The sequence below is a fragment of the Microbacterium sp. 69-7 genome (assembly GCF_001897985.1).
In the GTDB taxonomy this organism is placed as follows: Bacteria; Actinomycetota; Actinomycetes; order Actinomycetales; family Microbacteriaceae; genus Microbacterium; species Microbacterium laevaniformans.
This window is the reverse complement of the sequence record NZ_MKRU01000095.1, coordinates 1-49,133: the sequence shown is the minus strand read 5'-3', so window position 1 is coordinate 49,133 and position 49,133 is coordinate 1. Positions and strand designations below refer to the sequence as shown.

The window sequence follows — 49,133 nt, the reverse complement described above, 5'->3', positions numbered from 1 at the left end:
CCGCCGGCGTCCCCGCCGGCGGCGCGTCGCGGTCGTCCTCCTGATCTCCGTGGGCGTCGTCGTGGTCGGGGCCGCATGGCTCGGCATCCGCGGTTGGATGGCGAAAGGCGACCTCGATGACGTCGCGGCGCTGCAGCCGCGGCTGAGCTCAGCGATCGCCGCGGGTGACGCCGGTGCGCTCAGTGCCGTCGTGACCGACGCCGAACAGCACGCGCGTCGCGCCGCCGAGTTGACGACCGACCCGATCTGGCGAGCCACCGAGGCCGTCCCGGTCGTCGGCGCCAACACCGCCGCGGTGCGGATCGTCGCGGAGAGCATCCGCGACATGGCCGCCGCTGCCCAACCGGTGCTGCGCCAGGCGGCGCAGCCGCACGACGGGCAGGGCGGGCTCGACCTGTCGGCGGTATCGGCGGCCGCGCAGCCGCTGGACGAGTTCGCTGCGGTCTTCTCGCGTGTCGACGAATCACTGACGGGAATGTCGACCGACGATCTGGTCGAGCCCGTGGCGACGGCGACCGCGCGGATCCGCGCGGCGGTCGCCGCGGCCGCGCCGACGGTGGCGGAGGCAGCCTCTGTGGCGCAGATCATGCCGGCGATGCTGGGAGCGCACGGGGCTCGAACGATTCTGGTGATGGTGCAGAACTCTGCCGAAGTGCGCACCGGTGGAGGCATCACGGGCTCGTTCATCCTGCTGAGCGCCGACGGCGATCGGCTCGAAGTGCTCGACCAGGTCGACTCGAGTGTCTTTCCGCATCGGGAGACGCCGATCACCGAGCTGCCCGCCCATCTCGTCGCTCTCTACGGCCAGGCTCCGGGGCGATTCGTCATGAATGCGACCATGACCGCCGACTTCGCCCTGAGCGCCCGGCTTGCGTCGACCTGGTGGCAGTCGATCGGCCGTCCAGCTCCGGATGCCGTGATCGCCATCGACCCTGCGGTCCTCACCGCGATGCTCACGATCACGGGGCCGATCACCCTCACCAACGGCACGGTCGTCGATCCGGCGGATGTAGTCGGTGACGTGCTCGTCACGCCGTATCTCGACAAGACCCCCGCGGAGCAGACGGCGGTCCAGCGCGACATTTTCGATCGGCTCTTCGCTCAGATCACGTCTTCCCCCATCGACCCCTTCCGCTGGGTGGGAGCATTCGCGAAGCCGATCGCCGACGGACGCATCTCGATCTTCAGCACACACAGCGATGAACAGCTCGCCGTGGCCCACGGAGCGTTCTCGGGAACGCTGGGGAGATTCCGGGACGCGGGGCCGGATGCCGTGGGCGTCTACTTCAACGATGCGACGACGGGGAAGATGGACACGTTCCTCCACGTTGATCTCGCGCCGTCCGTGCGGGACTGTCGGGCAGATGGCGCCGCCGACGTGACGGTGGCCGTGACCCTCACGAGCGCGGCGCCGGCAGAGGCGCGCACCTTCGCAGCGTCGATGACCGGCGCCGCCAACCCTGCCGCTCCCGGAGACATCACGACCGACGTGACGGTGATGGTCCCCCGCGAGTGGTTCATCGCGGGTGTCACGCTCGACGGTGCGCACGTCGCTGCGACCGCCGCGGACGGGAGTGACGCCGCCGCCTCGCTGGCACGGGTGACACTGCGTCCCGGTGAGCAGAAGACGCTGACGTTCGCGTTCGTGGCGAAGAACGGGGCGCAGCTGCGGCCCACGCTCGTTCACACCCCGATGATGAACGAGGTCGGTGTCGCCGAGGCAGCACGCACGGGGTGCGGCTGAGCGCTTCGGGCGAGCAGGACACCGCGGTGGTGTCAGCTCTTGGCCGCATCCTGCGCGACACGAAGATCGAGGGGGAAGTCGATCGGGAACCCGCCGAACAGCAGCCGCGCCGCGCCGTCGGCGGCCTGACGCACGGCGTCTGCAACGGCGTCGGCGTAGACGACAGGCGTGTGGACGATGATCTCGTCGTGCAGGAAGAACGCCAGGTGCGGGCGCCTCTCGAACACGGCGGCAGAGTTCCGCGCCGCATCGTTCGCGTCGACCGACGGGAGCGCCGCCAGCCGACCACGGAGGTCGGCGAGCCACGCGAGCGCCCACTCGGCTGCGGTGCCCTGCACGACGAAGTTGCGGGTGAAACGCCCGCGATCGCGCGCGGCGCGACGTGCTCGGGTGCGATCTGTCTCGGCTGCCTCCGGCAGAGCTGCGGCGGCCTGGATGTCGCGCCAGTGCGCCGATGCCCGGGGGCTGGTCCGTCCGAGCCAGGTCGATACCACACCGCCCTGCTCCCCCGTCGCCGCCGCGGCATCCACGAGGCCCATGGCGCGGGGGTAGGCGCGCCGCAGGGCAGGCACCAGCCGTCCGCTGTCGCCCGTCGTCGCGCCATACATCGCCCCCAGCACGGCGATCTTCGCCTCCTGACGCGTGTGGACGACACCGCTGTTGACGATGCCCTCGTACAGGTCCTGTCCGCGCGCCGCGGCGGCCAGTGCTTCGTCCGAGGACATCGCCGCGAGAACCCGGGGCTCGAGCTGAGCCACGTCCGCGACGACGAGTGTCCACCCGGGGTCCGCGCGTACGGCGGGACGCAGTTGGCGCGGAATCTGCAGCGCTCCTCCCCCGGACGATGCCCACCTCCCGGTGACCACGCCGCCGGGGACGTACACGGGACGGAACCGACCGTCCGGGGCCCACTCGTCGAGCCACCCCCAGCCGTTCGCGCTCATCAGCCGCGTCAGCTTCTTGTAGACGAGCAGCGGCGCGATCGCGGGATGGTCGTACTCCGCGAGCTCCCACCGGCTCGTCGAGTCTGCGCTGATGCCGACACGATGAAGGCTGCGCAGCAGCTTGGGCTGCGAGTCGAGGTTGGCGGTCGGGTCTTGGAGCGCGGCACGGACTCGCGCCGCGGCCTCACGCACGCGTTCGGGCTGCTCTCCCGGCGGCGGTCGCGTACCGAGCGTCTCCTCGAGGATGCGCTCGTGCGTCCGACGATCCCACGGCAGTCCGGCGCTGTGCATCTCGACTGCCAAGAGTGCGCCGGCGGATTCCGCAGCCACGAGCAGGCGCAATCGTGCGGCGTTAGATGAGCCGCGTATCGCCAGCTGCTGCCGGCGGAATTCGGCGAGCACCTCCTCCGGATCATCCGGGACGCCGGTGGGTGATGTTCCCTCGACGTCGAACAGGGTCGGTGCTGTCACCGGCTGCACCTCTTCCGTGCCGGCGACATCCCACTGCGTCGCCGCCCGGAGTGCATTGGCGTCGGCGACGAGCGCGCTGCGGCGGAGGATCGCGTGGGCCAGGCGAAGATCGTGACAGCGCGCGACCAGCGACGGTGTCGCCAGGATGCCGGGATACCAACGGTTCGTCTCCGACCACACCCACCGGGTGCCTGCGTCATCGGCGTCCCACCAGCCTTCGCGCGGGCGGCGTTGCACGTGTGTGACGTCGAGGTCGGCGTCGATCGTCGTGATGACGACGTCCTCTCCCTCGCGCGCCACGAGACGCCAGCGCGGCGCGATCGCAGCCGTGCTGCTGATCGTCACAACCCCGATTCGTCGGTGCGCACCAGGATCGCACCGCACTCCGGGCAGGTCACGATGTCATCGTCGGATGCCTGTCGTATCGTCTGCAGGTCAGTTCCGGAGAGGACCATGCGGCACGCCTCGCAGGTCTTTCGATGCAGCAGACCGGCCCCGACGCCGCGGGCGGCGAGACGGTCGTACATCGCCAGCAGGTCGGCGGGCACGCGCGCGGCGACCGCCGCGCGGTCACGCGACGCCGCCTCCCCTCGGGCGGTGGCCGCCGCGACGGCTTCCTTGGCCTCTGCGCTGAGGCGAGTGCCTTCCTCGTTCACCGCGGCGATCGTCGATTCCTGTGCGGACACGGCGCTCTGGGCGGTCTCGAGTCGCTCCATCAGTTCGAGTTGAGCGTCCTCGAGGTCGCTCTTGCGCTTGGCGAGCGAGACCAGTTCGTGCTCGAGTCCCTGGGCCTCCTTCGCGTTCGCCGACGACGCGAGTCGTTCGGTGTCGCGGGCCGCTCGCGCATCGACCACGGCGACGTCCGACTCCACGCGGGCGAGTTCGGCGGTGATGTCGTCACGTCGTCCCAAGAGTGTCGTCAGTTCCGCCGACAGGCTCTGACGGCGAGCGAGCAGCTCCTGAACGCGGCCCGCCTGCTCGGGAGTGCGACGGGCGTGCTCGGCGGCGCGGATCGCACCGTCGAGGCTCGCGAGTTCGAGCAGGAGCTGCTGGTCTGCGGGTCGGGACTTCACGGTCCCAACCTACCGCGACACGTGGACAGTCCGTCCCGTGCGCGCTCGCGCCGCACTAGCATGACCACACCGACGGCGGCGCTGCGAGGGCGTCGTTCGTTTTCGCAGAGGAGACATCATGAGCCTGATGCGCACGAAGTCGATCGAGCGCTCCATCGCCGACACCGAGGAGCCCGAGTTCCGGCTTCGCAAATCGCTGTCGGCTCTCGATCTCACCGTCTTCGGCGTCGGCGTCGTGATCGGCGCCGGCATCTTCACGCTCACCGGTCGCGCCGCCCATGAGGTGGCCGGCCCCGCCGTCGTCGTCAGCTTCGTCATCGCGGCGATCGCATGCGCCCTGGCGGCGATGTGCTACGCCGAGTTCGCCTCCACGGTGCCGGTCTCGGGCTCCGCGTACACCTTCTCCTACGCGTCGCTCGGCGAGCTGTTCGCCTGGATCATCGGCTGGGATCTCATCCTGGAGATGTTCCTCGGTGCGAGTGTCGTGGCTCAGGGCTGGAGCGCCTACCTCGGCGTTCTCCTCGGGCAGCTCGGCATCCCACTCCCCGCGGCGATCGGCTACGGCGGCACCGTCGACGTGATGGCGATCGTCCTGGTCATCGTGCTGGGCGCCCTCATGACGCTCGGCATCCGTGAGTCGATGCGCGTCAACCTCGTGCTGGTCGGGGTGAAGCTCTTCATCGTCCTGTTCGTGATCGTCGCGGGCATCATGTTCATCAACCCCGCGAACTATGCGCCGTTCGTCCCGGATGCCGCGCCCCGCGAAGCGGCGACGGGTCTCATGCAGCCGCTGCTGCAGTTCATCTCGGGCTCGGCGCCCATGGCCTTCGGTGTCGGTGGCATCTTCGCCGGCGCAGCTCTCGTCTTCTTCGCGTACATCGGGTTCGACGTGGTCGCCACCACGGCGGAGGAGACGAAGAACCCGCAGCGTGACCTCCCCATCGGCATCATCGCCTCGCTCGCGATCTGCACACTGCTGTACTGCGCGGTGGCGTTGGTGGTCACGGGCATGGTCCGCTTCGACGAGCTCGACCCGGCAGCCGCCCTCGCGAACGCCTTCGCCTTCCACGGGCAGACGTGGATGGCGACGGTGATCTCGGCTGGAGCGGTGGCCGGTCTGACGACCGTCGTGCTCACGCTGCTCATCGGCGCGACCCGCATCATCTTCGCGATGTCGCGCGACGGCCTGCTGCCCCAGCGCCTCGCGAAGGTGCACCCGACCCGCCGAACGCCCTGGCTCATTTCGATCATCGTCACCGTCATCGTCGCACTCGTGGCCGGGCTGACCCCCGTCGGCGTGCTGGAGGAGATGGTCAACATCGGCACGCTCTCGGCGTTCGTGCTCGTCTCGGTCGGAGTGGTCGTGCTCCGCCGCACCCGGCCCGACCTCACGCGCGGCTTCCGCGTCCCGTGGAGCCCGGTGCTGCCGGTCCTGGCGGCGCTCATCTGCGTGTACCTGATGCTCAACCTGACCGTGGAGACGTGGCTGCGATTCCTCGTCTGGCTGGTCATCGGCTTCGTCGTCTACTTCGCGTACTCACGTCGCCACTCGCGGCTCGGCAAGGATGGTGATCTGTACCTCAATCCCGCGGAGCCGAAGGTGGTCGGCCGCGACGGGTGAGCGCCACGACCTCGTAGACTGTCGAGGTCAGGGCCTTTAGCTCAGCTGGTAGAGCGCCACGTTTACACCGTGGATGTCGTCGGTTCGATCCCGGCAGGGCCCACTCGCCGCGGTCGCGATCCACCCCATCGAGATGTGACTAGGCTGATCCAGGATGCGTTGTCGACGCTGCACAAAGCCACGCGTATCAGAAGCCCCGTCCCTGGCATGATCTGCCAGACGAAGAAAGGTGTCTCGTGACGGTCAACGATCAGGATCCGTACTCCCAGGGCCCGCAGGACAGCGACCCCGAAGAGACGCACGAGTGGCAGGAATCGCTCCAGCAGCTCGTCGACAGCAAGGGCGCCGGGCGTGGCCGCGAAATCATGCTCAGCCTGCTCAACAAGTCGCACGAGTTGCAGCTGAACGTTCCCCAGGTGCCCACGACCGACTACATCAACACGATCGCTCCGGAGAACGAGCCCGAGTTCCCCGGTGACGAGGAGCTCGAGCGCCGGTATCGCCGGTGGATCCGCTGGAACGCCGCACTCACGGTGCACCGCGCACAGCGTCCGGGTATCGGCGTCGGCGGTCACATCTCGACCTACGCGTCGTCCGCGTCGCTGTACGAAGTCGGCTTCAACCACTTCTTCCGGGGACTGGACGATCCCCACGGCGGTGACCAGATCTTCATCCAGGGTCACGCCTCCCCCGGCATCTACGCCCGTTCGTTCCTCGAAGGACGACTGTCGGCCGATCAGCTCGACGGCTTCCGTCAGGAGAAGTCGAAGGCGCCCGACGGCATCCCCTCCTACCCGCACCCTCGCCTCATGCCGGAGTACTGGCAGTTCCCGACCGTGTCGATGGGTCTCGGCCCGATCAACGCGATCTATCAGGCGATGACCAACAAGTACCTGACCAACCGCGGCATCAAGGACCTGTCGGGCTCGCGCGTCTGGGCCTTCCTCGGCGACGGTGAGATGGACGAGGTCGAGAGCCGCGGACAGCTCCAGGTCGCGGCCAACGAGGGCCTGGACAACCTCACGTTCGTCGTGAACTGCAACCTGCAGCGTCTCGACGGCCCGGTGCGCGGAAACGGCAAGATCATCCAGGAGCTCGAGGCGTTCTTCCGCGGCGCGGGCTGGAACGTCATCAAGGTCGTCTGGGGCCGCGGGTGGGACGAGCTGTTGCAGGTGGACACCGATGGCGCGCTCGTTCGCCTCATGAACACCACCCCCGACGGTGACTTCCAGACCTACCGCGCCGAGGACGGCAAGTTCATCCGCGACCACTTCTTCGGTCGTGATGAGCGCACCGCGGCGATGGTCACCGACTGGTCCGACGAGGACATCTGGGGAAAGCTCCGCCGTGGCGGACTCGATTACCAGAAGCTCTATGCGGCCTACAAGGCGGCGACGGAGCACAAGGGCCAGCCGACGGTCATCCTCGCCAAGACCATCAAGGGCTACGGCCTCGGTCATCACTTCGAGGGGCGCAATGCGACGCACCAGATGAAGAAGATGACGCTCGACGACCTCAAGCACTTCCGTGACTCGATGCGCATCCCCGTCTCCGACGCCCAGCTCGAGGAGAACCCGTACGCCCCTCCCTACTTCCACCCCGGTATGGAAGACGAGACCATCCAGTACATGGTCGAGAAGCGGCGCGCGCTCGGCGGGTTCCTGCCCGAGCGTCGCACCCACCACGTTCCGATCAGCCTCCCGGACGACAGCGCGTACGCACTGCCGAAGAAGGGATCCGGAACGCAGGAGGTCGCCACGACCATGGCGTTCGTGCGTCTGCTGAAGGACCTGCTGCGATCGAAGGACTTCGGCAACCGCATCGTGCCGATCATCCCCGACGAGGCGCGCACGTTCGGTTTGGACGCCTTCTTCCCGACCGCCAAGATCTACAACCCGAACGGTCAGAACTACACGTCGGTCGACCGGGAGCTGCTGCTCGCCTACAAGGAGAGCCCGCAGGGCCAGATCATGCACGTCGGCATCAACGAGGCCGGAGCGGTGGCGGCGTTCACCGGCACGGGCACCTCGTATGCCACGCACGGCGAGCCGTTGATCCCGGTCTACATCTTCTACTCGATGTTCGGCTTCCAGCGCACCGGCGACGCCCAGTGGGCCGCCGCCGACCAGATGGCGCGCGGATTCATCATGGGTGCCACCGCCGGCCGCACGACGCTGACCGGTGAGGGTCTTCAGCACGCCGACGGCCACTCCCACCTGCTCGCGTCGACGAACCCGGCAACGGTGTCGTACGACCCCGCGTACGGGTACGAGATCGCCCACATCGTCCGCTCCGGCCTGGACCGGATGTACGGCGGCAACCACCCCGACCCGAACGTCATGTACTACGTCACCCTCTACAACGAGCCGCTGGTGCAGCCGGCCGAGCCCGAGGGCGTCGACGTCGAGGGGATCGTCCGCGGCATCCACCGCATCTCGGAGGCCTCCGGCGACGGACACCGCGTGCAGCTGCTCGCGTCCGGCGTGGGCGTGCCGTGGGTGCTCGAGGCGCAGCAGCTGCTGCGCGAGGACTGGGGAGTGGCTGCCGATGTGTGGTCGGTCACGAGCTGGACGGAGCTGCGCCGCGACGGACTCGCCGCCGACGAGCACAACTTCCTGAACCCGCTCGCCGAGCCGCGCACGGCGTACCTCACGGAGAAGCTTCGCGACACCGCAGGCCCCGTCCTGGGCGTGAGCGACTACATGCACGCGGTCCAGGACCAGATTCGCGAGTGGGTTCCCCGCCGCTACGTCACGCTCGGTGCGGACGGCTTCGGCTTCTCCGACACCCGGGCCGCCGCGCGTCGGTTCTTCAAGATCGACGGACCGTCCATCGTCGTCCGCGCCCTGCAGGCGCTGGCCGACGAAGGGCTCGTCGACCGAGCACTGTCGGCACAGGCGATCGAGAAGTACCGCCTGCACGATGTGACGGCCGGAACGAGCGGGAACGCCGGCGGCGAAAGCTGATCGATTTGATGCCCGCCCGCCCCACCCCTCAGGAGAAGGCGGAGACACTCGCGTGGCTCCGCCGGATCTCCGGAGACCTGGCCACGGCGACCATCAAGCGGCTCGAAGAGTCGCTGCCCTGGTACGCCGACATGCCGCCGGCCCGCCGCTCGGCGGTGGGCCTGGTGGCGCAGGCGGGCATCGCGTCGTTCATCCAGTGGTACGAGGACCCGGGTTCGACGCCCTGGATCGCGGCGGACATCTTCGCCGCCGCTCCGCGTGAGCTGCTGCGCAGCGTCAGCCTCACTCAGACGCTCCAGCTCATCCGCGTGACCGTGGCCGTCACGGAAGAGCGTGTCGCCGGAAAGGCGGAGGACCTCCGCGAGAGCATCCTGCTCTTCTCGCGCGAGGTCGCCTTCGCATCGGCCGACGTGTACGCACGTGCAGCGGAGGCTCGCGGGCTCTGGGATGCGCGCCTGGAAGCTCTGGTCGTCGACTCCATCCTCACCGGCGAAGCGGACGAGGAGCTTCCCAGCCGCATCGCCGCCCTCGGGTGGCATGGTCACGGCGAGGTCGCCGTCCTCGTCGGCACCTCTCCGCCGCAGCTGGACGTCGATCATCTGCGTCGTGTGGCGCGCAAGCTGGGCGTCGATGTCCTGATCGGCGTGCAGGGATCTCGCCTCGTGCTCGTGATCGGACGCGCCGTGCTGCCCGGACGTGAGCCCGTCGCCGAAGAGCTGCCGTTCACCGAGATCGCCCTGCGCCTGGAGCCGGGCTTCGGTCCCGGCCATCTCGTGCTCGGGCCGACCGTGCCCGCATTGGTGGATGCCGGGCTGAGTGCCCGCGCCGCGTTGGCGGGCTTCGCCGTGGCCGGCGCCTGGCGCCACGCCCCCCGTCCGGTCGAAGCCGACGACCTTCTGCCCGAACGCGCCCTTGCCGGCGACGCGATGGCCAAGGCGACGCTCGTCGAGCGCATCTACCGACCTCTGCAGGCGCACTCGGCCGATCTGGTGGCCACCCTGTGGAGTTATCTCGACAACGGTCGCTCCCTCGAGGCGACCGCCCGTGAGCTGTTCGTCCATCCGAACACGGTGCGCTACCGGCTCAAGCGGGTCTCGGATGTCATCGGATGGGATGCGACAGGCCCGCGAGAGGCCCTCATTTTGCAGACGGCTCTCATCATCGGCTCGATCGGCACGGAGGCGACGCGACGGCGCGGTAGCGCCGCGCGACGGTCGGTGCGCGCCGATTGACACCGTCACGCTTGTCGATCTCAGACAAAGCACTTCGCGTTTGTTGTGACGTCGTCGCCAGCGCGGCGGCGAAGAACTTGGAAGGATAGGCACGTGATCATCACCGTCTTCCCCGGGCAGGGGTCGCAGACCCCGGGGTTCCTGACACCCTGGCTCGAGCTCGAGGGCGCCCGCGAGCGGCTCGAGCGCTACGCCGAGGCTGCGCAGGTGGACCTCGTGGCCGCCGGCACCGAGTGGGATGCCGAACGCATCCGTGACACGGCGGTCGCCCAGCCCTTGATCGTGGCGGCGAGCCTGCTTTCCTACGCTGCTCTCCAGGATGCCGCGGGCGCCGCGCCTGCCGGCGTCGCCGGTCATTCGGTCGGCGAGGTCGCTGCCCTGGTCGCCGCCGGCGTCGTCAGTGAGGACGACGGCATGCGTCTGGTCGGGCTGCGTGGTCGGACCATGGCCGATGCGGCCGCGCAGGAGCAGACCGGAATGAGTGCGATCCTCGGCGGCGACCGCGACGGCGTGCTCGCGCTTCTCGACGAGCTGGGGCTCACCCCCGCCAATCACAACGGCGCCGGCCAGATCGTCGCCGCAGGCGCGCAGGACGCCCTCGCAGAGCTCACCGCTCACCCCGTCGCGGGCAGCCGTGTGATTCCGCTGCAGGTAGCCGGCGCGTTCCACACCTCTTACATGGCACCGGCGGTGGCCACGCTGCGCACGGCGGCCGCGGAGGTCGCGGCATCCGACCCGGCGCTCGCCCTCTGGACGAACCGTGACGGTGCCCGTGTGGCCTCCGGTCGCGAGGCGCTCGACCTGCTCGTCGCGCAGGTCTCCTCTCCCGTCCGCTGGGATCTGTGCATGGAATCCTTCGCGGATGCGGGCGTCACCGGCATCATCGAGCTCGCGCCGGCCGGAACCCTGACCGGACTCGCCAAGCGCGCCCTGCGCGGTGTGCCCACGGTGGCCGTGAAGACACCCGACGACCTCGCGGCAGCCGCCGCCCTGCTGACAGGAGGCGACGCGTGACCGACGCGCCCACCCGACCCACTCTCGTCCAGTCGACGGGACCGGCTCACACCCGCATCTACGCGTACGGCGCGGCCCGCGGCGAGAACGCGGTTCCCAACGACGACCTCGTCGGCCCCATCGACTCCAGCGACGAGTGGATCCGCCAGCGCACCGGCATCATCACGCGGGTGCGAGCCGACGCGGCGACCACGGCGATCGATCTGGCCGCCGATGCCGCCGCCGAGGCGATCGCCGGCGCGGGAATCGACCCGTCGCTCGTCGACGCCGTGATCGTCGCCACGATCTCCAACCCGAAGCAGACACCCTCGGTATCGGCGATCGTCGCCGACCGCATCGGCGCCAACCCCGCGGCCGCGTACGACCTCAATGCCGCCTGCGCGGGCTTCGCGTACGGTGTCGCCCAGGCGGACGCTCTCATCCGTGCGGGCGCGGCGCACTATGCCGTCGTCGTGGGCGCTGAGAAGCTCAGCGACGTCGTGGACCCCACCGACCGCTCCATCTCCTTCCTGCTCGGTGACGGTGCCGGCGCCGTCGTCGTCGGCCCCAGCGATTTCCCGGGCATCGGACCCACGGTCTGGGGATCTGACGGGTCGAAGGCGGATGCCGTGGGGATGAACCACACGCTCACGGAGTTCCGCGACGGAAAGGCACCCTGGCCGACGCTGCGCCAGGAGGGGCCGACGGTCTTCCGATGGGCCGTGTGGGAAATGGTCAAGGTCGCGCGTCAAGCTCTCGAGGAAGCCGGTGTGCAGCCGTCGGATCTCGCGGCGTTCGTGCCCCACCAGGCCAACATGCGCATCATCGACGAGTTCGCCAAGCAGCTGAAGCTTCCCGACACCGTCGTGATCGGCCGTGACATCGAGACCACCGGCAACACCTCAGCGGCATCCATCCCCCTCGCCACGCACCGCCTGCTCGCCGAGCACCCGGAGCTGTCGGGCGGCCTCGCACTGCAGATCGGTTTCGGCGCGGGACTGGTCTTCGGCGCACAGGTCGTCGTCCTTCCCTGACGGCCCGAGATACCCGGTCGCGGCGGTCGCCGCACCTAGACTGAACGTCGGCCCCGCAGGGCCCGTGACACCCCGATAAACAAGGAGAATCCCATGGCATTCAGCAACGACGAGGTCCTCGCAGGACTCGCCGAGCTCATCACTGACGAGACCGGCATCTCGGCGGACGAGGTCGCGCTGGAGAAGTCGTTCACGGACGACCTCGACATCGACTCGATCTCGATGATGACGATCGTCGTCAACGCCGAGGAGAAGTTCGGCGTGACCATCCCCGACGAAGAGGTCAAGAACCTCAAGACCGTCGGCGACGCCGTCACCTTCATCACCACCAACCAGGCCTGACCTCAGGCCTCGCCACCTGCACCCCGGTGGGGGCCGTCGTGCCCCCACCGGAGCATCCGAGGAGACCATGAGCATTCCCCGAATCGTCGTCACCGGCATCGGCGCATCCAGTCCCATCGGCGGGACCGCGCCGGAGAGCTGGTCCGCGCTGCTGGGTGGCGCATCCGGCGCCCGCACCCTCGAGTACGACTGGGTCGAGCAGTACAACCTGCCCGTCACGTTCGCGGCCCAGGCTGCGGTGCGTCCCGACACCGTGCTCGAGCGTCCGATCGCCAAGCGCCTCGACCCGTCGTCGCAGTTCGCGCTCGTCGCGGCGATGGAAGCGTGGGCGGATGCCGGGAGTCCGGAGGTCGACCCGGAGCGGCTCGGCGTCGATTTCGCGACCGGCATCGGCGGCCTGTGGACCCTCCTGGACGCGTGGGACACCCTTCGCGAGAAGGGCCCGCGTCGGGTGCTCCCGATGACGGTTCCGATGCTCATGCCCAACGCTGCTGCGGGCAACCTGTCGCTGCACTTCGGTGCGCGCGCCTATGCGCGCACGGTCGCCAGTGCGTGTGCCTCCAGCACGGAGTCGATCGTCAACGCCATCGAGCACCTGCGTGACGGCCTCGCCGACGTGGTGATCGCGGGAGGCACCGAATCGGTGATCCATCCCGTCACCATCGCGTCCTTCTCCTCGATGCAGGCCTTGTCCAAGCGCAATGACTCCCCCGAGACGGCATCGCGTCCGGGCAGCATCGACCGCGACGGGTTCGTCATGGGCGAGGGCGCCGGTGTGCTGATCCTCGAGACCGAGGAGCACGCCAAGGCGCGCGGCGCGAAGATCTACGCGGTCGTCGTCGGCGGCGGTGTCACGGCCGACTCGTACCACATCACGGCGAACGACCCCGAGGGCACCGGTGCCGCGCGTGCGGTGAACCTCGCGCTGGCCATGGCCGATGCGTCCCCGGACGACGTGACCCACATCAACGCCCACGCCACGTCGACGCCGGTCGGAGACCCGAACGAGTACGTCGCGTTGAAGAGCGTGTTCGGAGACCGCATCGACGAGATCCCGGTCTCGGCGACGAAGGCCTCGACCGGTCATCTCCTCGGCGGCACCGGCGCTCTGGAGGCCATCTTCACGATTCTGGCCATCCGCGATCGCGTCGCGCCCCCGACGATCAACATGACCGAGCAGGACCCCGCTGTCCCGTTCCGTCTCTCGGGTGCGCCGACTCCCCTCGGCGACGGTCCGCAGCTCGCGATCAGCAACTCTTTCGGCTTCGGCGGACACAACGCCGTCGCCGCCTTCGCCTCGGTCTGAGCAACGCGCGCGTGAAGACGCCCCCGCATCCGTGAGGATGGCGGGGGCGTCTTTCGTGTCAGACGGGGATGCGCGGTCTCGGTCTCCGGGAAGCCGTCCGAAGCCGGTACTGGCGCCTCGACCCGTCTGAGGTCGAGGTGGTGGGCCTCAGCCCACCTTGTGCAGCCACACGACGGAAGCGTCGTCGCTGGCGTGGCGGAACGGCTCGAGCTCTTCGTCCCACGTGGAGCCCAGCGCGACCTGCAGCTCGCGCTGGAGGTCGTAGGGATCGCCGGCGGCGATCTCCATCGCGTAGCGGATGCGATCCTCTCCGATCACGACGTTTCCTGCCGCGTCGGTCTGGGCATAGTGGATGCCGAGGTCCGGCGTGTGCATCCACCGCCCGCCGTCCGAGCGCGGAGTGGGGTCTTCGCTCACCTCGAACCGCAGATGCTCCCATCCCCGGATCGCGGTCGCAAGGGCGGCGCCGGTGCCGGCGGGGCCCTCCCAATAGAACTCGGCGCGGCGGCTGCCGGCGAGAACGGGCTGGTCTGCCCATTCGAAGCTCACCGCGCGCCCGAGAGCGCGCCCCACTGCCCACTCGAGGTGGGGGCACAGCGCACGTGGCGCGGAGTGGATGTAGATCACTCCGCGCGCCTGTGGGGTCGACGTGGTCGCCATCGCGATTCTCCGTTTCTTCAGGTACGTCTTCCCCTACGACCTGAGTGTCGGATGCGTGGCGCCTATGTGGTTGTGGGCCCATTATGGCCGATAACGACGCGGAATCACAACCGTGTCATTGGTAGGGCGGGTGGGACTTGAACCCACGATCGTCGGGTTATGAGCCCGCTGCCTTGACCAGCTTGGCCACCGCCCCCTGTCCCGGGAAGTCTAGCGGGGGCGCGGGTCGTCCCGATCGCGCACGGGAGGCTCCGGCCACACCTTCGCGACGGCATCCGTCAGGCGCTGAGACCCGGGAGACAGCGCGTCGGTGCTGCCGCGGGTGATCGGAATCTCCTGGCTGTCGCTGATGACCTGAGGGTGGTGACGGGCCAGCTGGAAGACGCCGCTCACGGCCAGCGCGCCTGCGACGACGAAGCCGCCGTACGCCCAGAGGGGGGCACCGTCGGCCTCGCGCAGCACCGCCAGGCCGATGACGATGGCGACGATCGGGTCGATGACGGTCAGGCCGGCGATCACCAGGTCGGGCGGGCCGGACGCGTACGCGGTCTGCACGAAGTAGGCGCCGATCGCGGTGCCGGTCAGCAGTGCGGCGATGCAGACGATCGTGAGCCACTCGAAATCGCCGGTGCGGATGCGGCTGAGCACGACCTTCGCGAGCGTCGCGACGAAGCCGTACATGATGCCGGCGGCGACGATGTAGAACAGGGCGCCGATACGGGTGCGCAGCCACAGCCACAGCGCCGTCAGGACGATGGCGACGCCGGCGAGGATCAGAAGAACGGTGATCAGCTGCCCGTCGCTGATCGGCGTCTCGGTCGCATACAGGGCGGCGATGGTGACGAACACGAAGATGCCGGCGACGCAGAGGCCGATGGCGGTCAGTGAGCGCCGCGTCGGCTTGAGGCCGCTGATTCGGGCGTTGAGCAGCGTCGTGATGACCAACGAGACCGCGCCGAGAGGCTGCACCAGGATGAGGGGGGCGAACGACAGTGCCGTCAGCTGGCACACGATGGCCAGTCCCAGCATCACCGTGCCGGCCACCCATGACGGTCGGCGCAGCAGGTTCCAGATCTGTCCGCCGGTGAGACCGGTGCCGCCGGCGGTGGACGTGAGTCTCTCGACCTTCTGTACGCCGCGGTGCTGATACTGTGCGCCGAAGGACATGAAGACCGCGCCCAGCAGCGCGAGCGGAATGCCGATGAGGATGCCGGGGTCCGCGAAGACGCCGACGAGTTTGTCGGTCACGTCTCCGAGGTCGTTGAGGGCGGCATGCACCCCTCGACACTAACCGCCAGGTGTGCTCGATAGGCTCAGGACGTGGCTGTTCTTCCGATTCGCATCATGGGCGATCCCGTCCTGCACTCCCCCGCCGACCCGGTCTCCGAAATCACCGATGAGATCCGCACACTCGTCGCAGACATGTTCGAGACGATGGATGCCGCCCCCGGCGTCGGTCTCGCGGCCCCCCAGGTAGGGGTGGGCCTGCGCATCTACACGTACAGCTACCAAGACGATGACGGGCAGCCCTGGCGCGGAGTCATCCTCAACCCCGAACTGTGGATGCGTCCGTCGGTGCCCGGGGCACCCGACCCGGACGACGAGTCGGAGGGGTGCCTGTCGTTCCCGGGCGAGCGCTTCGCGTTGCGCCGCTCCGATGAGGTTCTGGTCACCGGCATCGATCTCGACGGTGAGCCGATCCGCATCCAGGTCGATGGCTGGCGCGCGCGCATCATGCAGCACGAGTTCGACCACCTCGACGGCATCCTGTATGTGGACCGCCTGGACGACGGTGACTGGAAGACCGTCCAGAAGATCGCCCGCAAGCGCGGCTGGGGTCGTCCTGGGGCGTCCTGGACGCCGGGAATCGACGATCTCGACGCCTGATCTTCGATCGACGCTGTACGAGCTGTCCAGTCTGAAGCCTCGCGCCGGGCAACGAAAACGGCCCCAGAGTGGAGTCTGGGGCCGTTCGCTCCCCGGCTTGGACTCGAACCAAGAACCTGCCGGTTAACAGCCGGCTGCTCTGCCAATTGAGCTACCGAGGATCAATCACCCGCGAGCGGGCAACCCGTCCATATTAGCAAACGTCGAGGTGTGCTCGTGACACGTGGCACGTTTTCACGAGACCATGCGGGTGCCGCCGTCGGGCGTCCACAGCAGATCGGTCGTGCCGTGCCCGTACCCCACGGGCAGGCCGGCCCGCAGCACCAGCACATCGCCGTCCAACTCCCGCACGGCCTCGGCGTCGTTGGTGACCATCAGGATCGCCATGCCGTCCTCGTCGCGCCGACGCAGCAGCGCATCGCGCGCGGCTTGTCTCACCTCGACGTCGAGGTTGGCGTACGGGTCGTCGCCGATGAAGACCCGTGGTTGCAGCACGAGTGCGCGCGCGATCGCGACGCGCTGTCGCATCCCTGAACTCAGCTCGTAGGGGTACCGGGTGGCCGCCCCGAGGGGAAGCTCGAACTCGTCCAGCAGCCCGGCGACCCGGACGGCCAAGGCTCGCTGATTGACGCGGCGATCTCGGCTCGTGATCGGCTCGCCGATGACGTCTCCGACGGTCAGCCGTGCCGGAAGCCCGGCTCCTGCGCGCTGCGGGACATACCCGGTGTAGTAGGCGCGCACGCGTGCAGCGCGTCCCCTGCGCCGGATGGCCGTGCCGTCGACCCAGGCGTCGCCGCCGACGACCGCGAGCGAGTCGTCGTCCGCGCCGGCGAGCAGGGCCGCAAGCGTGGACTTGCCTGATCCGGTCGTGCCCATCACCGCCAGCGCGCGGCCCGGGTCGACCCGGAAGCTGACTCCGTCGACGACGCGCACTCCGGCGCGCGCGATCGACAGGTCGTCGCAGCGAAGAGCGGCAGGATTGTCGGTGGGGGCACGACGCGGCATGCGCTCATCCTGCCTGCTCTCGCCCGCGCGCGCCACCGCGCCCGTGCGCGTGCGGCCGCGCCACCCGGTCAGAGCGGAGCCTCGGTCAGAGCGCGCCGGCGCGCATCCAGCTCGCGCAGCGCCAGCCGCACCGCCCGACCCTGCTCCGAATCGGGGGGAAGCCGCTGGATCGTGCCGAGCAACTCGTTCTTCTCCCGGTCGACCGCGCGCAGGCGCAGCTTGCGGGCCAGCCCGCGCGTATAGGCCGCTGCCTCCGCCTCGGTCAGTGCGGGGAAGTCCGCGGTCAGCAGTTCCACTGCGAGCGAGCGATACGGTTCGCGCACGGACTCCACCGCCGTCGACGCCCAGCCGATGCGTCTGCGGTCGCCCTGCGCCAGGAGGGACTGGCGCACCGCGTCGAGGGCGGGAATCTGCATGGGCAGCGCGAGGGCGGCATCCACCTCCTCGCCGTCGACGAGGTGACCGTACTGCAGCACACCCATGAGGGCGTCGCGCTCGAGCGTTGCGTCGGCGGTGCGTGGGAGTGTGCGCAGGTTCATCCGGAGTGCGGGTTCGTCGACCACGGGTGTGGGCGCGGTCCCGTCGGAGCTCGAGGAGTTCGCGGACGCGGTCGACGTGGGGCGGTGTGCGTCGCCCTCTCGGCGTGCGCTGTCTCGCGCGGCGCGGTCGACCTCACGGCGGACGCCCTCGGTGTCCATGCCGAGGCGGCGGGCCAGCACTCGCGTGTACTCCGGCTGCAGCAGCGGGTCGCGCAGCTCCCCCACGACGGGTGCAGCGGCCCGCAACGCCCCGACGCGACCCTCGACGCTCGCGAGGTCGAAGCCCGAAAGACGCTGATCGATGACGAACTCGAACATCGGCACCTTGGTGTCGAGCATGGCACGCACCGCCGCATCCCCGCGTTCCAACCGCAGATCGCACGGGTCCAATCCCTGGGGACCGGTGGCGACGTAGGTCTGCGCGTTGAAGCGCTTGGCATCGGCGAAGGCGCGCAGCGCCGCTTTCTGGCCCGCGGCATCCGGGTCGAAGGTGAACACGACCTCGCCCGCCGCCGTGTCGTCGCCCATGACGCGGCGCAGCACGGTGATGTGATCCGAGCCGAAGGCGGTGCCACAGGTGGCCACCGCCGTCGTGACGCCGGCGAGATGACACGCCATGACGTCGGTGTAGCCCTCGACGACGACGACGCGGTGCGAGCGCGACACGTCCTTCTTCGCGAGGTCCAGGCCGTAGAGCACCTGCGCCTTCTTGTAGATCGTGGTCTCGGGGGTGTTGAGGTACTTCGGGCCCTTGTCGTCCTCGTACAGGCGTCGTGCGCCGAAGCCGATGGTCTGTCCGGTGACGTCGCGGATGGGCCAGACGACGCGTCCCCGGAAGCGGTCGTAGACGCCGCGCTGACCCTGCGACACGAGTCCCGCGGCCGACAGCTCCTCATCGCTGAATCCCTGGGCGCGCATCGCGTCGCGCAGGTGGTCCCAGCCCTTCGGCGCGTACCCCACGCCGAAGTGCGCCGCGGCGCCGGCGTCGAATCCGCGCTCACCGAGGAAACGCCGCCCGGCGTCGGCCTCCGGCGATGAGAGCTGGCCGCGGAACCACTCGGCGGCGGCCGCGTTCGCCTGGTACAACCGCGTGCGCCCGCTCGTCTCGGGGGCCGCTCCGCCGTCCTCGTAGTGCAGCGTGTATCCGATGCGCGCCGCGAGGCGCTCGACCGCTTCGGTGAAGGAGAGATGGTCCATCGCCCGCAGGAACGAGTAGACGTCGCCCGACTCGCCGCACCCGAAGCAGTGGTAGTAGCCGACCTGCGGGCGCACGTGGAAGCTCGGGCTTCGTTCGTCATGGAACGGGCACAGGCCCTTCAGCGATCCGACGCCGGCTGACTTGAGGGCGACCCGCTCGCCGACGATGTCACCGATGTTGGTGCGGGCTTTCACCTCGTCGACGTCGGATTGCCGGATCCGTGCCATCAGTGACCCTCCGCCGGCCACAGCCCGGCGAGCGGCTCGGGAAGAGCGAAGCCGCTGGGGGCGATCGTGCGGCCGTCGCCGGAGCGCAAGCCGAGCTCGCGGAGATCGACGGGCCCGATCAGACGCGCGTGCCATTCGATCGCGAAGCGGTCGGTGAAACTCGCGACCTGGTCGACGATCACGCGCTTGCGCGCGGTGTCGGTGGATGCCGCGGCGAAATCCTCCGCGTGCAGGCGGTCGAGGTGCTCGGGGCGTTCCCACAGCGCCGTTGCGAGACGCTTGAGCACCCGACGCTGCTCCTTGTACAGGCCGCGCCGGCCGTCGATCGTCACGACGAACGCTCCGATGATGCCCTTGAGCACCGCCATCTCGGCCTCGATGACGCGCGGCACGATGACGCGTCCGTGATACCGGGTGAGGACGGGGGCCGAGTAGTGCTCCCGGGTCGCCGTCGTCGCCGCGCGTGCGAAGCGACCGATGAGGTCGGAGGTCAGGTTCTTGAGCCCCGCCAGCGCCGCGCGCGACCCGTCGAAGCCGGGCAGCCACTCGGGAATCCGCGTGAGTCGGTACAGCGCGTCCGCGAGCTCGTCGCGGGTGAATCCGAAGCCCACCCAGGCCTGGATGGCGGTCAGCAGCGCCTCGTGCTCCCGCACGTCCGCGAGCCGCGCGGGATCCAGGTAGCCGTTGAGCACGGCGTCCTCGAAGTCGTGCACCGAGTAGGCGATGTCATCGGAGAGGTCCATGACCTCCGCCTCGATGCAGCGGACGCGACCCGGCGCCCCCTGTCGCATCCAACGGAAGACGGCCTCGTCCTCGGGATAGACGCCGAACTTCTCGCGCCCGCCGGGGTCGGGAACGCCATGCTCGACGGTCCAGGGGTACTTGCACGTCGCGTCGAGGCTCGCACGGGTCAGGTTGAGCCCTGCGCTACGACCCTCGGCGTCGAGCACCTTCGGTTCGAGGCGGGAGAGGATCCGGAGGGTCTGGGCGTTGCCCTCGAACCCTCCGATGTCCTCAGCCCAATCGTTCAGTGCGCGTTCGCCGTTGTGGCCGAACGGCGGATGCCCGATGTCGTGGCTCAGACACGCGGTGTCGACCACGTCCGGCGACAGCTCGAGCGCGATCGCCAGCTCCCGACCGACCTGCGCGACCTCCAGCGAGTGCGTGAGACGGTTACGGGCGAAGTCGGCGGGGCTGGCGGGGCTGAGCACCTGCGTCTTCGCCGCGAGACGGCGCAGGGCCGCGGAATGCAGCACGCGGGCCCGGTCACGGGCGAACCCGTCGCGCTGTGAGCGGTGCCGCTCGGGGATGAAGCGTTCGGCGTCGTGGTCGTCGTATCCGGAGGGGCGGCCCGAGGCGATGCCCACACCGCTCGCGTCACCCGCCACTGGTGTCGACCTCCGCGTCGGCGAGGGCGCGTGCCGCGTCGCCGGTCATCTCGCGGCTCTGCAGCCAGCCGTCGGGCAACGCCGGCCGTTTCGGCGTGCCGGCACGCCCGCGCTGGCCCTCGGCGGCTGCACCGGGGTACGGTGCGTCGAGGTCCAGCGTCGCCAGCAGGTCGTCGATCTCGGCGAGGGTCGACACGGTCGCCAGCTGTGCCCGCGTCTCACCGCCGACCGGATAGCCTTTGAAGTACCAGGCGACGTGCTTGCGGATGTCGCGGCATCCGCGGCCCTCGTCCTCGAAGAACTCGACGAGCAGCTCCGCGTGGCGCCGGAAGGCGGCGGCGACGAAACCGAGTGTCGCGTCCACGGGCGCTGCGGTGGCGGCAGCGGGGCCGCCGAGACCGCGGGCGAGATCGCCGAACAGCCAGGGACGCCCGAGGCAGCCACGACCGACCACGACGCCGTCGCACCCGGTCTCGGCCATCATCCGCGCGGCGTCGTCCGCCGACCAGATGTCGCCGTTGCCGAGCACCGGAATGCCGGTCACAGCCCGCTTGAGCTCGGCGATCGCCGCCCAGTCGGCCTGGCCGGAGTAGAACTCGGCGGCCGTCCGAGCGTGCAACGCCACGGCAGCCACACCGGCATCCTCCGCGATACGCCCTGCGTCGAGGAAGGTCAGGTGGTCGGAATCGATGCCCTTGCGCATCTTCACCGTGAGCGGCACGTCGCCGGCGGCGCGTGCGGCGCGGGTGACGATCTCGCGGAACAGACCCAGCTTCCAGGGCAGTGCCGCTCCCCCACCCTTGCGGGTCACCTTCGGGACGGGACAGCCGAAGTTGAGGTCGATGTGGTCGGCGCGGTCCTCCTCCACGAGCAGGCGGACGGCCGCCTCGGTCGTAGACGGGTCGACGCCGTAGAGCTGGATCGATCGCGGCGTCTCGGACTCGTGGTGCGTGATGAGTCGCATGGTCGTCGCGTTGCGTTCGACGAGAGCGCGCGTCGTGATCATCTCGGACACGTAGAGCCCTGCGCCGTACTCGCGGCAGAGCCGGCGGAACGCCGTATTGGTGATTCCGGCCATCGGCGCGAGGACCACCGGCGCGTCGAGCGCGATGGGACCGATACGCAGCGCGGGCCCGGTGGAGACGGAGAGGGACATCCTGTCCATTCTCCCAGACTCGCGCCGCCGGTGAGGCGATCGGCGGTCGTATCGTGGACAACATGGCCGAGACACAGACTGCGGATGTCCGCGAGATCCCCTACACCGACGCGACGGGCGCTGAGCACACCCTTTCCGAGCTCGGTGATCGCGCCGTCCTCATTGTCAACGTCGCATCGAAGTGCGGTCTGACGCCCCAGTATGAGCAGCTCGAGGAACTGCAGCGCACCTACGGCGAGCGGGGTCTGCAGGTCATCGGGTTCCCCTGCAATCAGTTCATGGGTCAGGAGCCCGGCTCGATGGAGGAGATCCTCGAGTACTGCTCGGTGACCTGGGGCGTGAGCTTCCCGATCATGGACAAGGTCCGCGTGAACGGCTCCCACGCGGCGCCGCTGTACAAGGCGCTCAAGAAGGCCAAGAACGTCGAGGGCGCGAAGGGGCCGGTCATGTGGAACTTCGAGAAGTTCCTCGTGACCCCCTCGGGTGAGGTGCACCGCTTCCGGCCGCAGACCAAGCCCGACGCGCCCGAGGTCATCGCCGCGATCGAGGCGAGCCTGCCCGCCTGAGCCCCGCGTGCGGGCGTTTCGACTCGCTGCGCTCGCTCAACGACCGGGTGGAACCCGGCGTCAGGCGTCCTGCTTCTCCGTCCACACCTGGCGGGTGATCTGCGCGAACGCATCGGCGGGCTGCGCGCCGCTGACGCCGTACTTGCCGTCGATCACGAAGAACGGCACGCCTTGGATGCCGTAGGCCTGCGCCTGCGCCTGGTCGGCGCGCACATCGGCGAGATGCCGGCTCGACTCGAGGGCATCGCGCACCTCATCGGCGTCGAAGCCGACCTCGGCGGCGAGGGCAACGAGATCGTCGACGCGCCCGACGTGCTTGCCCTCGGTGAAGTAGGCCGACATGAGCCGCTCGGCCATCTCGTTCTGACGGCCCTGTGCCTTCGCGAAGTGCAGCAGTTCGTGGGCCTTCACCGTGTTGGTGTGCTGCAGCAGGTCGAAGCGGTACTCCAGCCCCGACCCGGCGGCCACACCGGTGACCTGGTCGAGCATCTCGCGGACGCGCTCGCGCGGCATCCCTTTGTGTCCGGCGAGGAAGTCCAGCTCATCGCCCTCGAAGTCGACCGGTGTGTCCGGCGAAAGCTCGAAGGAGTGGAAGGTCACTTCGACCTGCGGCGCGTCGGGGTCGGCCGCCGTCTGTGCGAGGCCGGTCTCGAGGTTGCGCTTGCCGATGTAGCACCACGGGCAGGCGATGTCACTCCACACGTCGATCGTGATCTTGTCTGTCATGCCTGATGCAACCTCTCTCGTGCGCGGGTCTATTCCGCGGAATCGGCCGTCGGCGCGTCGACGGCCCCACCGAAGCGGCGGCTGCGTCCGAGGTACAGCTCGATCGCTCCCCAGAGGTCGGTACGCGAGAAGTCGGGCCACAGCGTGTCGAGGAACACCATCTCTGCGTAGGCGGACTCCCACAGCAGGAAGTTGGAGGTGCGCTGCTCGCCGCTGGAACGCAGGAAGAGGTCGACGTCGGGCATGTCGGGCACGTAGAGATGTCTGCGCAGCGTCTTCTCCGTGATCGCGGACGGCTTCAGCCGTCCGGCGGCGATCTGCTCGCCCATCGCCCGCATGGCGTCGACGATCTCGTGACGGCCGCCGTAGTTGATGCACATCGTCAGCGTGAGCGTGTCGTTGCCGGCGGTGAGCTGCTCGGCGTACTGCAGTTCCTTGATGACCGATCCCCACAGGCGCGGCTTGCGGCCGGCCCACCGGATGCGGACGCCCCATTCGTTGAGCTGGTCGCGGCGGCGGTGCAGCACGTCGCGGTTGTAGCCCATGAGGAAGCGCACTTCCTCGGGCGAGCGGGCCCAGTTCTCGGTCGAGAAGGCGTAGACGCTGAGGTGTTTCACGCCCGCCTGGATCGCGCCGGCCACGACGTCGAGGAGCACCTCCTCGCCCGCCCGGTGTCCTTCGATTCGTGTCAGTCCCCGGCGGTTGGCCCACCGTCCGTTGCCGTCCATCACGATCGCAACGTGGTTCGGCACACCGCCCTTCGGAAAACGCGGCGGATGGATGCCGGTCCAATCGAGGGGGCGGTACGGCACGGCATCGCGATGCGTGTAGGGCTTGGGGCTCAACGGGTGCTCTCCACATGGGACAGGGAACGGATGCCGCGCTCGAGATGCCACTGCGCGTAGGCGGCGACGAGGCCGGATGCCGAGGCGGTGGCGGCGTGGGTCGCGGCATCCACGACATCCCATTCTCCCGCGACGAGGGCGCGCAGCAGCGCACCCGTCTCCGGACGAAGGCGCGCCGAGCCGGCCGGAGCGCAGTCGCCGCAGACGACGCCGCCGAGCTGCGCGACGAACCAATCGTGCGGGCCGGCCGCGCCGCATCGCGCGCAATCGAAGAGGACGGGAGCCCAGCCCGACAGCGACATCGCGCGCAGCAGGTACGAGTCGAGTACGGAACGCGACTCCCGTCCGCCCTGGGCGAGGGTACGCAGTCCTCCCACGAGCAGCAGGTACTGCTGGGGGGTGGCTTCGGCTTCGTTCAGCCGGTCGGCGGTCTCGACCATGGCATGCGCCGCCGTGTAGAGGTCGTAGTCGGCCACGATCGCGGCCCCGTAGGAGCCGAGCGACTCGGCCTGCTGCACGATGTCGAGCGAGCGCCCCTGGTAGAGCTGGACGTCGGCGACCATGAACGGCTCGAGGCGGGCCCCGAACTTCGACGACGTGCGGCGCACACCCTTTGCGACAGCGCGCACCTTGCCGTGGCGACGGCTGAGCATGGTCACGATGCGGTCCGCTTCACCCAGCTTGTGGGTGCGCAGGACCACGACCTCGTCGCGGTAGGTGGGCACCCCTCGATTATCCCCGCCGGTGCCGACATCGGGCGGCATTGGAGACAATGGTCAGGTGACGGAGCAGCTGTTCGTGATCCCCCTCTGGGCCGACCTCCTCGCCGTGGGCCTCGGCGGTGTACAGGGCGCCCTGTTCTCGTCGGGCTTCGTCGGACAGCGCCGGCTCGACCTGCTCGGCGTCGTCATCGTCGGCACCGTGATGGGCATGGGCGGCGGCATCATCCGCGACCTGCTGCTGAACGTCGAGCCCGCGACGCTGAAGAGCGACTGGTACCTGATCACGGCCGTCGGCGCGGCTCTGGTCGGCATGCTGCTGGCCAACATCTTCGAGCGCCTCAACGCGGTGATCGTTGCCCTCGACGCGGTGGTCATCGGCCTGTTCGGCGCCTTCGGCACCTCCAAAGCGCTGGCGCTCGGCCTTCCCCCGGTACCCGCGGTGTTCGTCGGCGTCTGCGCGGCGGTGGGCGGCGGCATCCTTCGCGACGTGATCATGGGGCTGCCGGTGGCGATCATGCACGTCGGATCGCTGTACGCCGTCGCGGCCGCGGTCGGCTGCGCGTTGCTCGCGTTCGCACACGCCGTCGGTGCGCCGCTGGTGGCCGCGGCGATCGCCTCGGTCGTGGTCACGACCGTGATCCGACTGCTCGCGGTGATCTTCGACATCTCGCTGCCCGAACAGCGTGCGCTGTACCGGCGCAAGGTCGCCGTCGAGACCAGCGCGATCCCGATCATCCGCTCCTGAGGCGTTTCGACGCGCCGCGCGCGCTCAACGACCGGGGCCGAGAGGCCTCCCGGTCGTTGAGCGCGCAGCGCAGCGACGAGTCGAAACGCGGCGTCAGACGGCGGCGAGCGAGCCGGAGCGCTCGCGCGTGCGGATCGCGCGGTTGACGCAGGAGACGATCGCCTTCAGCGACGCTGTCGAGATGTCGCCGTCGATACCGACGCCCCACAGCCGCTCACCGTCGACCTGCAGTTCGACGTAAGACGCGGCCTGCGCGTCGCCGCCGGCGCTGAGCGTGTGCTCGACGTAGTCGTAGAGCGTCACGTCGAAACCCTGCGTCCGCACGATCTCCAGGAACGCCGAGACGGGACCGTTGCCGACGCCACGGGTCGCGATCGTCTCCTCGCCGTCGCGGAGGGTGACCTCCAGCGACACCTCGCCGGACATGTCGCTCTGCGTCCGCGTGGACAGCAGCTCGAAACGGCCCCACTTCTCGTCCGCGTTGCGCGCCGGCAGATACTCGTCGGTGAAGATGTCCCAGATCTGGTCGCTGGAGACCTCGCCGCCCTCGGCATCCGTCTTGGCCTGCACGACGCCGGAGAATTCGATCTGGAGTTTGCGGGGCAGATCCAGCGCGTGATCCGTCTTCAGCAGGTACGCGACACCGCCCTTGCCGGACTGCGAGTTGACGCGGATGACGGCCTCGTACGAGCGACCGAGGTCCTTCGGGTCGATCGGCAGGTAGGGCACGGCCCACTCGATCTCGTCGACGGTGACCCCGGATGCCGCGGCCCGCGCCTCCATCGACTCGAAACCCTTCTTGATCGCGTCTTGGTGCGACCCGCTGAACGCGGTGAACACGAGGTCGCCCGCCCAGGGGCTGCGCTCGGGCACGGGCAGCTGATTGCAGTACTCGGCGGTGCGCTTGACCTGGTCGATGTCGCTGAAGTCGATCTGCGGGTCGATGCCCTGCGTCAGCATGTTGATGCCCAGGGCGACCAGGTCGACGTTGCCGGTGCGCTCTCCGTTTCCGAACAGGCAGCCTTCGATGCGGTCCGCTCCGGCCATGTAGCCGAGCTCGGCGGCGGCGATGGCCGTGCCGCGGTCGTTGTGGGGGTGCAGCGAGATGATGACGTTCTCGCGGTGGGCGAGGTGACGGCCCATCCACTCGATCGAGTCGGCATACACGTTGGGCGTGGCCATCTCGACGGTCGCCGGCAGGTTGATGATGACCTTGCGCTCCGGGGTCGGCTCGAAGATCTCGATCACCTGGTTGCAGATGTCGACCGCGAACTCCAGCTCCGTGCCGGTGTAGGACTCGGGTGAGTACTCGTAGTACACGGCGGTCTCGGGGATGCGCTTCTCGAACTCACGGCACAGGCGTGCGCCGTTCAGCGCGATGTCGATGATGCCCTGCTTGTCGCTGCGGAAGACGACCTCGCGCTGCAGCACGCTCGTGGAGTTGTAGAGGTGCACGATCGCCTGCTTCGCGCCGGCGATCGCCTCGTACGTGCGCTCGATCAGGTGCTCGCGCGCCTGCGTCAGCACCTGGATGGTCACATCGTCGGGGATCAGGTTCTCTTCGATCAGCTGGCGCACGAAGTCGAAGTCGGTCTGGCTCGCGGAGGGGAAGCCGACCTCGATCTCCTTGTAGCCCATGCCCACGAGCAGCTCGAACATGATGCGCTTGCGCTCGGGGCTCATCGGGTCGATCAGGGCCTGATTGCCGTCGCGCAGGTCGACGGCGCACCAGCGCGGAGCCGTCGTGATGCGGGCATCGGGCCAGGTGCGGTCGGGCAGGTCGACGCGGATCTGCTCGTGGAACGGGCGGTACTTGTGGGTCGGCATGCCGGAAGGCTGCTGCATGTTCTTCATGGGGTTCGCTTCTCTTCGTCAGATGGTGCGGGCCGAGTGTCAGACGATGACAAGCTCCGCGACGAGAAGGGCCCTAGAACGAGGTCTCGTCGCGGCGGCTAAGAAGGAGGCCGAACGCGCGCACGGGGACAGCGTACACCTGCGCGACGAGCTCGACGAAACTCACGGGATGAGCGCCAGGGCTCCCCCGGGGTGTCCCTCGGCCAGCAGCGCGAGCGCGGCGGGGGCGTCCTCGAGCGGGAAGGTCCGCGCCACGGGGACGGTGAGCGTACCGGCGTTCGCCGCCGCGACGAGGCCCGCGCGCGCCTCGTCGCGGAAGCGGGCGCTTGCCGGAAGGGCGCCGGCGATCCAGCGGAACCCATCGGCGTTCGCCCGCGACGGCGTGACGATCGTCACGATCCGGTCGCGATCGGCGACCAGCGCAAGCGACACGTCGACGGCCTCATCGGTGCCCACGGCATCCAGCGCCGCGACGATCGGAACGTCACCGGCGATCGCGACCACGCGCTCGAACAGCCCCGGACCGTACGCGACGGGGTCGCCGCCGAAGTGACGCACCCGCTCGAAGGAACTCTCCGCCGCCGTCCCGATGACGTGGATGCCGCGCAGCGCCGCCAGCTGCAGCACGGCCACACCCACCGCCCCCGACGCGCCGTGCAGGAGGATCGTCTCCCCCGGTTTCGCCGCGACGACATGCAGCATCTCCGCGGCGGTGGTCCCGGTCAGCAGCAGATTCGCCGCTTCGGGGTGGCCGAGCGGCTGGGGCTTGCGGAACACCTTCGCGGCATCCACTGTCATCTCCGTCGCGTAGCCGCCCTGCACCCGGAAGGCCACCACCTCGTCGCCGACGGAGGCAGCTCCCGACCCGATCTCCGTATCGAGACCGATCGCGGTGATCTCGCCCGACACCTCGTAGCCGATCGGCACGGGCCAGGACTGCCCGTTCTCGGCGGCAACATGCTTCGCATCGGCGGGGTTCATGCCCGCCGCGCGCACACGGAGCGTCACTTCGCCGCGGGCCGGGGCGGGAACCTCGACCTCCGAGAGCTCCCACGCCTCGGGGCCGCCTGCCCGTACCGCCCGCCACTGCCGCGCCGTTCGCCGCGTCATGTCAGAACCCCAGCCGTCCGAGCTGCTTGGGATCGCGCTGCCATTCCTTGGCGACGCGCACGTGCAGCTTCAAGAACACCTTCGTGCCGATGAGCGGCTCGATCTGCGCGCGCGCCCGCGCGCCGACGGCGGACAGCCGCGAGCCCTTGTGGCCGATGATGATCGCCTTCTGGCTGTCGCGCTCGACGACCAGGTTCGCGTAGATATCGGTGAGCTCGCCCTCGTCGCGGCGCGAGATGTCGTCGATCGTGACGGCGATCGAGTGCGGCAGCTCGTCACGCACGCCTTCCAGCGCCGCCTCACGGATGATCTCGGCGATGCGGTCCTCGAGCGACTCGTCGGTGACGACCCCCTGCTCGTAGAGGGCGGGTCCTTCCGGCATGAGCGTCAGCAGCTCATCGGCGAGCACGTCAAGCTGTTCGCCCGCGACGGCCGACAACGGGATCACCGCGTCCCAGTCCTCGCGCAAGCTGTCGACCTCCATCAGCCGTTCGGTGATCTCGTCGCGGGAGGCGATGTCGGTCTTGGTGACGATGGCCACCTTCTTCGCGCGCGGGTATCCGTCCAGGGATGCCGCGATGCGGCGGTCGCCGGGACCCACCTTCTCCGTGGCCGGCACGAGGAAGCCAATCGCGTCCACGTCGCCGAGCACCTGCTCCACGAGGTCGTTCAGGCGCTGGCCGAGGAGCGTCCGGGGCTTGTGGATGCCGGGGGTGTCGACGATCACGAGCTGGCCGGCCGGGCGGTTGACGATGCCGCGGATCGCGCGCCGCGTCGTCTGGGGCTTGTCGGAGGTGATCGCGACCTTCTCACCCACCAGGGCGTTCGTCAGCGTGGACTTGCCGACGTTGGGACGGCCGACGAAGGTGACGAACCCGGAGCGGGTCTGGGGGCTGGGACTCATCGGTGGGCATCCTCCCGGTCGGTGCGGTTATCGTCGCCGAAGGCGGCGTCGACGGCGAGCAGGCTGGGGGTGGGTTCGACGAACACCGTGGCGAGGCCCCGACCGCGCCCGCGGGAGGCGCCTCCCGTCAAGCGCAGCCCGGAGTACTCCGCGGTCGCACCGGGCAGGGGCACACGGCCGAGCAGCTTCCCGAGCAGGCCGCCGATCGAGTCGACGTCCTCGTCTTCGAGCTCGAGACCGAACAGTTCGCCGACCTCATCGAGGCCCAGGCGCGCGCTCACGCGGTACCGTCCCTCGCCCAGCTCGACGATCTCACTGGAGCGGGGATCGTACTCGTCGGAGATCTCGCCGACGAGCTCCTCGATCAGGTCTTCGAGCGTCACGAGCCCCGAGACGCCGCCGTACTCGTCGACGACGAGACACACATGGACGGCATCCCGCTTCATCTGCTGCAGCAGCGTCTCGGCCTTCATCGATTCGGGGACGAAGACGGCCGGCCGCGCGATCTGGGCGACCGGGGCGTCTCGCCATGCGGTCTCATCGCGGAACGCGAACTGCACGAGGTCTTTCAGGTAGACGACGCCGGTGATGTCGTCGGCTTCGCCGTCGGCGACCGGAACCCGTGACACGCCCTTGTCCAGGAAGAGCTGCATCGCCTGCTGCGTCGTGGCGGCGGCATCCATCGTCACCATGTCGGTGCGCGGAACCATCACCTCGCGCACGTACGTGTCGGTGAACTCGAACACGGAGTGGATGAGCTCGCGGTCGTCCTCCTCGATGAGGTCCTGCGATGCGGCCTCGTCGACCATGCTCAGCAGTTGCTCCTCACTCGCGAACGAGGCGCCGCGGTGGATGCCGGGCGTCACCCGGTTGCCGACGAGCACGAGCAGGTGTGCGAGGGGGCCGAGCACAATGCGCGCGCCGCGGACGAGCGGGGCGCACGCCTGGAGCAGTCCGCGGGCGTGCTGGCGCCCGACGGCGCGGGGGCTTGCGCCGACCAGGACGAACGACACCACGGTCATCAGCACCGCGGCGGCGAGCATGGCCCACCAGATGCTGTCGAACGCGATCGTGAAGGCCACCGTCACCACGACGGCCGCCGTCGTCTCGGCGAGGATCCTGATGAACACAACGGCGTTGCCGTGGGCTTCGGGATCGGCGCCGATCCTCCCGAGAGCGGTCGCGCTGCGTCCTGACGTCGCCATCTCAGCGAGGTCGGCGCGCGAGGTGACGCCCAGCGCCGCGTCCAGCGCCGCCATCAGACCGCCGAGCGCGACCAGGAGGGCCGCCGCGATGAGCAGGAGGATCTCGGTCATGCGCGTCGTCGACGCTCCGAGACGTGGAAAGCGGCGATCAGGTCGCGCTGCAGACCGAACATCTCGCGCTCCTCCTCGGGCTCGGCGTGATCGAAGCCCAGCAGGTGCAGCAGCCCGTGCGTGGTCAGCAGGATCAGCTCGTCGACGGTCGTGTGGCCGGCTGCCTGAGCCTGCGTCTCGGCGACCTGGGGGCACAGCACGATGTCGCCGAGCAGTCCCGGCGGCGTGGGCTGTTCCTGCGTGCCCGGTCGCAACTCGTCCATCGGGAAGCTGAGCACGTCGGTGGGTCCCGGCTCGTCCATCCACTGCACGTGAAGAGCCTCCATGGCGCCCTCGTCGACGAGGAGGATCGCGACGTCGGCATCCGGGCTGACGTGCAGCTCCGCGAGGTTGTTCTCGGTCAGGCGCAGCAGCACGGTCTCGTCGATGTCGACGCCGGACTCATTGGTGATCTCGATGGTCATGAGCGTCCTCGCTGTGTTCCGTGGGGGCCGTGGTGTCCCCGGCTGTCCCGGGGTGGCAGGTGGTCTCGCGGTCCGCCGGAGCGCGGCATACCGCTGCGACGCTCGGTGCGATTGGCGAACTCGGCGGCTTCGTCTCGTTCTCGGCGGGCGGCCAGGCGCTGCTCGTCGTACACGCTGTAGGCATCGACGATCCGGCCGACGAGGCTGTGGCGGACCACGTCTTCGCTGGTCAGCAGCGAGAAGTGGATGTCGTCGATGTCTTTCAGCACGCGCGTCACGAGCCGCAGCCCCGAGGCTCCCTGCGGCAGGTCGACCTGGGTGATGTCACCGGTCACGACCATGCGAGTGCCGAAGCCCAGACGCGTGAGGAACATCTTCATCTGCTCGGGCGTCGTGTTCTGGGCCTCATCGAGCACGACGAACGAGTTGTTGAGCGTGCGTCCGCGCATGTACGCCAGCGGGGCGACCTCGATCGTGCCCGACGCCATGAGCTTGGGGACGATCTCCGGGTCCATCATCTCGTTCAGCGCGTCGTAGAGCGGCCGCAGGTACGGGTCGATCTTGTCGGTCAGGGTGCCGGGCAGAAACCCCAGGCGTTCCCCCGCTTCCACCGCCGGCCGCGTCAGGATGATGCGGTCGACCTCCTTGCGCTGCAGCGCCTGGACGGCTTTCGCCATCGCGAGGTAGGTCTTGCCGGTTCCGGCGGGACCGATGCCGAAGACGATCGTGTTCTCGTCGATCGCGTCGACGTACCGCTTCTGACCGAGGGTCTTCGGGCGGATCGTGCGTCCACGCGAACTCAGGATCGCCTCGCCCAGTACGTCGGACGGGCGTTCGCCGGTGTCGGCTCGGAGGATGCGATTCGAGGCCTGCACGTCGGAGGGCTCGAGGCCCTGTCCCGCGCGCGCCATCTCGATCAGCTCGTCGACCAGTGCGCGGGCGCGTGCGACGGACGCGGCGGCACCGGTGAGAGTGATCTCGTTGCCGCGCACGTGCACCTGGACGTCGGGGTGTTCGCGCTCCACGACGCGCAGCAGTCGGTCTTGCGGTCCGAGCAGCTGGACCATTGCCACCCCGTCCGCGAGAATCCGGTCGACCGCGTGCTCGGTCGCGTTCGCGTCATCGGTGGAATCAGCCACCGAGGCTCCCCTCGTCCAGTCCCCCGGCCAGCACATGAGCGTGGACGTGGAAGACCGTCTGACCGGCGCCCGGCCCCGTGTTGAACACCAGGCGGAAATCGCCGTCGGCGTGCTCGGCTGCCAAGGCGTTCGCGAGTGCGATCATCTCGCTCAGGAGGGCGGGGTCGGATGCGGCCAACTCGACGACGTCGCGGTATGCGCCGGTCTTGGGGATGATCAGCAGGTGCACCGGCGCTTGGGGGGCGATGTCGCGGATCGCGAACACGTTCTCGGTCTCGGCGAGGATCTCGGCCGGGATCTCGCCCTCCAGGATGCGCGTGAAGATGGACGGTTCGCTCATACTCCGAGTGTAGTCAGCGCCCGTCACCAGCGGCCGAGGCGGGCGTTGACGACAGCGAGGGCAGCGGGTCCGGCCGTCGAGGTGCGAAGGACCGTGTCGCCGAGGCGGACGGCGGTGGCTCCGGCCGCGGCCAGCGCGTCGAGTTCGTCGGGAGCGATGCCGCCCTCGGGGCCGACGACGAGCACGATCTCCGCGCTGACGGCGATCGAGAGCGCGCTGAGGGGCACGGATGCCGTCGGCTCGAGCACCAGCACACGAGCGTCTGCGGCCCGCGCGGCGAGGCGGCCGATGGATACCGGCGTCGATACGCGCGGAACCCAGGGGCGGTGCGCCTGCTTCGCGGCCTCGCGGACGATGCTCTGCCAACGCGCGACGCCTTTGACGGCCTTGTCGCCGCTCCAGCGCGACACGCTGCGCGCCCCCTGCCACGGCACGATCTCGTCGACGCCGAGTTCGGTCGCCGCCTGCACGGCGAGCTCGTCGCGGTCGCCCTTCGCGAGCGCCTGGGCGAGAACGAGACGTGGTGTCGGCGTCTGGGTGACGGTGCGGCCGGTCACCGTCACCGCGACGCGTTTGGGGGCGGATGCCGCGACGACGCCCGTGAGCCAGACGCCCGCACCGTCGCCGACGGTGACCTCCTCGCCGACCCGGACGCGGCGGACGACCGCCGCATGGTGGGCCTCGGCGCCGGTGATGATGATCTCGTCGCCCGGAGCCGCGTCGCGGACGGCGGGCCCGTCGGTCGGCGGTTCGTCGACGAGGAAGTGCAGTGCCATCTCAGCCGCGGAACCGGTCGCGCAGCTTCGAGAACATGCCCTGGTGGAACTGCGCCAGGCGGGGAGCCGGGGCCTTGGTCTTCTTGGCGAAGTCCTCGATGAGAGCGCGTTCCTTGGCGTCGAGCTTCGTCGGGGTGACGACCTGCACGCCGACACGGAGGTCGCCGCGCGTGCCGCCGCGGAGGGGCGTGATGCCGCGGCCCTTGATGGTCAGGACGTCGCCGGACTGCACGCCGGATCGCACCTCCAGGTCGACCTCGCCGTCGAGCGAGGAGATCGTCGTGTGGGTGCCCAGGATCGCGTCGGGCATCGAGACCTCGAGAGTGGCGAGCAGATCGTCGCCGTCACGGCTGAAGACCTCGTGGGTGGCGACGGTGACCTCCAGGTAGAGGTCTCCGTTCGGACCGCCCGCCGGGCCGACCTCGCCCGAGCCGGGCAGCTGGAGGCGCAGGCCCGTCTCCACGCCGCCGGGGATGTCGACCGACACCGTCCGCCGTGCGCGCACGCGGCCCTGTCCCTGGCACGTCGCGCAGGGGTAGGGGATGGTCGTGCCGTAGCCCTGGCACGTGGTGCAGGGCTGCGAGGTCACGACATTGCCGAGAAGGCTGCGCACGGTGCGCTGCACCTGACCCGAACCGTGGCAGATGTCGCACGTCGCCGGCTGGGTGCCCGGCTGGCAGCACGATCCCTCGCAGGTTTCGCACAGCACCGCGGTGTCGACGTCGATGTCACGGTGGGTGCCGAAGACGACATCGCCGAGATCCAGCGTCACCCGCACCAGCGCATCCTGGCCGCGCTCACGTCGCGATCGCGGTCGGCCGGCGCGTGCTCCCCCGCCGCCGAAGAACGTTTCGAAGATGTCGCCGAATCCGCCGAAGCCTGCGCCGCTTCCGCCGAAGGGAGAGCTGTCGCCGCCCATGTCGTAGCGCTGGCGCTGCTCCGGGTCGCTGAGGACGTCGTACGCGTGGGTCACGAGCTTGAAGCGCTCGGACGCGTCCGCTCCCGGGTTGACATCGGGGTGCAGTTCGCGCGCGAGACGCCGATACGCCTTCTTGATCTCGTCGGGGCTCGCATCGCGGGATACGCCCAGGACTTCGTAGTGGTCGGCCACAATCGCCTTTCCTGCCCTTGCGGGCGCGGGTCGGTGTTCGGGAGCGGATCGCTCAGCGGGACGTGTCGTCCTCGTCGAGCAGTCGGCTCAGATAGTGCGCGACGGCGCGGACCGCCGCGAGGTTGGTGGGGTAGTCCATGCGGGTGGGGCCGAGGAGGCCGACGCGCGCGTGTGCACCCGTCGCGTCGTACTCGCTCGTCAGGACGGAGACCTCCGTGAGCCCGAAGGGCTCGTTCTCCCGGCCGATGCTCACCGCGAGTCCCTGCTCGTCGGCGACCATCTCGCCCATCAGACGCAGCAGGGTGACCTGCTCCTCGATGGCCTCCAGCAGTGGATAGATGCTCCCGCGGAAGTCGCTCTCGCGCCGCGCGAGCGTCGCGCTTCCGGCCATCACGAGCCGGTCCTGGCGGAAGTCCTCTAGCTCCTCGCCGACGATGCGCGCGACGGTGCGCAGCGCGGCGTCGATGCGGGTGCCGTCGGGGGCCGACGCCGAGAGTTCGACGATCGCGGCCGCAGCCTCTGCGACGGGCTTGCCCGTGACCAGCCGCGAGATCGCCGTCTTGAGCTGCTGGGCGGCCTCTTCGGTGAGTTCCTCGGCGAGGAAGGCCACGCGCTGGGAGACCCGGCCGGTGTCGGTGACGACGATGACGACGACGCGTGCTCCGCCCAGGTGCACGAACTCGACGTGCGTGACGTTCGCGCGCGCGAACGACGGATACTGCACGATGGCGACCTGTCCGGTGAGCTGCGTGAGGGCGCGCACGGTGCGCATCAGGAGCTCGTCGAGATCGCCCGGATCGCTGAGGAACGACGAGATCGCCGAGCGCTGCGCCGTGGACAACGGCCGCAGGTCGGCGAGATGGTCGACGAACACGCGGTAGCCCTTGTCGGTGGGTACGCGTCCGGAGGACGTGTGCGGCGCGGCGATGAGCTCCTCGTCCTCCAGGAGCGCCATATCGTTGCGGATGGTCGCCGCGGACACGCCGAACTGGTGACGTTCGACGATCGCCTTGCTGCCGACGGGCTCATGGGTGTCGACGTAGTCCTGCACGATCGCGCGGAGGACCTGCAGGCCGCGTTCCGAGACCATCGCTCCTCCTTGTTGGCACTCAGGGTCGTCGAGTGCCAATATTACCGCGATCGCGCGGTCAGGCGGTGAGGGCGCGCACCACGGCATCCGCCAGCAGGCGGCCGCGGCGGGTGAGGACGACGCGGCCGCGCACGGCGGAGGACCCGTCGATGAGCCCGTCGGCGATGAGTGCCGCGATCGCGTGACGACCCTCTCCGGTCAGCTCGGACACCGCGATGCCCTCCGCGATGCGCGAGCGCAGCAGGACGTCCTCGAGTCGCCGCGCAGCGGCATCCGGGCGCTCGCGAGCAGCCGCAGGAGAGGTGCCGGCGGCGAGGCGCTGTGCGTATGCCGCGGGGTGCTTGACGTTCCACCATCGCAGCCCGTCGACATGACTGTGCGCCCCCGGCCCGTAGCCCCACCAATCCGTGCCGCGCCAGTATGCGAGGTTGTGGCGAGAGCGGTGGGCGGTGTCCGTCGCCCAGTTCGACACCTCGTACCAGCCGAACCCGCTCGATGCGAACGCCTCGTCGGCCAGCTCGTACATGTCGGCCTGGAGGTCGTCGTCCGGCGCGGCGACGTCGGCGCGGCGGATCTGGCGCTCGAGCTTCGTGCCCTCTTCGATGATGAGCGCGTACGCGGAGATGTGGTCGGGTGCGAGCGCCACGGCCGCCTCGACCGAGCGACGCCAGTCGTCCAACGACTCCCCCGGTGCGCCGTAGATCAGATCGACGCTCACGTCGAGGCCGGCCGAGCGTGCCGCGTCGACGGCCGTCTGCACGCCGGCCGGATCGTGGGTGCGCTCGAGGGCGGCGAGCACGTGCGGTACGGCCGACTGCATGCCGATCGACATCCGCGTCACGCCGGCCTCGGCGAGCTCGTGAGCCATCGCGACGGTGACCGTGTCGGGGTTGGCCTCGACGGTGACCTCGGCACCGGCGGCCAGCGCGAAGGCGGAGCGGATGCCGTCGAGCATCCGTGCCAGATCCCCCGCGGGAAGCAGAGTGGGGGTGCCGCCGCCGAAGAAGACGGTGGATGCCGCGCGGAGGGGCCCCCGCGCCGACAGCACGCCCCGTGAGAGAGCGATTTCGCGGAGCACCTCGTCGGCGTACGCATCCTGGCGCGCGCCCCGGAGCTCCGTGGCGGTGTAGGTATTGAAGTCGCAGTAGCCGCAGCGTACCCGGCAGAAGGGCACGTGCAGGTAGACGCCGAAGTCGCGGGCGGGGTCGATCGAGATGTCGGACGGCAGCGCGCCGTCGACCGGCGCGGGGTCACCGAGAGGGAGGGCGGAGCCCATCAGGCCGGCGTCGTGTACAGCGGAGAGATGGCTTGCAGGTACCCGCGGAACAGCTCACGACGGCGTCGCTTCACCAGTGCCGGAACGATGCGGTAGAGCGTGGCGACGGGACGGTCGAAGGCGCGCACCGTGAACCGTACTTCGTCGTTGTCTGCCCACGTCACGATGAACGACTCCTCGCCGCTCACGACGGAGTCGCCGACCGTCCCCAGAGCGAAGCCGACGCGCCGGGGCTCTTCGATCGCGTAGATGACGCGCAGCTCACCGTCCGCGTTCATGCCCTTGACGTGTCCGCGCACCCGCACCGTCGTTCCCGCAGCGACGTACGGGGTCCCGTCGGCGTCGAAGCGCTGGTCGGCTTCCAGACGGCTCGCCACCGTCGGATTGCCGTCGACGTCGTAGCCGACCCCGGTGTACATAGGGCCGGCCGCTGGACGCACGTCCGAGATCGTGAGACCCGCTCCGCGCAGCGCCGTCCACGACAGCAGTGCGTCGGCCGACGACTCGAAGCGAGCCTGTCCGCTGCCCAGCAGCCAGGAGTGCTCCGCTGGGACGCTGTTCTCCGGCGGATAGCTCATCAGGTCGTGCGCCTGCGTGGCGCCGACGGCGGCATAGTCGACCGTGTCGTCCTGAAAGCTCCCGCGACGCATGATGTCAAGCCTAACCGGGGCGTCCGGCTTACTTCTTGTCCTTGCCTTCGACATCGCCGGAGAGCGCAGCGATGAAGGCCTCCTGGGGCACCTCGACACGACCGACCATCTTCATGCGCTTCTTGCCCTCCTTCTGCTTCTCCAGCAGCTTGCGCTTACGGGTGATGTCACCGCCGTAGCACTTGGCGAGCACGTCCTTGCGGATGGCGCGGATGTTCTCGCGCGCGATGATACGCGCGCCGATGGCGGCCTGGATGGGCACCTCGAACTGCTGGCGCGGGATGAGTTTGCGGAGGCGTTCGGTCATGAGGGTGCCGTACGCGTACGCCTTCTCCCGGTGGACGATCGAGCTGAACGCGTCGACCTTCTCACCTTGCAGCAGGATGTCGACCTTCACGAGATCGGCCTCCTGGGATCCGGCAGGCTCGTAGTCGAGGCTCGCGTAGCCCTGGGTCTTCGACTTCAGGTGGTCGAAGAAGTCGAAGACGATCTCGCCGAGCGGCATGTTGTAGCGCAGCTCGACCCGGTCCTCACTGAGGTAGTCCATGCCGAGGAGCGTTCCGCGGCGCTGTTGGCAGAGCTCCATCACCGTGCCGACGTAGTCCTTGGGCAGCAGGATGCCGACCTTGACGACCGGTTCCGAGACACTCGCGACGCGGCCGTCCGGGTACTCGCTCGGGTTGGTGACCGTGACGGATTCGCCGGTGTCGGTCGTGACCTCGTACGTCACCGACGGGGCCGTGGTGATCAGGTCGAGGCCGAACTCGCGCGACAGCCGCTCCGTGATGATCTCGAGGTGCAGCAGGCCCAGGAATCCGCAACGGAACCCGAAGCCCAGCGCGACGGAGGTCTCCGGCTCGTACTGGAGTGACGCGTCCGACAGCTTCAGCTTGTCGAGCGCCTCACGCAGATCGGCGTAGTCGCTGCCGTCGATCGGGTAGATGCCGCTGAAGACCATCGGCTTGGGGTCGGTGTAGCCGGCCAGCGCTTGTCCTGCGGGCTTGCGGTGGTTGGTGATCGTGTCGCCGACCTTCGACTGGCGCACGTCCTTCACGCCGGTGATGAGGTAGCCCACCTCGCCGACGCCGAGGCCCCGGGTGGGAACCGGCTCGGGGCTGGAGACACCGATCTCGAGCAGGTCGTGGGTCGCTCGCGTGGACATCATCTGGATGCGCTCGCGCGGTTCGAGTTTGCCGTCGACCATGCGGACGTATGTCACGACGCCGCGGTACGCGTCGTAGACGGAGTCGAAGATCATGGCGCGCGCCGGGGCGTCGGCGTCGCCGACCGGCGCGGGGATGCGCTCGACGATGCGGTCGAGCAGCTCCTCCACCCCCATGCCCGTCTTGCCCGAGACCCGCAGCACGTCGGCGGGGTCGCCGCCGATGAGGTTCGCAAGCTCTGCGGCGTACTTCTCCGGATCGGCGGCGGGCAGATCGATCTTGTTGAGCACCGGAATGATCTGGAGGTCGTTCTCCAGCGCCAGGTAGAGGTTCGCGAGGGTCTGCGCCTCGATGCCCTGCGCGGCATCCACGAGAAGGATGGCGCCCTCGCAGGCGGCCAGCGAGCGCGAGACCTCGTACGTGAAGTCGACATGGCCGGGCGTGTCGATCATGTTCAGTGCGAAGGTGCCGTCGGTCGTCGCCCACGGCATGCGGACGGCCTGCGACTTGATCGTGATGCCGCGCTCGCGCTCGATGTCCATACGGTCGAGGTACTGCGCACGCATATCGCGGTCCGAGACCACGCCGGTGATCTGCAGCATGCGGTCGGCCAGCGTGGACTTGCCGTGGTCGATGTGGGCGATGATGCAGAAATTGCGGATCAGCTCTGGAGGGGTCGCAGACGGCTCGAGAGGCTTCAGGGCGCGGGGTGACATGTCCCGAGCAGTCTACCGGCGTCTGCGGCGGCGCCCCCGCGCCGCTGCGCGCGGGACTCTAGCGTCCCCGTCGCGCGACGCGCCAGGGCCGCGCAGGATGAGAAAGAGCTAACCGCTCATTCTCTTGCCGCCGCGATCCGCGCCACAGAAGCTCGATCTCACGTTCGATGGGACCGGATGTCGTGCGGCGTTCACTTCGGTGAAACCTTTTCGTCTCACAGCCACCTCATCATCGGCACTCAATCACCGAAGAGGACCGCCGTGTATGCGGCTGTCCGCTGTTGCATGCGAAATCAGGGAGAACACGTGTCAGATCCGACACCGGACGCCATGCGTCCCACCGCCGAGAGGCGGAAGCGACGCTCGTTCGTCGCCGCCATCACCGCCGGAGCCCTCGCCCTCACCGGCGCGGGTCTGGCCGCTCTTCCCGCTCGGGCGGCGGTCTCCGCGGACGCCGCCGTGCTCATCAACGAGGTCTACGGCGGGGGCGGCAACAGCAAGGCCACCTACACGCACGACTTCGTGGAACTCGTGAACGTCTCGTCGGCGCCGGTCAGCCTCGACGGCTGGACGCTGCAGTACGCCGCAGCAGGCGGCGACAACAAGTTCTCGGCGCAGCCCCTCAGCGGCACCATCGCCGCCGGACGCACATTCCTCGTCCAGGAGGCGAAGGGGCAAGGCGGGACGACGCCCCTTCCCACACCGGATGCCGTCGGCTCGCTCGCGCTGAGCGGGACGACCGGCAAGGTCGCCCTCGTCTCCAGCTCGGCCGCCATCACCGGGCCGAACGATGCGGGCGTCGTCGACTACGTGGCCTGGGGAGACTCCGCGACACCCGCGGCCGGCTCCCCCGCTTCCGCGACCGAGAACGCGACCAGCATCTCGCGTAACGCGTCGCACACCAACACTGCCGTCAACAGCGCGGACTTCGCCGTGGGCGCCCCCACTCCGCAGAACTCCGCCTCCGGCGCGGAGCCGACGCCCGGGCCGACCGGTACCGCGTCCCCCACTCCCCAGCCCACGACGACGTCCACCCCGACGCCGCAGCCGACGTCGACGGGAACCCCCGGCACCGAGACGATCACATCGATCGCCGCGATTCAGGGATCCGCCGACAAGACGCCGCTGAACGGTCAGACGGTTACGACGGAAGGCGTCGTCACCGCTCACTACGCGACGGGCGGCTACAACGGCTACGTCATCCAGACGCCCGGAACGGGCGGCACGGTCGATCTGAGCACCCACACGGCATCCGACGCCATCTTCGTCTATGCGAAGACTTCGGCCGTGGCCAGCGAGGTCGCACTCGGCGACACCGTGCGCGTCACCGGCACGGCGGGCGAGTTCAACGGGCTTACCCAGCTCACCGTCGACGCCGGCAAGGCGACGAAGATCGCGGATGCTGCGAAGCCCACCCCCGTCGTGCTCACCACCTGGCCGAGTGCCATCACTCAGCGCGAGAGCCTCGAGTCGATGCTCGTCAGCGTCTCGAGCACCTTCACGGTCACCAACACCAACAACACGAACCGGTACGGCGAGGTCGGCCTTGCGGCAGGCGCGGGCGTTCTTCGTCAGCCCACCGACGTCGCGCGGCCCGGATCCTCCGAGGCCGAAGCCGTCGCGGCCGACAACCTGGCCCGCGGCGTCATCCTCGACGACGGCGGTTCGCTCGACTACGCCGCGCGGGCGAACAAGGGTGCGGGCGCGCTGCTCAACGGCGACCTGACTCCGGCCTATGTCTCGCTCGACAAGCCGGTCGTCGTCGGCGGCACGGCATCGTTGAGCGGCACGTTCGTGCTCGACTACCGCAACAACGCATGGAAGCTGAACCCGGTGTCCTTCCTCGCCGGCGATGGCAAGACGCAGGGGCAGGCGAGCTTCACCAACCCGCGCACCGCGGCTCCCGCCTCGGTCGGCGGTGACCTCAGCGTGGGTTCGTTCAACGTGCTCAACTACTTCACGACGCTCGGCTCGTCCGATGCGTCCTGCCAGCCGTACACCGACCGCGCCGGCGTCGGCACGAACGTGCGCGGCGGCTGCGACCTGCGCGGTGCGTGGGGTGCGGCGGACCTCGCCCGTCAGCAGTCGAAGATCGTCTCGGCCATCAACACGCTGGATGCCTCGGTGGTCGGTCTCATGGAGATCGAGAACTCGGCCAAGTCCACGCCGTCGACGCCGGACAAGGCCGTCTCGACCCTCGTCGCGGCGCTCAACGCCGCTGCGGGAAGCGAGAAGTGGGCCTACGTCCCGGCATCCGCTCAGCTGCCCGATGCGTCGCAGCAGGACGTCATCCGCAACGCGATCATCTATCAGCCGGCACGGGTCGCCCCGGTCGGCGATGCGCTCGCGCTGGGGACGCAGTCCGGCTCAGGGCAGGCCTTCGACAACGCACGCGAGCCGATCGCGCAGAAGTTCGCGCCCGCGGGTGGCGGCGAGCCGTTCCTGTTCGTCGTGAACCACTTCAAGTCGAAGGGTTCCAGCGGCGCCAGCGGATCGCAGGCCGACCAGAAGGACGGCCAGGGTGCCTGGAACCCGGCGCGCGTCGCTCAGGCGACCGCTCTGCGGGACTGGGTCTCTTCGATCACCACGACCGGCGAGGCCGCCGTCCTCGTCGGCGACTTCAACTCCTACACCCAGGAGGACCCGCTGAAGGTCCTCTACGACGCGGGCTACACGGATGCCGAGTCGGCGCTGAAGGTGGGGCGTTCCACCTACTCGTTCGACGGTCTCTCGGGTTCGCTCGACCACGTGCTGCTGAACGCGGCGGCCGGCAAGCGCGTCACCGGAGGGGATGTCTGGAACATCAACTCGGGCGAGTCGGTGGCGCTGGAGTACAGCCGCTACAACAACCACGGCACGCTGTTCTGGCAGGACGGTCCGTATCGCTCGAGCGATCACGATCCGCTGAAGGTCGGTCTGTCCGCGCGCAAGAGCGCACCGACGATGATCGACATCCTGACGATCAACGACTTCCACGGTCGCATCGAAGCCGGTAGCCAGGGCGAGGCGGGAGCCGCCGTTCTCGCCGGGGCCGTCGCCGCCAAGAAGGCGAAGAACCCGAACACGATCCTGGTTTCGGCCGGCGACAACATCGGGGCGTCGACCTTCACCTCGCTGATCCAGCAGGACAGCCCGACCATCGATGCTCTCAAGGCGTCCGGCCTGGAGGTGTCGGCTGTCGGCAACCACGAGTTCGACCGTGGCTTCGACGACCTCAAGGGCCGCGTTCTGCCGCGCTTCGGCGGTAACACCGACGTCAAGAACGTGACGCCGGAGCAGATCGCGGCGGGCTCGCCCTACGCGCTCGGCGCCAACGTGTACCAGAAGGGCACGAAGACGCCGGCGCTCCCGGAGTACGCCGTGAAGACGATCGACGGCGTGCGCGTCGCGTTCATCGGCACCGTCACGACCGACACGGCACGCATGGTCGATCCGCAGGGAATCAAGGACATCGACTTCGGCGACCAGCTCGAGGCGGCCAACCGCGTCGCCGACAAGATCTCCAACGGTGATCTGGCCGATGTCACGGTGCTGCTGACGCACTCCGGGTCGTCGGTGTCGAACCAGTGCGATGCGGTCGCCACCGACCCGTCGGACTTCGGCACCCTCATCCGCGGGGCATCCAGCCACATCGACGCCATTGTCTCCGCGCACACGCACCAGACATACGCGTGCAACGTGCAGGTGGGCTCCAGCGGGAAGCTGCGACCGGTCATCCAGGCGGCGGAGTACGGCAAGGCGCTCGGCCAGCTGTCGCTGCAGTACGACACCGACGCTCACGAGCTGGTGTCGGCGACCGGATCGACGCAGGCGCTCGCCAAGGCCTACCCGGCCGATGCGGCGGTCGCCTCGATGGTCGCCGGCTTCACCGCGCAGGCCATCACGATCGGTTCCAAGCCGGTCGGTGCCATCACGGCTGACATCCTGCGCGGCGGGAAGGGCGGCTCGGACCGCGGAGTCGAGTCGACGATGGGCAACACCGTCGCCGACATCTACCTCTGGGCCACGAGCACCAACCCGGCCTACGCGGGCACGAAGGCGCAGATCGCGCTGATGAACCCGGGTGGACTGCGTGCCGACCTCTTGCGGACCGGAGACGGCACGGTGACCTTCAAGGAACTCGCCGCCGTGCAGCCGTTCGCGAACACGCTCGTCACGGTGACCCTCACCGGTGCCCAGCTGAAGGACATCCTGACGCGCCAGTGGCAGTCGACCGGCGACCGTCCCAAGCTGCACCTGGGCGTCTCGAAGGGCTTCACCTACGAGTACACCGAGGATGCACCGCTCGCCGGCCAGACGGCGTCGCGGTCGGGACACATCGTGTCGATGTCGCTGGATGGGAAGAAGATCAGCGACGCCGACACCTTCACGGTGGTGACGAACTCGTTCCTCGCCAACGGCGGGGACGGCTTCACGCCGTTCGCGCAGGGAACCGCCCGCACCGACACCGGTCAGGTCGACCTCGACGCGACGCTCGCCTACGCAGCGGCGGTCAAGCCGATGGCGCCCTCGCCGGTCGGACGCGCTGTGCTGGTCACCACCACCGCACCGACGCCGGACCCGACCTCGAGCGCGTCCCCGACCGGTTCGCCCTCCCCGACGGGCGCCCCGACCGGTGCGCCGTCTCCGTCGCCGTCGACGACGCTGCCGAGCACCGGCGGTGCGGCGGCGGGTGTGTCGAGCGCGGGGCTGTCGGCCGATGGGCGCATCGAGCGCGGCGCGTCGTTCACGGTGACCCTCACCGGGCTGGGCGCGCGCGAACAGGTGGTCGCCACGCTGAACAGCGATCCGATCGTCATCACCGGCATCCCGGCCGCTGATGCCGCGGGCCGCGTGACGTTCACCGTGACCGTGCCGTCGACGCTCCCGCTGGGTACTCACCACCTCATCGTGTTGGGTGCCGACGGACGGGTCGTGCTGAACCTTCCGCTGCAGGTGGTCGGCGAAGGCACACTCGCCACCACGGGCGCCGAGCTCCCCTGGGGTCTCGCGCTCGGCGGAGCGTTCCTGCTCGCGGCCGGCCTGCTGCTCGCGATGACACGTCGTCGTCGGAGCCTCATGGGCTGATCGCTCGCACCCGAGGCCCCGGCCCCGCTTCGGCGGGTGTCCGGGGCCTCGTGCGTGCCTGCGCGCACGTCGGGTCCGGCGCCGCACCGACTGCTTAGGCTGAAGACCATGGCGACGACGGTGGTGATGGTGCACGGCATCCGTACCTCGGCGACGATGTGGCGCGCGCAGGTCGAGCATCTGCACGGCCGCGGCATCGACGCGGTCGCGCTCGATCTCCCGGGCCACGGTGCGCGGATGGGCGAGCCCTTCACGCTCGACGGCGCATTCGCGACGATCGACGGCGCGGTGCGCGATGCCGCCACACGCGGTCGTGTGCTGCTCGTCGGCCACTCCATGGGCGGTCTCGTGTCCATCGAGTACGTCGGCGCGGCGGAGCGCCCGCCGGTCGACGCGTTCATCGCGGCATCCTGCACCGCGATCCCGCGCGGCGTGGCGCTGCAGACCTATCGCACGCTCGCTCGCGGCTTCGATCGGCTTCCCCGCCGCGGCGCACCGATCGCCGAGTGGGTGCTCGATCGCACGCTGCCCGTCGAGACGAGGGCCGACTTCGGCGCCGGTGGGTATGCGTATGACGCGCAGGACACCGCGCTGCGCAGCCTGTCGGTGCTCGACCTGCTCGCCGCGCTGCGTCGCATCGCGGTGCCGACGTGGTTCGTGAACGGGCAGTTCGATCAGTTGCGCATCAACGAGAGGCTGTTCACGTCTCTGGTGCCCGCCGCGGAGCTCATCGTGGTGCCACGTACCTCGCACCTGGTCACCGCGATGCGTCCGCGGGTCTTCAACGCCGTTGTGGATCTGGCGCTGGCGACGATGGATGCCGGGACTCAGCCCGCACCATCAGGGTCATGAGTCCGCCGAGCACCGACAGCACGGCGCCGCCGAGGAACAGCAGCCAGAACCCCCCGACGGCGGCGACGAGGCCGGCGCCGACGAGCGGTCCCAGCAGCTGCCCCAGGCTCGCCGCAACGGTGACGAAGCCCAGGTCGCGCGCGCTGTCCTCGGCAAACGGCAGGAGGTCGGTGCCGAGTGCGAGCCCGACGGCCATGTATGCGCCGTACCCGACGCCCAGCAGTGCGGCCGCCACGAGGGCGATGTCGAAGGACGGGAACACCGCGAGCAGCAGAGCGGCAGCGCCCTGCACGAAGGCCGCGGCGACCGTCATGCCGCGTCGGCGTCCGGTGCGGTCCGAGATCGCCCCGGCGACGACGGAGGCCACGACGACGAAGACGGTGTAGACGACGATGAGCAGCAGCAGTTCGTCCTGCGCGTCGGCCGGGTCGCGGTGCAGCCCGTAGAGAAGGAAGAACAGCAGCAGGCCGGTACCGAGCGCGTTGCCGATGTTGACGACGAGACGCCCCCACAGCATCCACGCGAAATCGCGGTCCCGGAATGCGGCGAAGCGCTCCGCGGCGGAGAGACGGGTGCGTGCGGTGGCGGAAGCGGCGGGTGCGGGCGGGTCGGGCAGCAGCAGGGCGCCGAGGCCGCCCGCGATCAGCAGGACGCCGCCGAGGACGAGATACCCCGCGATCACGCCCAGGCCGAGAAGGACGATGACCCCCACGCCGACGACGACTCCGAGGGCCTGCGAGGACGAGATCGAGGCGGAAGCGGTGCCGCGCTGCTCGGTGAGCTGGTCGGCGATCATCGCGGTGAACGCTGCGGATGCGACGGCGAGACCGACGGAGACGCCGATCCACGAGATCGCCACCGTCCACGGGCCCGTGGCGAACGCGAGGCCGATCAGCGAGAAGACGCCCAGTACCACTCCCCCGAGCGCCCACGGACGACGCCTGCCGAAGGCGCCGCGGGTGCGATCGCTCATGCCGCCGGCGAGTGGGCCGGCGATGACACCCGCGAGGCCGCCGGCTGCCAGAACCGTCCCCGAGGACACCACTCCCGAGATCCACCGGTCGGCGTCGCCGGGGGTGTTCAGCTGCAGCGGGATGAGCAGCTGCAGCGGGGTCAGCTGGGCTGTCCAGATCGCCAGCCACGCGAGGGTGAACAGTGTGAACCATGCGGCACCGGCGCGTCGGGGCGCGTTCCGGGTGCTCGGGTCTGGCGAGGCGGCAGTCACGGCGACTCCTTCGTCGGCGGGCCTCGTCGATGAGGCCGAACGAGCCGATCATGCCGCACGCCCGGCGCCGGAGCCCGCATTGCGGGGGCGGCGCGCGGCGACCTGATAGACTCGGTGATTGGCTTGCGTGTGGGTCCCACCCCGCACGCCGCCGGAGGCGTCCCTCTACCGCTACCCCGGCACATCCATCGAAAACCGAACGAAAGAGCCGTCGAACGTGGCGAACATCAAGTCGCAGATCAAGCGCAACAAGACCAACGAGAAGGCGCGCGAGCGCAACAAGGCCGTCAAGAGCGAGCTGAAGACCGAGGTGCGTCGCACCCGCGAGGCGATCGCCGCCGGCGACAAGGCCGCTGCCGAGAAGGCGCTCGCGAAGGCGTCCAAGAAGCTCGACAAGGCCGTGAGCAAGGGCGTCATCCACGAGAACCAGGCCGCGAACCGCAAGTCGTCGATCGCGAAGCAGGTCGCCGCTCTCTGAGCCGCGTCCACATCATCGAAGGCCCGTCCCCGCATCCGCGGCGGCGGGCCTTCGTCGTCGGTGGGCACGGTGCACGCGCGTGAGCGAGCGCGTGTTCGTCGGTCCTGTCTGGTCGTTCATTCGTGACGGATGCGACCAGACGGGACGGATGAGCGCGGGGTCGGATGCGCCGCAGAGTGACGGATGCGGCATCCCCCGCGCTCAGGCGCCGTAGGGGGCGCGGGTGGCGATGATCGTGATGAGGCGCTCCACGGCGAAGACGGGATCGCGTGAGGCGCCTTTGACCTCGGCATCCGCCCGCGCCGCCGCCTGGATGGCGAGGCCGAGGCTCGCCTCGTTCCACCCCGTGAGGTCACGACGGGCGCGATCGACCTGCCAGTCCTTCATGCCGAGTCGAGCCGCGAGTGACGCGGACGACTCTCGGATGCCGGCGACGCGCGCCATCGTTCGCAGCTTCGAGGCGATCGCGGCAACGAGCGGCACCGGATCGGCGCCGCTGGCGAGGGCGTGGCGAAGAGCCACGAGAGCATCGCCGTAGCGGCCGGCGATGGCGGTGTCGGCGACCGTGAACGCCGAGGTCTCCACGCGGCCGCCGTAATACCGCTCGACGATCTGCTCGGTGATGTCGCCGGGCACGTCGGAGATGAGCTGCTGGCAGGCCGCGGCGAGCTCGGTGAGGTCGTCGGAGAATGCGCCCACGAGCGCGCGGAGAGCAACCGGCGCGATCTTCTTGCGCGCCGTCTGGAACTCCCCGGCTGCGAAGTCGAAGCGGTCGGAGTCGCGCTTGACGGCCGGGCATGCGATCTCGATGCCGCCACCGGTACCGGATCGGATCGCATCGAGCAGCTTCTTGCCGCGCACGCTGGAGCCGGTGTGGCGGAGTACGACCGTGGCGCCGTCCTGGGGGGCCTCGATGTAGGCGAGGGCCTCGGTCAGGAAAGCGTCGGAGCACTTCTCGACGCCTCCGACGCGCACGAGCCGCGGCTCGCCGAACAGCGACGGCGACGTGAGGGTCAGCAGGCTTCCGGAGGTGTAGTCGTCGGCCCGCAGGTCGGAGACCTCAAGGCTCGCATCCTCCGCGCGGAGGAACTCGCGGATGCCGGCGGTCGCCCGCTCCGCGCAGACGTCCTCCGGTCCCGACACCAGAACAACGGGGGCCGGCTGCGGCGACCGCCAGGAGATCTGCGGGATCGCCGACGCGGTGCGCGCGCCTCCACGAGAGGCGGGACGACGCGGCGCGGTAGGCATGAACACCAGCCTACCGACGGCTCGCGACACCGAGGCAGCGCCCGGCGGCAGCTCACGGAGATCCCTTCTCGTGCCACAGCCGCACACTCGACGCTTCCGTCCACAGCATGAGGAGACCTTCCACGTCGGTGCGGGCCAGCCGCGCACCCAAGGACTCGAGCATCGCGAGGGTCTCGCTTCGCGGATGCCCGTAGGTGTTCGCTCCGACCGAGATCAACGCCACCGCGGCACGGAGCCGTCCGTACAGCCGCGGTTCCTGGTCGGCGCTGCCGTGGTGCGAGACCTTCACGATCGTGTAGGCGGCGCGCAGGGATGCCGTCGCCATCAGGCGCCGCTGACCCTCGGCAGAGAGGTCACCCAGCATCAGCATCGGAGGCACGGTCGGGCCGGCGATGTCGATCACGACGCTGCCGTCGTTTCCTGCAGCGGTGCGCGGCGGCGGCCACAGCACGCGCCAGCGGGCATCGCCGAGGGTGCCGGTCATCCCCGCATCGGCACGGACGAGGCGGGCTCCCGCTTCGCTCAACCGGGCCAGTGTGCGTTCGTCGTCGGGCGCTCCTGTCGGCCCGTGCAGAACGGTGTCGACCCGGCCGGCGACCGCGCGCGCTCCTCCGTCGTGGTCGTGGTCGAAATGGGTGAGGACCAGAAGGTCCACCCGGTCCACGCCGAGCGTCTCCAGGCAGCTCGTGAGCGCCTGCGGATCGGGGCCGGTATCCACCAGCGCGACGCGACCGGCGGCGCGGATCGCGATCGCGTCGCCCTGGCCGACGTCGCACACCGCGATCGACCAGGCGACGGGAAGGCGGGCGCGAAGTCCGACCTGCGCGGCGGGGCCGGTTGCGGCCACGACGACCGCGGTGACAGCCAGGACCACGACCGCGGCGACCCGAGCCGGTGGGGGTGTGCGCAGCAGCAGGACGACCACGGCCGCGCTGGCAAGGCTCAGGGCGGCGAGACCCCCGAC

Annotated in this window: 41 protein-coding genes and 3 tRNA genes; 15 read left to right on the top strand and 29 right to left on the bottom strand. The window is 69.4% G+C overall.

Annotated elements, in window-relative coordinates; all coding sequences use genetic code 11:
- Window positions 1-1,744: DUF4012 domain-containing protein (locus BGN98_RS11720; RefSeq protein ID WP_288121488.1), on the top strand; the 1,744-nt coding region annotated here is incomplete at its 5' end.
- 32 nt (window positions 1,745-1,776) lie between these two features.
- Here the strand turns inward: BGN98_RS11720 and BGN98_RS11715 are convergent.
- Entirely contained in the window at window positions 1,777-3,504 is a 1,728-nt protein-coding gene (locus BGN98_RS11715) for a bifunctional 3'-5' exonuclease/DNA polymerase (protein WP_036285064.1), read from the bottom strand.
- Window positions 3,501-4,232: a zinc ribbon domain-containing protein gene (locus tag BGN98_RS11710; RefSeq protein WP_036285062.1), complete on the bottom strand. Its 732-nt coding sequence runs from the start codon at window positions 4,230-4,232 to the stop codon at window positions 3,501-3,503. The genes BGN98_RS11715 and BGN98_RS11710 overlap by 4 nt, the downstream gene beginning before the upstream one ends.
- A 118-nt stretch (window positions 4,233-4,350) precedes the next feature.
- Here BGN98_RS11710 and BGN98_RS11705 point away from each other — a divergent pair, with 118 nt between their 5' ends.
- From BGN98_RS11705 to BGN98_RS11670, 8 genes are all read left to right on the top strand, one after another.
- Window positions 4,351-5,853 (top strand): amino acid permease, encoded by a 1,503-nt coding sequence (locus tag BGN98_RS11705; RefSeq protein WP_036285059.1) that lies wholly within the window; start codon window positions 4,351-4,353, stop codon window positions 5,851-5,853.
- Window positions 5,854-5,883: 30 nt separating this feature from the next.
- Window positions 5,884-5,956: transfer RNA gene (locus BGN98_RS11700), tRNA-Val, on the top strand.
- A 133-nt stretch (window positions 5,957-6,089) separates the two neighbouring features.
- A complete protein-coding gene (aceE, locus tag BGN98_RS11695; RefSeq protein ID WP_288121487.1) occupies window positions 6,090-8,819 on the top strand; it encodes a pyruvate dehydrogenase (acetyl-transferring), homodimeric type in 2,730 nt (909 codons plus the stop codon).
- A gap of 8 nt (window positions 8,820-8,827) precedes the next feature.
- Window positions 8,828-10,051 (top strand): PucR family transcriptional regulator, encoded by a 1,224-nt coding sequence (locus BGN98_RS11690; RefSeq protein ID WP_005049452.1) that lies wholly within the window; start codon window positions 8,828-8,830, stop codon window positions 10,049-10,051.
- Between the two features lie 93 nt (window positions 10,052-10,144).
- Entirely contained in the window at window positions 10,145-11,065 is a 921-nt protein-coding gene (locus BGN98_RS11685; protein WP_288121486.1) for an ACP S-malonyltransferase, read from the top strand.
- Window positions 11,062-12,078 carry a beta-ketoacyl-ACP synthase III gene (locus BGN98_RS11680; protein WP_036285051.1) on the top strand — a complete coding sequence of 339 codons (1,017 nt, stop codon included), beginning with the start codon at window positions 11,062-11,064 and terminating at the stop codon, window positions 12,076-12,078. The genes BGN98_RS11685 and BGN98_RS11680 overlap by 4 nt, the downstream gene beginning before the upstream one ends.
- 93 nt (window positions 12,079-12,171) lie before the next feature.
- Window positions 12,172-12,420, top strand: a complete 249-nt coding sequence (locus tag BGN98_RS11675) for an acyl carrier protein (RefSeq protein WP_005049448.1) — start codon at window positions 12,172-12,174, stop codon at window positions 12,418-12,420.
- A 67-nt stretch (window positions 12,421-12,487) separates the two neighbouring features.
- Window positions 12,488-13,726 (top strand): beta-ketoacyl-[acyl-carrier-protein] synthase family protein, encoded by a 1,239-nt coding sequence (locus BGN98_RS11670; RefSeq protein WP_005049447.1) that lies wholly within the window; start codon window positions 12,488-12,490, stop codon window positions 13,724-13,726.
- A gap of 147 nt (window positions 13,727-13,873) precedes the next feature.
- Here the strand turns inward: BGN98_RS11670 and BGN98_RS11665 are convergent, their stop codons facing one another.
- From BGN98_RS11665 to BGN98_RS11655, 3 genes are all read right to left on the bottom strand, one after another.
- Window positions 13,874-14,386, bottom strand: coding sequence for a DUF3145 domain-containing protein (locus BGN98_RS11665; RefSeq protein ID WP_036285048.1), 513 nt, complete (start codon window positions 14,384-14,386; stop codon window positions 13,874-13,876).
- Window positions 14,387-14,505: 119 nt separating this feature from the next.
- Window positions 14,506-14,582, bottom strand: a tRNA-Ile gene (locus tag BGN98_RS11660).
- Between the two features lie 14 nt (window positions 14,583-14,596).
- Complete coding sequence (locus tag BGN98_RS11655; protein ID WP_036285044.1) at window positions 14,597-15,664, bottom strand: DMT family transporter; 1,068 nt, start codon at window positions 15,662-15,664, stop codon at window positions 14,597-14,599.
- A 42-nt stretch (window positions 15,665-15,706) separates the two neighbouring features.
- Here BGN98_RS11655 and def point away from each other — a divergent pair, with 42 nt between their 5' ends.
- Entirely contained in the window at window positions 15,707-16,273 is a 567-nt protein-coding gene (gene def, locus BGN98_RS11650) for a peptide deformylase (protein ID WP_081767948.1), read from the top strand.
- 88 nt (window positions 16,274-16,361) lie between these two features.
- Here the strand turns inward: def and BGN98_RS11645 are convergent.
- From BGN98_RS11645 to dusB, 5 genes are all read right to left on the bottom strand, one after another.
- Window positions 16,362-16,434 (bottom strand) — tRNA-Asn (locus BGN98_RS11645).
- A gap of 73 nt (window positions 16,435-16,507) precedes the next feature.
- Complete coding sequence (locus BGN98_RS11640) at window positions 16,508-17,278, bottom strand: ATP-binding cassette domain-containing protein (RefSeq protein ID WP_036285041.1); 771 nt, start codon at window positions 17,276-17,278, stop codon at window positions 16,508-16,510.
- Window positions 17,279-17,346: 68 nt separating this feature from the next.
- The gene (gene dnaG, locus BGN98_RS11635) at window positions 17,347-19,242 is read right to left on the bottom strand and encodes a DNA primase (RefSeq protein WP_288121485.1); all 1,896 of its coding nucleotides are present in this window, start codon (window positions 19,240-19,242) and stop codon (window positions 17,347-17,349) included.
- Window positions 19,242-20,630, bottom strand: a complete 1,389-nt coding sequence (locus BGN98_RS11630; RefSeq protein ID WP_288121484.1) for a deoxyguanosinetriphosphate triphosphohydrolase — start codon at window positions 20,628-20,630, stop codon at window positions 19,242-19,244. Before BGN98_RS11630 ends, dnaG begins: the two co-directional genes overlap by 1 nt.
- The gene (gene dusB / locus BGN98_RS11625) at window positions 20,620-21,786 is read right to left on the bottom strand and encodes a tRNA dihydrouridine synthase DusB (RefSeq protein WP_061683184.1); all 1,167 of its coding nucleotides are present in this window, start codon (window positions 21,784-21,786) and stop codon (window positions 20,620-20,622) included. Before dusB ends, BGN98_RS11630 begins: the two co-directional genes overlap by 11 nt.
- 62 nt (window positions 21,787-21,848) lie before the next feature.
- Between dusB and BGN98_RS11620 the strand changes: the two genes are divergently transcribed.
- The gene (locus tag BGN98_RS11620; RefSeq protein WP_061683249.1) at window positions 21,849-22,352 is read left to right on the top strand and encodes a glutathione peroxidase; all 504 of its coding nucleotides are present in this window, start codon (window positions 21,849-21,851) and stop codon (window positions 22,350-22,352) included.
- Between the two features lie 60 nt (window positions 22,353-22,412).
- Here the strand turns inward: BGN98_RS11620 and BGN98_RS11615 are convergent, their stop codons facing one another.
- The 3 genes from BGN98_RS11615 to recO are packed head-to-tail and all read right to left on the bottom strand — an operon-like array spanning window position 22,413 to window position 24,648.
- Window positions 22,413-23,078: a DsbA family oxidoreductase gene (locus BGN98_RS11615; protein ID WP_036285029.1), complete on the bottom strand. Its 666-nt coding sequence runs from the start codon at window positions 23,076-23,078 to the stop codon at window positions 22,413-22,415.
- Between the two features lie 29 nt (window positions 23,079-23,107).
- Window positions 23,108-23,923 carry an isoprenyl transferase gene (locus BGN98_RS11610; protein WP_061683185.1) on the bottom strand — a complete coding sequence of 272 codons (816 nt, stop codon included), beginning with the start codon at window positions 23,921-23,923 and terminating at the stop codon, window positions 23,108-23,110.
- A complete protein-coding gene (gene recO, locus BGN98_RS11605) occupies window positions 23,920-24,648 on the bottom strand; it encodes a DNA repair protein RecO (RefSeq protein ID WP_061683186.1) in 729 nt (242 codons plus the stop codon). Before recO ends, BGN98_RS11610 begins: the two co-directional genes overlap by 4 nt.
- A gap of 55 nt (window positions 24,649-24,703) precedes the next feature.
- On the opposite strand from recO, the gene BGN98_RS11600 reads away from it, so the two are divergent.
- A complete protein-coding gene (locus BGN98_RS11600) occupies window positions 24,704-25,390 on the top strand; it encodes a trimeric intracellular cation channel family protein (RefSeq protein WP_288121483.1) in 687 nt (228 codons plus the stop codon).
- A gap of 93 nt (window positions 25,391-25,483) precedes the next feature.
- On the opposite strand, the gene leuA is transcribed toward BGN98_RS11600, so the two are convergent.
- The 13 genes from leuA to lepA all read right to left on the bottom strand — a co-directional run bounded on the left by leuA (window position 25,484) and on the right by lepA (window position 39,299).
- Window positions 25,484-27,244 (bottom strand): 2-isopropylmalate synthase, encoded by a 1,761-nt coding sequence (gene leuA / locus BGN98_RS11595; RefSeq protein ID WP_036285023.1) that lies wholly within the window; start codon window positions 27,242-27,244, stop codon window positions 25,484-25,486.
- Between the two features lie 162 nt (window positions 27,245-27,406).
- A complete protein-coding gene (locus BGN98_RS11590) occupies window positions 27,407-28,354 on the bottom strand; it encodes an NADP-dependent oxidoreductase (protein ID WP_036285021.1) in 948 nt (315 codons plus the stop codon).
- Window position 28,355: 1 nt separating this feature from the next.
- Complete coding sequence (era, locus tag BGN98_RS11585) at window positions 28,356-29,258, bottom strand: GTPase Era (protein WP_036285019.1); 903 nt, start codon at window positions 29,256-29,258, stop codon at window positions 28,356-28,358.
- The gene (locus tag BGN98_RS11580; protein ID WP_005049424.1) at window positions 29,255-30,574 is read right to left on the bottom strand and encodes a hemolysin family protein; all 1,320 of its coding nucleotides are present in this window, start codon (window positions 30,572-30,574) and stop codon (window positions 29,255-29,257) included. The genes era and BGN98_RS11580 overlap by 4 nt, the downstream gene beginning before the upstream one ends.
- Window positions 30,571-31,038 (bottom strand): rRNA maturation RNase YbeY, encoded by a 468-nt coding sequence (gene ybeY, locus BGN98_RS11575; RefSeq protein WP_005049422.1) that lies wholly within the window; start codon window positions 31,036-31,038, stop codon window positions 30,571-30,573. Before ybeY ends, BGN98_RS11580 begins: the two co-directional genes overlap by 4 nt.
- Window positions 31,035-32,177: a PhoH family protein gene (locus BGN98_RS11570; RefSeq protein WP_005049420.1), complete on the bottom strand. Its 1,143-nt coding sequence runs from the start codon at window positions 32,175-32,177 to the stop codon at window positions 31,035-31,037. The genes ybeY and BGN98_RS11570 overlap by 4 nt, the downstream gene beginning before the upstream one ends.
- A complete protein-coding gene (locus tag BGN98_RS11565; RefSeq protein WP_288121482.1) occupies window positions 32,170-32,517 on the bottom strand; it encodes an HIT domain-containing protein in 348 nt (115 codons plus the stop codon). The genes BGN98_RS11570 and BGN98_RS11565 overlap by 8 nt, the downstream gene beginning before the upstream one ends.
- A 23-nt stretch (window positions 32,518-32,540) precedes the next feature.
- A complete protein-coding gene (locus tag BGN98_RS11560) occupies window positions 32,541-33,293 on the bottom strand; it encodes a 16S rRNA (uracil(1498)-N(3))-methyltransferase (protein WP_288121481.1) in 753 nt (250 codons plus the stop codon).
- Between the two features lies 1 nt (window position 33,294).
- Window positions 33,295-34,404, bottom strand: a complete 1,110-nt coding sequence (gene dnaJ, locus BGN98_RS11555; protein WP_288121480.1) for a molecular chaperone DnaJ — start codon at window positions 34,402-34,404, stop codon at window positions 33,295-33,297.
- A 52-nt stretch (window positions 34,405-34,456) separates the two neighbouring features.
- Window positions 34,457-35,494, bottom strand: a complete 1,038-nt coding sequence (gene hrcA / locus BGN98_RS11550; protein ID WP_036285002.1) for a heat-inducible transcriptional repressor HrcA — start codon at window positions 35,492-35,494, stop codon at window positions 34,457-34,459.
- A gap of 58 nt (window positions 35,495-35,552) precedes the next feature.
- Window positions 35,553-36,770, bottom strand: coding sequence for a radical SAM family heme chaperone HemW (gene hemW, locus BGN98_RS11545; RefSeq protein WP_288121479.1), 1,218 nt, complete (start codon window positions 36,768-36,770; stop codon window positions 35,553-35,555).
- Window positions 36,770-37,420 (bottom strand): DUF1990 domain-containing protein, encoded by a 651-nt coding sequence (locus tag BGN98_RS11540; RefSeq protein ID WP_288121478.1) that lies wholly within the window; start codon window positions 37,418-37,420, stop codon window positions 36,770-36,772. The genes hemW and BGN98_RS11540 overlap by 1 nt, the downstream gene beginning before the upstream one ends.
- 28 nt (window positions 37,421-37,448) lie before the next feature.
- Window positions 37,449-39,299 (bottom strand): translation elongation factor 4, encoded by a 1,851-nt coding sequence (gene lepA / locus BGN98_RS11535; protein ID WP_005049411.1) that lies wholly within the window; start codon window positions 39,297-39,299, stop codon window positions 37,449-37,451.
- Window positions 39,300-39,605: 306 nt separating this feature from the next.
- Between lepA and BGN98_RS11530 the strand changes: the two genes are divergently transcribed.
- Both BGN98_RS11530 and BGN98_RS11525 read left to right on the top strand, forming a co-directional pair.
- Entirely contained in the window at window positions 39,606-44,366 is a 4,761-nt protein-coding gene (locus BGN98_RS11530; protein WP_288121477.1) for an ExeM/NucH family extracellular endonuclease, read from the top strand.
- A gap of 108 nt (window positions 44,367-44,474) precedes the next feature.
- Window positions 44,475-45,218, top strand: coding sequence for an alpha/beta fold hydrolase (locus BGN98_RS11525; RefSeq protein ID WP_005049408.1), 744 nt, complete (start codon window positions 44,475-44,477; stop codon window positions 45,216-45,218).
- Here BGN98_RS11525 and BGN98_RS11520 read toward each other — a convergent pair.
- Complete coding sequence (locus BGN98_RS11520) at window positions 45,148-46,443, bottom strand: MFS transporter (protein ID WP_036284991.1); 1,296 nt, start codon at window positions 46,441-46,443, stop codon at window positions 45,148-45,150. The two genes, BGN98_RS11525 and BGN98_RS11520, sit on opposite strands and share 71 nt — an antisense overlap.
- 217 nt (window positions 46,444-46,660) lie before the next feature.
- On the opposite strand from BGN98_RS11520, the gene rpsT reads away from it, so the two are divergent.
- The gene (rpsT, locus tag BGN98_RS11515) at window positions 46,661-46,921 is read left to right on the top strand and encodes a 30S ribosomal protein S20 (RefSeq protein WP_036285140.1); all 261 of its coding nucleotides are present in this window, start codon (window positions 46,661-46,663) and stop codon (window positions 46,919-46,921) included.
- A gap of 201 nt (window positions 46,922-47,122) precedes the next feature.
- Here rpsT and holA read toward each other — a convergent pair whose 3' ends face one another.
- Together holA and BGN98_RS11505 are read right to left on the bottom strand one after the other, a co-directional pair.
- A complete protein-coding gene (gene holA, locus BGN98_RS11510; protein ID WP_061683203.1) occupies window positions 47,123-48,169 on the bottom strand; it encodes a DNA polymerase III subunit delta in 1,047 nt (348 codons plus the stop codon).
- A gap of 52 nt (window positions 48,170-48,221) precedes the next feature.
- Window positions 48,222-49,133 (bottom strand): ComEC/Rec2 family competence protein (locus BGN98_RS11505; protein WP_288121476.1); only part of this gene is annotated, 912 nt, incomplete at its 5' end.

What these genes read in the sequence shown, in the direction of transcription:
- BGN98_RS11705 (WP_036285059.1), top strand. Translation starts at nt 4,351, where the DNA reads ATGAGCCTGATGCGCACGAAGTCGATCGAGCGCTCCATCGCCGACACC.
- BGN98_RS11690 (WP_005049452.1), top strand. Translation starts at nt 8,828, where the DNA reads ATGCCCGCCCGCCCCACCCCTCAGGAGAAGGCGGAGACACTCGCGTGG.
- BGN98_RS11675 (WP_005049448.1), top strand. Translation starts at nt 12,172, where the DNA reads ATGGCATTCAGCAACGACGAGGTCCTCGCAGGACTCGCCGAGCTCATC.
- BGN98_RS11670 (WP_005049447.1), top strand. Translation starts at nt 12,488, where the DNA reads ATGAGCATTCCCCGAATCGTCGTCACCGGCATCGGCGCATCCAGTCCC.
- BGN98_RS11665 (WP_036285048.1), bottom strand. Translation starts at nt 14,386, where the DNA reads ATGGCGACCACGTCGACCCCACAGGCGCGCGGAGTGATCTACATCCAC.
- BGN98_RS11640 (WP_036285041.1), bottom strand. Translation starts at nt 17,278, where the DNA reads ATGCCGCGTCGTGCCCCCACCGACAATCCTGCCGCTCTTCGCTGCGAC.
- dnaG (WP_288121485.1), bottom strand. Translation starts at nt 19,242, where the DNA reads ATGGCACGGATCCGGCAATCCGACGTCGACGAGGTGAAAGCCCGCACC.
- dusB (WP_061683184.1), bottom strand. Translation starts at nt 21,786, where the DNA reads ATGTCCCTCTCCGTCTCCACCGGGCCCGCGCTGCGTATCGGTCCCATC.
- BGN98_RS11620 (WP_061683249.1), top strand. Translation starts at nt 21,849, where the DNA reads ATGGCCGAGACACAGACTGCGGATGTCCGCGAGATCCCCTACACCGAC.
- BGN98_RS11615 (WP_036285029.1), bottom strand. Translation starts at nt 23,078, where the DNA reads ATGACAGACAAGATCACGATCGACGTGTGGAGTGACATCGCCTGCCCG.
- leuA (WP_036285023.1), bottom strand. Translation starts at nt 27,244, where the DNA reads ATGAAGAACATGCAGCAGCCTTCCGGCATGCCGACCCACAAGTACCGC.
- BGN98_RS11590 (WP_036285021.1), bottom strand. Translation starts at nt 28,354, where the DNA reads ATGACGCGGCGAACGGCGCGGCAGTGGCGGGCGGTACGGGCAGGCGGC.
- era (WP_036285019.1), bottom strand. Translation starts at nt 29,258, where the DNA reads ATGAGTCCCAGCCCCCAGACCCGCTCCGGGTTCGTCACCTTCGTCGGC.
- BGN98_RS11580 (WP_005049424.1), bottom strand. Translation starts at nt 30,574, where the DNA reads ATGACCGAGATCCTCCTGCTCATCGCGGCGGCCCTCCTGGTCGCGCTC.
- ybeY (WP_005049422.1), bottom strand. Translation starts at nt 31,038, where the DNA reads ATGACCATCGAGATCACCAATGAGTCCGGCGTCGACATCGACGAGACC.
- BGN98_RS11565 (WP_288121482.1), bottom strand. Translation starts at nt 32,517, where the DNA reads ATGAGCGAACCGTCCATCTTCACGCGCATCCTGGAGGGCGAGATCCCG.
- BGN98_RS11560 (WP_288121481.1), bottom strand. Translation starts at nt 33,293, where the DNA reads ATGGCACTGCACTTCCTCGTCGACGAACCGCCGACCGACGGGCCCGCC.
- hrcA (WP_036285002.1), bottom strand. Translation starts at nt 35,494, where the DNA reads ATGGTCTCGGAACGCGGCCTGCAGGTCCTCCGCGCGATCGTGCAGGAC.
- hemW (WP_288121479.1), bottom strand. Translation starts at nt 36,770, where the DNA reads ATGGGCTCCGCCCTCCCTCTCGGTGACCCCGCGCCGGTCGACGGCGCG.
- BGN98_RS11540 (WP_288121478.1), bottom strand. Translation starts at nt 37,420, where the DNA reads ATGCGTCGCGGGAGCTTTCAGGACGACACGGTCGACTATGCCGCCGTC.
- lepA (WP_005049411.1), bottom strand. Translation starts at nt 39,299, where the DNA reads ATGTCACCCCGCGCCCTGAAGCCTCTCGAGCCGTCTGCGACCCCTCCA.
- BGN98_RS11525 (WP_005049408.1), top strand. Translation starts at nt 44,475, where the DNA reads ATGGCGACGACGGTGGTGATGGTGCACGGCATCCGTACCTCGGCGACG.
- holA (WP_061683203.1), bottom strand. Translation starts at nt 48,169, where the DNA reads ATGCCTACCGCGCCGCGTCGTCCCGCCTCTCGTGGAGGCGCGCGCACC.